Source organism: Sphingobacterium sp. UBA6317, assembly GCF_002440385.1.
GTDB classification, from domain to species: Bacteria; Bacteroidota; Bacteroidia; order Sphingobacteriales; family Sphingobacteriaceae; genus Sphingobacterium; species Sphingobacterium multivorum.
The window spans coordinates 1-57671 of the sequence record NZ_DJTD01000031.1; the positions used below are offsets into that span (position 1 = coordinate 1).

Genomic DNA, 57671 nt, shown 5'->3' on the forward strand with positions numbered 1-57671 from the left:
TTTTTGAGACAGCCTCTTTTTTGTTTAATAGTACGCTGTTTGTGTTAGGCTGATCCTTGGAACGTCGTAAGAATAGGACTATTCCCATTTATCGTTCAGTTTTATGTAATCAATGTTTGAGATATAAGGAGCCTAACTGAACGCCCTAGTTTTATTTACATTACTTGAATGTGGTAGCCTCTTATTTATGTACTTGGAACGGCTCATCTTATTATTTAGATGCTTTGGGTGCAGTATCCTATCCGCTTTCTTGGATGTCTGATTACAGTTGATTTAAGATTCTATCTGTTGCAAAGGAAGCAGTATATGAAACGTTGTACCTTCGCCTTCTACAGTCTCAAAATAGATTTGCCCGTTACAGGCTTCAATTGTCTTTTTGACAAGAACTAGTCCTAAACCGTTTCCGGAACTCTTTGTCGTGAAATTAATCTGGAAAATTTTATCCTGCATCTCTTTGGGAATCCCATAACCGTTGTCTTTGATATCTATCTTGACAAATTTGTCTGAGTAGCGTTCAATGGAAATCTCGATCTTCATGTTTTTTCGTCCATAACCGCCCTCAATCGCATTTTTTATCAAATTATTGAAGGTTCTTAATAGCTCATTACCATCTGCTTTAACGATAAGGGTTCTGTGATCCGCATTGTTAATGAGACGAATACTTACATTTGGTGTATTGTTGTACAAGGAAATGGACTTTGTTACTTTCTCTACAATATTGATGTTTTCCATTACCGTATTTGGGAATTTTGCAAAATGTGAAAATTCTGAGGCAATATGCGTCAATGCATCGATTTGTTCGATGAATGAAGTGGAGAATTTATTGAAGCGATCCGGAAATTTAGGGTCCTCGTCTTTGTAAGATCTACGGAGTTGCTGAATGCCTAATTTCATTGGTGTCAACGGATTTTTGATTTCATGGGCAATCTGTTGAGCCATCTCACGCCAAGTTGATTCTCGCTCGGTATCTTTGATCTTATTAGCATAGTCCTCCAGCTTTATGATCATAAGATTATATTCTTTGATCAATGTACCTATTTCATCATTTCGTTGCCAAAACAGAGGCTCGTTGGGCTGCCCCAGGCGTAGTTGTGAAATCTTCTTACTGATGATGCTCAATGGATTGGTGACACTGTTGGCCACAAACGTCGCATAAAATCCAAAGCCTATAATAATCAGCGAATAAATGTTCACTATGGTATTTAAAAGAAGATTCTTATTGATATTTTCTTCCTTCTGAAGTGAGAAGTTTGGTATACCTATATAAGCCAGTGTATTATAGTTTTTATCCCTGATGGTGGCGTAGCTGGTCTCAAATTGGAAAGTGCCAATACGCTCATCTTCAATTGTCTCCGATTTTTTTAAGATGGAAAGATTTTTCAGTGCAGCCGGATTAATGAAAGTAGAGAAAAGCTCCAGATCGTAGATTCTACGCTGCGAACTGTAAAGTAACCTGCCTGATTTGGAATAAAGATTGAAGTCTTTGGAAATTGTTTCGGATAATGTCTTGAGAATACTAATCAGCTGCGTTTCGGTGGATGTTTCATCTGTGTAGGTCAACATATTTTCCATCCGTTTACCCAGCTCGATAATAAAGCGCTCTTTACTTGCTTTATTGTTATTATAAAGCTGCTTGTTGATACTTATATATGAAATTACCGCTGAAATAAGAATAGCCAGAATTACCGATGAGATGATGGAAGTCTGAATACGTGTAGAGTACTGTATTTTATTTACTATTTTGTAGAACTGATACTTTAAATTACGGAAAGTTAGCTTGGTATTTTTAAGAAAGATATAGAGTGATTTTATGAAATGGAAAAGCATGAAAATCATAAAAAATACCAAGAACAGAAATGAAGTCGTCGCTAGATAATCCCAAAAAGAAGGTTTTTGTTTACTGATAACGTATGTAGAGAATTTATTGGCAACATAAGCCATATGTAGGTATGCATCTCGGTCGAGTACTTGAATATATTCCCCTGGAACACCTTTCAGCCCCCTCAAATTGTTCTCGTAAGTATATTTCCCAAACTGTGTTATTAAGGAGCCGCCTTTATAGAGGGCTATCGAATAATCTCCTTTATTATAATATTGCGAATTGTTAATCCGCATATCGGTAAGGATTTCGGGATAGGGAACCGTATAGCTAAAATCTTTATTGGAAAGATTGACGATAACATTGACAATTCTATTTTGGTCAATGGTGACAGGGATGATGGAGAAGTATTCATGCGTACCTAATTCCGCACTGGAACGGTAAAAGTTCTGCGTGACTTTTATCGACTTGTTGATTACCTTTTCTCGATATTCATTGATCTTATTCTGACTGGCTGGATTGAGCGGAATATTATTCTGATCATAATAATATGCTTTGAACTCGTACTTGGAAAGATAGCCACTAAAGTATTTTTTCTTGATAAAATCGTTGATCCCCTCGGTATTGGTATAGGGAAGGCTGATATTAAATAAGTGTTTTAATTCTTGATCGTTTGCTAAGCTACTTTCAATATCAGAGAATAATGAGACAGCATTGACATCATCTTCTGATTGTAGATTACTCAACAAGATTTTCATGTCGATTAAGTTCCGTTCCTGATAGAAACGTGCGTGCGTGATCGCACTTATGATTGCCCAAAGTATCAGTACAGCAATATAATTTGTTAATATATGTCTATCGAAATACTTCTCGCCAAATGATTTAATAAGGATGATCAGCGCGAGTAGCAAATTGACCAGGCTATTTTTCTCTATATAAAAGGAAATGATCAGGATGACAAAAATGACACATGCCAGTTGAATATTGAGCAGCTGCGTCGGTTTTAATTCTAATTTTTTAAGAAAAAATAGTACAAGATCAATGTAGATACTTAAAGCCAAAATACCCATGCCAACAATGCCTAGATCTACCCAACTTAAAAAATGTAAATCGACAAGTTTTGTGAAATCAAAATAGATGTTGTTGGAGTGTGTAATCAATGTACCAGCGATGTCATACAATAGACCGAACGATAGATATATACTTAGAATAAATCCGATTGCGATAGGAATTCTAAAGAGCCGGATGTTTTTTATTTTGTCAAAGTTGAGCTCTTTGCGAATTGAATAGATAAATAGAACCAACCATAGCACCAATATGGTGGTGGACATCACGGACCATATATTAGGGAAGAAGCGATTATAGGCGTAATTCCGTGAGTCGAAAATTGAAAATGTCGCATTTTCGGACAGCAGGTTCCACTTAAGATCGGCAAATTTAACAAGGCTAAATATCGACAATAGCAGTATCGCAGACCACCAGGCCCTTCCTGTCTTGGCCATATGTAAGCAGAGGCTATTGAAGAAGATCAGTAACGCGATCCAGGCTAGGAGCCAGCAGAAGAATTGCAAAATTGTATAGGCATTTTCATGCTCTCCATCTTTTAGCTTAACGGAGAACAGATAAGACCCCTCATTGCTATAGATATTTTTAATGGTGACCGTGTCTGTATAGGAGGCGATGTCAATATTTCTGGAGTCGAAGAAGTTTCTCCGCAAAGAGCTATTTAAATAGGGGTTGTTGTTATTTGTATAGCCTTTTACAATAATATAGGCGAGTATACTGATATTGCCAATTGTTTTTTTTCGAACAACGTAAGAACGGTTATCATCCTGAATAAAATTGGATTTTTCTGGAAATCCCTGATCTGTGATAGGCACGAATAGATGTGTGCTCCACATCTTCGGTTCATGGTCCTTAAAAAGAAATAGAAAAACCTTCTCGTTGGTTTTAAATTTTTCAAAAGCCTGATAAACTGCTATCGGATACTGATCGTAGTTTTTAAATGTTTTGAGCAGGAGTGAATCATTGAAAATACGATCGACTTTTTTTTCTTGTTGCGCGATGTAGTCATTGAGTGATTTTGTATCAATGTCTAGTATTTCCTTATTGGTAACAGATTCTTTAATGGTTATAGCTGTTCCTATAAAGCATAAAGTCAAGATAAGTAGGAGTAATCGAATTTTTATACCAGAATTCACGTGCGTCAATTTACATTATTGTAAATATAAAAAAAAGTCCTTGCTTTCTTAGGGCAAGGACTTTTATATTATTTTTCTGAATTACCCATTTTCATGGGCCAGAAAGAATCTTCATTAGGTTTTCGTAGCTGTTGATGCTAGCGAAAACATGAAGGATTTACTATGCTAATTAAACGTGTGGTTCTTCTTGACGGAAGATTTTAGCAGTCAAATACTCACGGTTTAGACGAGCAATGTTTGTTAACTTGATACCAACAGGACATTCTGCTTCGCAAGCTCCCGTGTTGGTACAGTTACCGAAGCCTTCTGCATCCATTTGATCAACCATTGCCTGCGCACGTTCGTAACGCTCAGTTTGACCTTGAGGTAATAAGGCAAATTGAGAGACTTTTGCAGATACAAATAACATTGCAGAAGCATTTTTACATGCAGCAACACAAGCACCACAACCGATACATGTAGCCGATTCGAAAGCTTCATCAGCAATACGTTTGGGGATAGGAATCGTGTTGGCGTCAGGAACACCTCCTGTATTGATATTAACATATCCACCTGCTTGTTGAATGCGGTCAAAAGCCGTACGGTCTGTTGCAAGGTCTTTCAATACCGGGAATGCAGCAGCTCTCCAAGGTTCGATGACGATTGTCTGTCCATCGTGGAAGCTACGCATGTGCAATTGACATGTTGTGGTACCTTCTTTAGGACCGTGAGGGCGACCGTTGATTACTAATGAACACATCCCACAGATACCTTCACGACAGTCGTGATCGAAATATACAGGATCTTCTCCTTTACGAGTCAATTCTTCATTGACAATATCAAGCATCTCTAAGAAAGACATATCATCAGCGATATCGTTTGCCTGATAAGTTACAAATTGACCTTTATCTTTATCATTTTTTTGACGCCAAACTTTCAGCGTTAAATTCATATGTTGTGCCATGATAATTTTCCTTCTTATTTATAACTTCTTTGTGTTAACTGAACGTTCTCGAATACCAAGTCTTCCTTGTGTAATTCCTCAGGTACATTGTCTCCTTTATATTCCCAGGCAGATACATAGGCGAATTCATCATCGTTACGTTTTGCTTCACCTTCTTCAGTTTGGCTTTCTAAACGGAAGTGACCACCACAAGACTCAGCGCGTTGCAATGCGTCAACAACCATTAACTCTCCTAACTCTAAGAAGTCAGCTACGCGACCAGCTTTTTCTAAAGAAAGATTTAATTCTTCGTTCTCTCCAAGTACTCTAACGTTTGTCCAGAATTCTTTTTTCAACTCTTGGATCAAACCTTGTGCTTTTTGTAATCCTTCAGCTGTACGAGCCATACCACAATATTCCCACATGATGAGACCTAGTTTTTTGTGGATATCATCAACAGTTTCTGTACCGTTTAAAGACAACAATTTGTTGATTTTGTCTTCAACTTCCTTACGTGTAGCTTCGAACGCTGGGTGGCTGTGATCTACTGGTGCGAATGAACCTAATTTAGCTAAGTAATCACCCACAGTGTAAGGGATCACGAAATAACCATCAGCAAGACCTTGCATCAATGCAGATGCACCTAAACGGTTTGCACCGTGGTCAGAGAAGTTACACTCACCTAAAGCATACAAACCTGGGATTGTAGTCATCAAGTTGTAGTCAACCCATACACCACCCATTGTATAGTGAACAGCAGGGTAGATACGCATTGGTTGTTTGTAAGGGTTTTCGTCAGTGATTTGGTAGTACATGTCAAATAAGTTACCATATTTAGCACGTACAGCGTCTTCGCCTAGACGACCGATCGCTTCTTTGAAATCCAAGAATACGGCGAAACCAGTTTTTCCAACACCGCGACCATCATCAACAGCTTCTTTTGCATTACGTGATGCTACGTCACGTGGTACCAAGTTACCGAATGAAGGGTATTTACGCTCCAAGAAATAGTCTCTGTCGTCTTCTTTGATATCATTGGCTTTGATCTCACCTTTACGTAATCTTTCTGCCATTTCTTGAGTTTTAGGAACCCATACACGGCCGTCATTACGTAAAGACTCTGACATCAATGTCAATTTGGATTGGTGATCGCCTGTTACCGGAATACACGTTGGGTGAATTTGTGTGTAACAAGGATTAGCGAAGTAAGCACCACGTTTGTGCGCTCTCCAAGCTGCTGTAACGTTACATCCCATTGCATTTGTAGACAAGAAGAATACGTTACCGTAACCACCTGTACACATCAATACTGCATGTGCAGCATGAGTTTCGATTTTACCTGAAACCAAGTCACGAGTTACAATACCTTTAGCATGACCATCGATCATAACCAAATCCAACATCTCATGACGCGTATATGATTTTACTTTTCCTTTTTTGATTTGACGGTTCAATGCTGAATACGCACCTAACAACAATTGTTGTCCCGTTTGACCACGCGCATAGAACGTACGGCTTACCTGAGCACCACCGAAAGAACGGTTGTCCAATAAACCACCATATTCACGTGCAAAAGGAACACCTTGCGCAACACATTGGTCGATGATGTTGACAGATACTTCTGCCAAACGGTAAACGTTTGCCTCACGTGAGCGGTAGTCACCACCTTTGATTGTATCGTAGAATAAACGGAAAACAGAGTCTCCGTCGTTTTGGTAGCTTTTTGCTGCGTTAATACCACCTTGTGCCGCAATAGAGTGCGCACGACGAGGTGAATCTTGGTAACAGAAGGTAATTACATTATATCCTAATTCGGCTAAAGATGCCGCTGCAGATGCACCAGCAAGACCTGTACCAACAACAATAACAGTAAATTTACGTTTGTTAGCAGGGTTAACCAACTTAAGATTAAATTTATGATTTGACCACTTTTGGGCTAATGGGCCCGCTGGTACTTTTGAATCTAACATATCTCTTAATTTTATATTGATCGATAAAGCCTGAGCTTTATCTTAAAAGATTCTGAATTATTTAAAGAAGAAAAACAATGGCATTATTGCAAAGCCAATTGGAATTAATACCCCAAATACCCAAACACCGATTGCTCTGATGATTCCAATATATCTTCTGTGGTTAAAACCTAAAGTTTGGAATGCAGATTGGAAACCATGAATTAAGTGGAATGCCAAAGCTGCCATCGCAATAACATACAAAGCTACCAATGCAACATTTTTGAATGCAAAGTCAACTTGCTTGTACAAATCTCTCGCTTTTAAGATTTGAACATTGTTTTCTACCGTTTCTTGGTAGTCGTGGAATTCAGAAGCTTGAAGTTCTCTCGCTGTGGTTTGTCCAGTTGCCAAATCAGTACGGTATTCGATGTACGGCACTTCATCATTGTGAAACTTCCACCAAAAATTAGACATGTGCGTAGCTAAGAATACTAAAATGACAGTACCTAAGATACCCATGTTGCGTGAATTCCACTTGCTGTTTGCTTGACCATCATATTTGGCATAACCAATAGGACGAGCGGCCTTGTTTTTCATCGACAATGTAATAGCGTAGATGACGTGAACAATTACCGAAGCATACAATAAGTAAGAAACAACTTTGATTGGTGCAAAGTGAGTCATAAAATAGGCGTACTTGTTGAACGCTAGACCCGCATCATCTTTAAATAATTGCAAGTTACCAACCAAGTGAACAACTAGGAATAAACATAGGAAGATTCCTGTTAAGCTCATGATTAGCTTCTTCCCAATCGAAGAACTGAAAACTGGCTTTGATTTACTCATTATCCTTGTAATTTAATTTGAATTAGGCAAATCTACTATTTGCTATTAAATATGATACCATTTTGACAAGAAAAAGCAATAATTTAGAACGGTTCTAAAGTTTATTGAAATAAAAAGTCCGTTTTGAATAAAAACGGACTTTTAAACAGTATATGAACAAGGTTTAAAGAATTATAGGATACTGAATAATCTATAGCCTAAACCGATACTCCACATGTTGATTTTGGGATTTGCCTGACTTTCGTTGTTGACCTTGTTCAAGCCCATTTCGTAACGTAGGTCTACACGTAAGCTTGAAACATCAGCACCTACACCAAAAGCCCAAGCTGTACCACTTTTTTTGTAGTTACCTGGATTCAATTGGTCAATCATCTTGGGCTGATTATCATCTACTTTAAATGAGAAAATTGGACCGGTTTGGATTCTCGCCCCGATTGGACCCAAGCCAAAACGCTTGCCTAATAATACAGGAATATCAACTGTGGTAAACTTAACATCGGTAGTCGTTGAAGCCCCGTCTTCTCCTTGACCTTTCACAGTGGTGTTTTTACCTGTTAAATAAACCTCCGGCTGAATATGGAATCCCAATACACCAACACGTCCATAAAGACCTGCTTGGTAGCCTGCTTTCGGGTCAGAATTGAAATATTTTCCATCGCTTTTAAGTTTAGAGAAGTTCAAGCCTCCTTTTACACCCACCTCAAACCCTGGCAAAAGCTGCGCCTGTGCCGTTGCTACGCTACCACAAATCAAAAGTAATGCTGGTAAAATCTTTTTCATAATCTTTTATTTATGTATATATTGTATCTTTAAACAAACTTTTACAGTTCAGTAAAGATATACAAATTTTATACCTAAATCTTAGTTATGCTGAAAATTAACGAAGAACAGTGGCAAGTAGCCAAAGAAAAACTCCGTCGCAAGTACAACCACTTAAGTGATGAAGATTTAGCTTTTCAAGCAGGAGAGGAAGATAAACTGATCAATAGATTGTCTTTACGTTTGGGACGGAAGCCTTCCTATGTTTTATTTACGATAGGTAAAGAGATTCAGGATATTAGTAGCAACCGATTATGAGTGATGCCATTAGTTGGAGCGATTTTGAGAAAGTGGATTTACGGGTAGGAACTATTTTAGAAGCAAAAGACTTTCCAAGAGCTAAAAAGCCAGCATATCAATTGAAACTTGATTTCGGCGATGAAATTGGTGTATTACAGAGTAGTGCCCAGATTACAGTACACTACAACAAAGAGGAGTTGATTGGGAAGCAAGTTGTCGCAGTTGTGAACTTTCCCAAAAAGCAGATCGCTAATTTCTTTTCTGAGTGTCTAGTGACCGGATTTCCGGACGAAAATGGAGATATTATTTTGACATCTGTCGACAAAAAATTACCAAATGGATCTAAACTTAGTTAAGTTTGTACCATGACATTTATAGATTTTGAAGGAACACAACTCATCGATAGTGACGAGTCGTTCATGCGTATGGCATTGAATGAAGCTAAGGTCGCTTACCAAGAGGGAGAGGTGCCTATTGGGGCAGTTATTGTTCATCGAGGACGTGTTATAGGGAAAGGTCATAATTTGACGCAGCGATTAAATGATGTGACAGCTCACGCTGAAATGCAGGCTTTTACAGCAGCAGCAAATTACCTTGGGGGCAAATACCTGGATGAATGCACATTATACGTTACCATTGAGCCTTGTATTATGTGTGCCGGAGCGGCCTATTGGACACATATTGGTAAAATAGTCTATGGAGCCAAAGATGAAAAGCGTGGCTATTCCCATTTTCACGATAAAATATTACACCCCAAAACTGTCATTACACATGGCGTTTTGCAGGAAGAATGTGCTGATTTGGTAAAATCATTTTTTCGTCAAAAACGGTAGGGAAATAATGGATTTATTGTAACACATAAAAACATAACCGTGTATATTGTGTTATATTTGTATGTATAAACGAAGTAATAAACATTTAAATTAAAATAGATATGGCATTTGAATTAGAAGCGTTACCATACGCAGCCGACGCATTGGAACCACATATTGACAAAACTACAATGGAAATCCACCATGACAGACACCATCAGGCATATGTGGATAACTTAAATAAAGCTATCGCAGGAACAGACGCAGAAAACTTATCCCTATTGGATATTATTAAAAATGTAAGTAAATACAGCGCAGCCGTACGTAATAATGGTGGTGGTCACTACAACCACTCTTTGTTTTGGAAGGTTTTAGGCCCAAATGCAGGTGGAGTTCCAACAGGTGAATTAGCTGAAGCAATCAATGCTACATTTGGTTCATTTGATGAGTTGAAAAAACAACTTCAAGCTGCTGGTGCTGCGCGTTTTGGCTCAGGATGGGCTTGGTTAATTGTTGGTGCTGATGGTAAACTTGCAGTAACTTCTACACCAAACCAAGACAATCCATTGATGGATGTTGCTGAGGTAAAAGGTACGCCTATCTTAGGTATCGACGTTTGGGAGCATGCTTATTATTTGAAATTCCAAAATAAGCGTCCAGCGTATTTAGAGGAAATCTTTAATGTTATCAATTGGGATGCCGTAGCACAAAACTATGCTGCAGCTAAATAGTTGATCATTTGATAGAACAATAGAAAAGCGACAATAAGTTATTATTGTCGCTTTTCTATTTTATAAACAAAACCTCAGTTGTATTTGTTTATAAGACCATAGTAGAACACTACAGTATAATAGTTAACTCCACGATCATACCCGCTACTGATGAAAAATATTTTAATGCTATTAGCAGCACTTTTTATTTTAGGCTCCTGCCAGGGACAGCAGGCAAAAAAAACTGATTTCTCGAAGTTACCGGCAAAAAATACGGCAAGTTTGGATACAGCGACATTTGCGGCAGGTTGTTTTTGGTGTACTGAGGCACAATTCAAAGAGTTAAAGGGGGTTGTACATGTTGTTTCAGGATATACTGGCGGATGGGTAGCAAATCCAAGTTATACGCAGGTTTGTACAGGGAGCACAGGGCATGCGGAAGCAACCAATATTATTTTTGATCCAAAAGTGATCAGCTACGACAAACTATTGGAGGCCTTCTTTGTCGCACATGATCCAACAGAGCTCAATCGCCAGGGGAATGATATCGGCACCCAATATCGCTCGGCTATTTTTGTGCACGATAAAGAGCAGCTTGACAAGACGCAGTATTATCTTTCGGCGTTAGAAAAAGAGCATGTTTTCAATAAACCTATTGTAACCGAAGTAGTTCCGGCAACAGTCTTTTATCCTGCAGAAGACTATCATCAAGATTATTATAGATTAAATGGGAAAGAACCATACTGCCAATTGGTGATTAAACCGAAATTGGAAAAATTTAAACGTATCTTTTCCAAGGTGCTCAAAGAGGGACAGTAACTTTGGGTATTCATAAAATTTGAGGTAATTTTACTTCTATTAACGCTATTTAGTATCATGCTAACAAGTTGAAACCATGGTTTCTTATGCAAATAATGGAACGAACAAACTTGATAGCTTCATGATTCATTGATAGCATTTTTTGGATGAATAATTAATAATTGTAATATGTCTAAAGGATTTTTTACAGTTCCTGTTCCTACCAATGAACCGGTGTATACTTACGCTGTCGGAACGAAAGAACGTAAATTGTTGAAAGCAGCAATTGATGAGGCACGTTCGAAACAAATCGATATCCCAATGTATATTGGTGGTAAAGAAATCACTACTTCTAAAAAAGTAAACCTAGCTCCTCCACATGACCACCAACATATTTTAGGTCAATACAATCAAGGCGATAAATCTCACGTAACAGATGCAATCAATGCTGCTTTGGCGGCAAAAAAGGATTGGGAAAATCTTACTTGGGAGGATCGTGCTGCAATCTTTTTAAAAGCTGCTGAATTAATTTCGGGAAAATACCGTTATGAGTTGAATGCTGCTACAATGTTGGGGCAATCGAAGAACCCCTATCAGGCAGAAATTGATTCGGCATGTGAGATTGTGGATTTCTTGCGTTTCAATGTACAGTACATGAGTGAAATCTATAAGCAACAACCTCCTATATCAGGTAAAGGTGTTTGGAACCGTGTAGAACAACGTCCTCTTGAAGGTTTTGTATTTGCATTGACTCCATTTAATTTTACAGCTATTGCGGGTAATTTACCGTCGTGTGTTGCAATGATGGGTAATGTTGTTGTATGGAAACCATCCAATACCCAAATCTATTCAGCAAATGTATTGATGAAAATTTTCCGTGAAGCTGGTCTTCCGGATGGTGTAATCAACTTGGTGTATGTTTCAGGTCCTGATGCAGGTGATGTGATTTTCCAACACCCAGATTTCGCAGGTATCCATTTCACTGGCTCAACAGGAGTATTCCAAGACATTTGGAAAACGATCGGTAACAATATCCACCGTTATAAAACATATCCACGTATTGTTGGTGAGACTGGTGGTAAGGATTTTATCGTTGTACACCCTTCGGCTGATTTGAAGGTTGCGAATACAGCTTTAGTTCGTGGTGCTTTTGAATACCAAGGCCAGAAATGTTCTGCTGCCTCACGTGCATATATTCCTAAATCATTGTGGCCAGCATTGAAGGAATCTATGACGAATGACGTAAAATCTTTAACAATCGGCGGAACAGAGGATTTCACGAACTTTTTCAATGCTGTCATTGATGAGAAGTCGTTTGATAAATTAGCGAAGTATATCGACAGAGCTAAAGAATCTAATGAAGCAGAAATTGTAGTTGGTGGTACATACGATAAATCTAAAGGATATTTCATCCATCCAACAATCATTGAGGCTTCAAAACCAGATTACGAAACCATGGTTGAGGAATTGTTCGGACCTGTGCTGACGGTATATGTTTACGAGGATGCTAAGTTTGAAGAAACGTTAGCTATTGTTGATACAACATCTATTTATGCCTTGACAGGATCAATCATTGCGCAAGATCGTTATGCCATTAATTTAGCAACAGATAAATTGAGACATGCTGCGGGTAACTTCTATGTGAATGATAAGTGTACAGGTGCTGTCGTAGGTCAACAACCGTTTGGTGGTGCTAGAGGTTCGGGTACAAACGACAAAGCAGGATCAATGATCAATTTGCTTCGTTGGGTATCTCCTCGTACAATTAAAGAGACGTTTAATCCAGATACAGATTATAGATATCCTTTCTTGGAAAAGGGAGAATAAAGAAGCTAGCATAACAGCTTTGTTAAAATAGAAAAAGGCGCTTATAAAGCGCCTTTTTCTATTTTTTAAATAATCCCAATTCTGTTCCGTCGTCTCTAGTCATCCGAATATTCAATGACTTGTTGTTCCCGGCCACATCGATGATGGTTCTTTTCCCCGCTTTTGGACCACCACCTATAAAGACAGGGTAATTGTGGTCTTTATCTGCTGGATAGTATCCATATTGATGGGTGTGGCCCGAGATCATGGCATCAATTTTATATTTCTGAAACAGGGGATGGAAACATGCTCTGTTATCCAGGGTGCCATGCCAGTCGTCCGAATGAAAAATTGGAATATGGCTAATGACAACAGTATGTTGAGCACGCTTTCTTTCTTTGGATTGGAGGACCTGTTCCAGCCATTGAGCCTGTTCTTTTCTGTAGTTATCGTAATCGACTGTTCCGGCGTATACCTCATGATTGTCAGGCTTGTCTTCGCCACTGTCTAGCATGATCCAAAAAATAGGCCCTCTTTTAAAGGCTTGGTAATACTTGTTGTCCGGATAACCAAAATATCGTTTGAAATTACGAGCGAAAGATCCCCTTGTCTCATGGTTTCCTCGATTCATGATGAATGGTTTGCTTGTCGCAAAAAATTCAATTGGCTTTAGCAATTTCTCTGTGATATCTTGCTGATTGGTGACATAATGAAATGAGTCTCCATTCATCACAAAGAAATCGTAAGGCGCGATATCCTGATTTGGGATAAGGTCATGATAACTGCTCTTTTCCTCATGTACATCGTTATATACAAGACAGCGAATCTGCTCTTGATCGCTCTTGGCTAATTTAGCCTCAAAAATAGGTGTTTCTATTTCTTGGCCATATACAATTTTATAAGGATCGAATTTTTGGACTTCCTTCGCCTTGATGCGATAGCGAAATGAGCGCGGCGCGTCCTCAATTGTAAAATGAAAAAAGTCAGTATTGGCGTTGATCATCCCATCTTCGGATTGGTAGATTTTTTTATGGACATTTCCTGCGTTATCGAGAATCTCGAGCCAAGCAAAAGCCTCTTTGCTCAAAATTGTAAAAATACTGACGCCTGTTTCCGTTTGATTCTGTAGATAGGCAGGTACGAGAAAACTGAACTCGCCTTCTGCCTCATTTGCTTCTTTTTCTTGCGCGACGCTTATATTCGGTAATGTAATCCCAGCCAGCGCCAGGACTTCTAAAAATCTTCTTCTGTTAAAATTCATATTTAAAGGTCACAAGTGGTTATTTAATATTTATCTCGACATATAATGGACGATGATCACTAGCGTATTTCTCGTCCAAAATTCGATGGTTAGAAAACCTTGCGGCAACTGTTTTATTGATCATGATATAATCAATTTCAGTAGTGGGTTTATCTTGAGGAAACGTAAATCCATTGGCAATACTGCTTTTTGTGAATATTTTGCTAAGTTCAATAATCGCTGGATCATTGGGCTCGGAGTTCAAATCACCGACAAGGATGGTGGGTAACTTTTCGTTTTTGAAGCGATTGGTGATGAATTTTGCCTGTTCGATTTTGTTTTTGTCTTTCAGGTCAAGGTGTGTATTCGCAAATAAGAGTTTCTTTTTGTGAATAGTGACTTCGATTACAGATAAACTACGTGTTTCGCTTTCCACAGGTGAGGGTAGAAGGTGTTTTTCTACACGTTCAATCGGATTTTTTGACAATATGGCGGTGCCATATTCACCTTTATCCAAGTCTATTCCTTTGGAAAATATATAGTGCATGCCTGTTAATTCGGCTAATTTCTTGGCTTGATTTTCAAAATATGATCTACCGAGATTAACATCGATTTCCTGAAGACCTACAATGTCAGCTTTGGAATTTTTAATAATCTTGGCAACCGTGTCAAGATTGATAATAGATTCTTTTTCAGTGGGTGGGTTTCCATGATGGATATTGAACGAGAGTACGCGTATTGTTTGTGCATGTAGATGGAATACTGAGCTTAGCAGTATTAGAAGGAATAGAATTAGTTTACGATTCATTGTTTATATTAAGTTTAGCATTTGGATGTCAGGCGTTTTTAATTCGCCTTTCTAAAATTAATAAAATCTATGAGTACAAATTGAAAACTTTGGACATGTAACAAAATAATCATCTAAGCACTTGAACTTTCGCAAAAAAATAGCCATCCTAAACAGGATGGCTACCTACATTATACTAATTTTTACAGGAACTAGTCTTCGTTTTCCTCGGTGTTAAGCATTGGATCTTCTCCTGTCACTTCAGCGCGGATTTTAGCTTCAAGTTCGTCCATTAAATCTGGATTGTCGAATAATAAGGCTTTAACAGCGTCTCGACCTTGTCCTAATTTGGTCTCACCATAGCTAAACCAGGAGCCTGCTTTTTTAATAATACCATATTCAACACCTAGATCAATGATTTCACCTACTTTAGAGATACCTTCACCAAAGATGATATCAAATTCCGCTATGCGGAACGGAGGGGCTACTTTATTTTTTACAATCTTCACTTTTACGCGGTTACCCGATACTTCATCAGAATCTTTGATTTGTGATGTACGACGGATATCTAAACGTACAGAAGCGTAAAATTTTAAGGCATTACCACCAGTTGTTGTTTCTGGGTTACCAAACATGACACCAATTTTTTCACGCAATTGGTTGATGAAAATACAACAACAGTTTGTTTTTGAAATTGTACCTGTTAACTTACGTAAAGCCTGAGACATCAAACGAGCTTGAAGCCCCATTTTAGAATCGCCCATTTCGCCTTCGATCTCGCCTTTTGGTACCAAAGCCGCAACGGAGTCAATGACAATAACGTCGATTGCACCAGAACGGATTAGGTTATCAGCAATTTCTAAACCTTGCTCACCATTATCCGGTTGAGAAATCAATAAATTTTCTACATCTACGCCTAATTTTTGAGCGTAATATTTATCAAAAGCATGTTCAGCATCAATGATTGCTGCAATACCGCCTTTTTTTTGTGCCTCTGCAACAATGTGAGTTGCTAAGGTAGTTTTACCCGAAGATTCAGGTCCGTATATTTCAATGATACGGCCTTTTGGTACACCGCCAATGCCTAAGGCGATATCCAAGCCTAGAGATCCTGTAGAAATAGCTTCGATCGGCTCAACAGCAGTATCCCCTAACTTCATAATTGAACCTTTTCCAAAGTTCTTCTCCAATTTATCTAACGTCAGCTGTAAAGCCTTTAGTTTATCTGTGTTGCTCATATTTTTAGTATATATTTCTCAAAATTAAAAATTAAAAATCATAAACCAAATATTTTCACTAAAAAAATTAGCTTTTTGTTTCTGATATAGCTGAAACACTTTTTATATGGTGATTTTTTTCAAAGTATTTGCACATATAAGTAATAGGGCATTTCTCACACATTGGTTTTCGGGCCAGACATATGTAACGTCCGTGTAAGATAAGCCAATGATGAGCAATGGCAATTGTATCTTTGGGTAGATTTTTTACCAACTGTTTTTCTACAGCCAATGGCGTTGTCGCACGATAGGTTAGCCCAAGACGATTTGCAACACGAAAAACATGGGTATCTACGGCCATCGCCGGATTATGATAAACAACAGATGAAATGACATTAGCAGTTTTTCGACCTACACCAGGAAGTTTCACAAGATCCTCAATTTTTTCGGGTACAATGTTGTTGAACTTTTCAATCAGTAGTTGAGCCATTCCAACAAGGTGTTTGGCCTTGTTATTTGGATAGCTTACGGATCGTATATAGCTAAACACCTCGTCTACACTAGAAGCTGCCAAACTGTGTGCATCAGGGTAGCGTTCAAACAATTTGGGCGTGACTTGGTTGATCCTTTTATCTGTACATTGTGCAGATAAAATAACAGCGACCAGTAATTCAAACGGATTACTATAGTTGAGTTCTGTCTGTGCGTCAGGACTATTTTTGGAGAAATAATCTACGAAAGCCTTGTATCGTTCTTGTTTTAACATCGGTTCAAAACTAGCCAAAATTTCCATCAAAAAAGAAATTTTGAAACCTACTACATGGTGAATACTCTGATTTTAATGTGCAAAACGGAAGGGAAGTCTCAACTGTTTTGGATCATAGATAAATCAAGACGATATTAAGGTTAAAAAATAAGGCCTAATCTCCCAGATTAGGCCTTTCTTTTTTCCAGTTGTTTCGAATATGCCAGGATATTCTCTACACTTCTTTTGCTTGGATGAAGCAACATTTTTGGTAATTGAAGTTTCAATTCATTTTCTATGTCCTCGTCTGTCATTACCTTCTCGTTTTGGGTTAGCAAATTTTGAACTTCGTTTTCTGATTGGGTAAAGTTTTCTACCATAAGCATCTGTTGTTTTGTCTCTGTAAGTTAAATAATTAAACGGACAAAAGATAGTTTTGGTATAAAAAACGAGAAAATATTTATTTTTTCTTTTTGTTGGTATATTCTTCTGCTTTTATAATGGCGTTATAAGCATTGACGATTCCTCCGGTGACCGAGATGTCCGCTAATCGAACCGTTTTGGTGGCATCTTCACCAACCTTTATCTGTACCAGTTGGTTCGGCTTTTCCACCGATTCCATAATAATCTGTTTGGTTTCCACCGCGCTCAAATTGGGATAATAAGATCGAATCATTGCCGCCAGACCAGCGACAACGGGCGCAGCCATACTCGTGCCCTGTTCTTCTTTATACTTGGAATCTGGTACCGTTGAGTTGATGTGGACGCCAGGAGCAAAAACGTCGACCGTTTTTTTGCCATAATTGGAAAAATCGGCTAATAGTTCATTGTCCAAATGAAGACCGGTTGCGCCTACGGTGATCCATGCATTGGCAACTCCGGTGGTATCACCTTTTCCATCCGTATAATACTTCATTGGAAAATTAGGTTCTATATCGTTATCTTCACTGTCATTTCCTGCGGCATGAACCATCAATACATCTTTGGATTCAGCATATCTGATGGCATCGTCTACGGCCTGCTTATTATGGGCATAACTTTTCCCAAAGCTCATGTTCAGTACTTTGGCTCCGTTGTCTGCAGCGTAGCGAATAGCATTTGCGACGTCTTTGTCACGCTCATCACCATCAGGGACGAGTCTAACCGTGAGTATTTTAACGTTATCCGCTACTCCATTGATACCGATATTATTATTGCGTTTTGCACCGATAATTCCTGCGACATGGCTGCCATGTAATGCATCTGGTCCCTTTACGTCCGCGTTGCCATAATGGCGCTCTGAAGCATCTTCATAATTATCGCCAACAATAGGTCGAGAATCGTATGCTTTGTTTAAATGATAATCAACTTGATTGTTGAAATATTTTGCACCTTCGGTGATATCATCAAAAAATTTGGCAAAGCCGCCGTTGTGGATTTCATCCTTTGCATAGCCCAGTGCGATGCGTTGCGTATTTGTGGTCGCTTTGAAATTGTCTATGTCCTCCTGTGTGATATCCTCGGGCTTTTTACCTATTTCACGTACCACAGCGTCTATGTTGCGTTTGAGCGCATCGTACGAAAATTGACCCATTTTAGCTTCTTCTAGCTTGTTTTTATATTTGGCAAGCATTTTTTGATAACTAGCGAAAGCTTTTCGACCAGCTTCATTGAGTTCTGTTGCCGCTGTGATGTTTGCAAACTTTTCGTCCAGTATCCTAAGCTGTCTTGTCAGTTCAAGGTTGTCAAACTGAACATCTTCTCCATTGGCGTTTCCAATAAAGTTCCAGCCATATTTATCATTGATATAGCCATTGCCATCATTATCTATACCATTTGCAAGACTATCCTTCACATTGATCCACACGACATCTTTGAGGTCCTCGTGATAAACATCCACACCTCCATCCAATACGCTAACGATGACTGGAGTGGATTTTCTCCCTTTCAATAAAGTTTTATACGTTTTTTCGGTACTGATTCCCATCACCCCATCCGTTTTATAGTCCAAATTAAACCAATTTGCTGGAATGGTATCCGATTGTCCGAAAGAGATAAGTGGCAATGAGCCTAAAGCAATTAGATATAGTGATTTTTTTAAATTCATATGTAAATAATTCTTAATGAAGTGTCTGCTTTCAATGATTGCCATGAACGCATTCCACCTGGTTATTCTCTCCTGTGTGTTTTAATTTTTTTTCAAGAGCGTGCCTGCTCATTTATTCCTAACTATAGCAGAATAGCAAAGATAATGCTAATGCTTCTTCTGAACTGTTAATTTTTATTAAAAGTATTTATAATCCATATCTCTTATTAAACTGTTGACGAAATATCTTAAATTCAAATCTTTCTAGGAGGCTCCTGTTTTATGGGATGGTCCGGACAGCAGAATGAGAAAGCGTTTATATTAAATAGCGAATAAGAAAGCGAATGCAACAAAATAAAAAAATAGTTTGGCCTAATGTAATGGCCCCAATGGCAGCAGTTTACCCTCATGTAAGAAACATACATGATGATGCTGTGCGAGATGATTATTATTGGATGATTGATTACTTTAAAAAAGGAGAAAAAGCTCAAGAAGTTATTGACTATCTGGAAAAGGAAAACGATTACACCAGTTTGATGCTTCAGGATACAGTAGACCTACAGGAGGATCTTTTTCACGAATTGAAGTCCCGTATTAAGGAAAAAGACGAGTCGGTACCTTATTTCAAAAATGGCTACTACTATTATAGCCGTACGGAAGAGGGGAAACAGTATTTTAAATTCTGTCGGAAAAAGGGTACGCTTGAGGGCGAAGAAGAAGTGCTATTGGATGTAGATCAGCTTGCCCAAGGGCATGCATATTATACGGCAAAGGGATTTTCGGTTAGTCCGGATAATCGTTTGCTTGCCTTTAGTGTGGATACCGTATCCCGGAGGGAATATACCATATTTATCAAAAATATTGAGACCGGAGAAATTTATCACGACCAGATAAAGAATACAGAGGGGGCAGCGATATGGGGAAATGATAACCTGACGTTGTTTTATACGGCTAAAAATCCTATAACTTTACTTAGCGAGAGGATTATGCGACATACATTGGGCAGCGATACAAAAGCGGATGTGGCCGTGTATGAAGAGAAAGATAATACAAATTATATTGCTGTCGGGAAATCCAAAAATGGAAAATATATCATCATCAATTCTGAAGGGACATTGTCTTCAGAAATTTGGATATTGAATGCTGATTTACCGCAGTCGGAATTTCGCGTTTTTCAGCCAAGGATACACAATGTTCTCTATTCGGTCATTGCATTGGACGATCGCTTTTTAATTCTGACCAATGATGAGGCCATCAATTTTCAAATCATGCAATGTCCCTTAGATCGTACAGAGCGCGGTAACTGGCAGACATTCATCGATCATCGACCGGATGTATTGGTCAGCGATATTAAAGAGTTTAAGGGTTTTCTAGCTATTGCTGAACGAAAAAACGGATTGACTCAATTGGCAATTTATAATTTAAATAGTCAGCAACAGCACTATTTGGATTTTGGAGAAGTTACCTACACGGTATATCCGGCTATTAATGTTGAATACAACAGCGATAAGTTGCGATATGGCTATACTTCTTTAGTGACACCAAGCTCAGTCTATGAATATGACATGGCTAAGCAGGAGAAAGTATTGTTAAAGCAACAGGAGATTTTGGGTGGATATGACCAAGCTGCATATATCAGCGAGCGTGTTTTTGCAACGGCAAGAGATGGTATTCAGGTGCCGATCTCTATTGTTTATAAAAAAGGAACCAAACTTGATGGTTCAGCTCCATTGTTGCAATATGCCTATGGATCTTACGGGGCATCGATGGACCCCACTTTTTCGAGCAATCGACTGAGTTTGTTGGATCGTGGATTTATCTACGCTTTGGCACATATCAGAGGTGGAGAGGAAATGGGGCGGCAGTGGTATGAAGATGGGAAAATGATGCATAAGATGAATACCTTTTATGATTTTGTGGATTGTGGTAAATACCTGATTGATCGACATTATTGTACACCCGAACATCTTTATGCACAGGGGGGAAGTGCAGGAGGTTTGCTGATGGGCGTAGTCGCTAATATTGCGCCCGAGCTATATCATGGCATAATAGCTCAGGTACCGTTTGTGGATGTAGTGAATACCATGTTGGACGATACTATACCGTTGACTACAAATGAATATGATGAATGGGGCAATCCCAATGAAAAGGAAGCTTATAGTTATATGAAGGCCTATTCTCCATATGAAAACATTGAAGCAAAAGAATACCCCAATTTATTGGTCACAACTGGGCTTCACGACAGTCAGGTGCAGTATTTTGAACCAGCAAAATGGGTGGCTAAACTTAGGGCAACTAAAACCGGAGGTACGGTTTTACTTTTAAAGACAGATATGGATTATGGCCACGGTGGGGCATCTGGTCGATTTGACTACTTAAAGGAAATTGCATTGGAATATGCTTTTCTCTTTAAATTAGAAGGTCTTATTTGAAATTATACAAACGAACAATAAAAAAGCGGCATTCGCCGCTTTTTTATTGTTGAGCATGATTAATGCTATCCTGTTGTTTTTGTAAACGCTCTTCCCGCTCGATCTCTCTCGAGTCGATCTGATGCTGTTGATAATTGTCCATGGCCACTTTACTGGCTTTCTGCGATACGTAAATCGCTAATAGGGCAACAATAGTAATGATTGCTATTCCCCAGGCATATTTATGTTTGTCTTGTTTGACGAGCCAATACATAAAGATAATGTAAGGGACAGCAAAAATAAGATAGAAAATTAAACTCGGTGACATACTATTCTCCATTAAATGATCCCTACAAAAGTATTGTTTTTGACTAAAAATAACGAACCGATAGGAAAAACAACAATTTCAATTGATAAAGCCTTAAACCTTTATACGTTTTGTTGTCAAATTAATATCGCTAATGTGCGCGGTCTATTGCCGGCTTATTGCGGATTAATTGCTTGAAAATGAAGCTTACAACGCGGTTTTGATGGTAGATTGTAAATTTTTGATTTTTGCAAAAAATCAATTAGAATATTGTGGAAAAGAAAAAAATATTTTTATACATTTGCATCGTCAGAAACAATTGACAGCGCATTAAAAAATGAAACAGAACAAAAAGAACGATTATTCTTATACTCAAGCTTTTGAGAAGTTTATGAGGAAGGTCTTCTGTGCTTTCATTTTTGTAGAAATACCTGTTTTACGCCTCCGACGACCTATACTACCTCGGGCTTGATTTGAGGTAGTGAATCTTTCCAAGCAAGACCATGATTGTCCGATGGTTTTGAATCCATTATTTTAATTTATTTAGTAACAAAACACGACAGTAGTTGTTGTTTTATTATTAGGGTCGTAAGTCAATGACTATATCAGATTTTTTAATTATCCCGGCTAAACCTGAGCATGCACATTATGCAGAGGTTATTTGCGACGAAATGTTCGAGTCTGCAAAGGCTCGTGGTACTGGTATTGCGCGTCGTAAACCAGAATACGTTGCCAACAAGATGAATGAAGGTAAAGCAGTGATTGCTTTACATAGAGATGGCCGATGGGCAGGTTTTTGTTATATAGAAACTTGGGGGCATGGTGATTATGTTGCGAACTCAGGTTTGATTGTCAATCCCGAATTCAGAAAAGTCGGTTTGGCAAAAGCGATCAAAAAAAGAGTCTTCGAACTTTCCCGTGAGAAATACCCTAAAGCGAAGATCTTTGGTTTGACAACCGGGTTTGCCGTGATGAAAATCAACTCAGAACTAGGCTATGAACCGGTTCCATATTCCGAATTGACCTCCGATGATGAATTTTGGAAGGGTTGTCAAAGTTGCGTGAATTATGAAATTCTGATGAGCAAAGACCGTAAAAACTGTATGTGTACAGCCATGCTTTGGGACCCCGAAGAGAAAGAACGTGAATTGCGAGAGAAGATCCAGCGCAAGCATGAAGCGAAAGAACGCTTGGAAAGAATTACACAAAAACAGTCTCTGCTAAAGCGTATACAGGCGAAGTTTTGGAAATCGGCCAATAAATTTATTGCCGTCAATTTTCCGAAGCATAACAAAGTAGCAAAAGGATATTAAGCTAAAGCTGATCGATTATATTGAAAATTGATGTAACAGGTAACTGAAGACGTTCATAATAACAAGATCAGTTCAAGGTTCTCTCAACATAATAATAAAAAACCGAGTGAAACGAGCTTAAGTCAGCCGTTGAAAACAAACACTCATAAAATAACATTCTAATGAAAAAAGTAGTTTTAGCATTTAGTGGCGGATTAGATACTTCATTCTGTTGTATTTATCTTACACAAGATTTAGGTTTAGAAGTTCATTCCGTAGTTGTAAATACAGGTGGTTTTTCGGATGAAGAATTAAAAAATATTGAAGAACGTGCTTATGCTTTAGGTGTGAAATCACATACAGCTATAGACGAAACGGCAGACTATTACCGCGAAACTATTAAATTTTTGATTTTTGGCAATGTGTTAAAAAATGCGACTTATCCATTGTCAGTATCTGCTGAGCGTGTATGCCAAGCAACCGCAATTGCAAACTACGCAAAGAAAATTGGTGCTGAATGTGTTGCTCATGGATCTACCGGTGCAGGAAACGACCAAGTACGTTTCGATATGATTTTCCAGACCCTGATTCCAGGAGTGGAAATTATCACCCCAATCCGTGATCTGCAATTGTCGCGTGAAGCCGAAATTGAGTATTTGAATAAGCATGGTGTAGAGTATTCTGCTGAAAAAGCAAAATACTCCATCAATAAAGGACTTTGGGGTACTTCTGTTGGTGGAGCAGAAACATTGACATCCAACCAATATTTGCCTGAATCGGCATGGCCTACTCCAGTGACTTCTTCAGAGCCACAACAAATTACAATCGATTTTGAAAAAGGAGAGCCTGTGGCCTTAAATGGTGAGAAAATGGCTTCTGTTAAAGTGATTCAAGAATTACAGGCAATCGCTCAACCATACGGTATTGGCCGTGATATCCACGTGGGTGATACCATCATTGGTATCAAAGGTCGTGTGGGTTTTGAAGCTGCTGCTTCTGTCATTTTAATTAAGGCACACCATGCCTTAGAAAAACATACCTTGACCAAATGGCAATTGTCTTGGAAAGACCAAATCGCTGCTTTCTATGGAAATTATATGCACGAAGGCCAAATGCACGATCCCGTTATGCGTGATATTGAAGCATTCTTGCAATCTTCACAAGAAACAGTGACTGGCCGAGTGATTGTTGAACTTCACCCATACCGTTTTGTCGTCATTGGTGTCGAGTCTGAACACGATTTGATGTCCAATAAATTCGGTAGCTATGGTGAGATGAATAAGGGCTATACAGGTGACGATGTGAAAGGTTTCTCCAAAATTTTTGGAAATCAAACCATCATTTGGCACAAAGTGAATAAAAAATAAACCGTGTTTTGTGCCCTGTATTTTTTCTTAACGTAAAATTGATAAGAAAAAATACAGGGCATAATGGGGGACAACACATCCCTAAATTCTAAATTCAAAAAAATGATAAGAGTAGGAATAATTGGTTCGGCAGGATATACTGGTGGTGAATTATTACGTGTATTGATTTATCATCCTGAGGTGGAAATCGTATTTGCTAATAGTGCTTCCAATGCAGGAAATAAGTTATATGAAGTTCACAATGATTTATTTGGCGATACTGAATTGACCTTCTCTTCCGACTATCACTCCGCGATTGATGTCTTGTTTTTATGTGTGGGCCATGGAGATGCACGCAAATTTTTAGATGCAAATCCGATCGATGCATCCGTGAAGATTATTGATCTTTCACAAGATTATCGTCTTCGTGCGAATACAGCTTTCCAAGGGCACCAATTTGTGTATGGGCTTCCAGAACTAAACAAAGAAGCAATCAAAACAGCGCAGTATATTGCAAACCCAGGATGCTTTGCTACAAACATACAATTGGCTTTATTGCCATTAGCGAGTAAAGGCTTATTACCGGATCAAATCCATGTTAATGCAACGACTGGATCAACAGGAGCGGGGCAAAAACCGGGTGCAACCACGCATTTTTCCTGGCGTAACAATAATCTTTCTGCTTACAAATCTTTTGAACACCAGCATTTACAGGAAATTTCAGAATCTTTGGATCAGCTGCAAGCGGGATTTTTACCGGTGTCAGCAGGATCGTTGTTGGAACGTGCTGCAGCAAAAATTAATTTTGTTCCACAACGTGGAGATTTTGCCCGGGGAATTTTCTCGGCTATTTATGTAGACACCGATTTGTCTGAAGAGCAGGCCTACGCATTGTATGAGAGCTATTATGCCGCTCACCCTTTTACGCATATCAGCAAAAAAAATATCGACCTTAAGCAGGTTGTCAATACAAATAAAAGTATTATCCACCTCGAAAAGCACGGAAATAAGCTCCTTATTTTAAATGCGACTGATAATTTGCTTAAAGGAGCATCCGGTCAAGCTGTACAAAATATGAACTTAATGTTCGGTTTAGACGAGCGTACAGGATTAAACTTGAAAAGCGTTGGTTTTTAACCCTTTTTAGGATATTAAACAGCAATATTAACAAGTTGTGAATAACTTGGGAGTTCGTCCTGAAAGCGAAATAAGGTTTTCAACATTTTATTAATATCGTGTGGAAAAGTGAAGGGTAGCCCCTTCACTTTTTTATGAATCGGTCTTTCGAAACGTACATTATCCAGTTATGAACAATGATATGTCGTTTTTCAAAAAAACGGACTCTTATGTCGACAGCCTATTGAATCAGAGTGAATTGATAGGTTGGACTTTGATGATGGATATTATTTTTAGAAACTCAAAACTACCAAAAGGCCAGTTGCTGATAAAAATTCGATGTCCAAATTGTTTGAATATGGTAGATAAAGACCATCAAATGGATAAAGGATGCGTTCTTCAATTTCAAAATTACCATCTAACGTAAATGCAAATACGTTTTTGTGGTCTGGGCCAGTTTGTAATTCAAAATCATGTTTTCCAGCAAATGCACCGAAGTAGAACTGAAAATCAGTAGCTAAATCGGTGCCTACAGGATACATCTTGTTTTTCTCAAATGAAGATGTAAATGGAAGATCCACGATATGAGGTAGTGTAGGAGTGTGTATTGTCGAATTAAGTCCAAATTCTTGAAAGGTCACTGGGCCTTCAGTTTCGGACGATGCCCTTATATGAATTGCCGTACTATTTCCAGGATTGCATATTAAGATTGTCCCAACGGGTACCGTGTAGGTTTGGCCATTCATTGTTACAAGTAGATCCCCAATCAAAGGAATCAAAAGCGAGACCGTACCTTTATTGGTCGGGAGATCCAAAGTGCCTTGAGGCGCAACTTCCCAGTTATTGACCTGTTGAAGTCGACCAATAGCTTCCCGGTGAGGAGCAGCAAAGGAGCCATAATTGAGGGTGCTCCTGACTAAATGTGTTCCGGTAGATGTTTCCCCTCGCTGTTCCGCGATATAGATTCTAATATCCTGCATGATCAGGCTGTTAAGCATTAACATGAATCGTCATTTTCATTTGGAAACCTTCAGATAAGGATCCTGTGACCGTAGACATTTCTTTGGTAACACCATCGCTGAATACGTTGTCATTGGCATTATAGGTATATCCTGAAACACCTTTTTTGTAACCATAAGATGAACCTGTATTATTGACTTCAAGACACAGGCTATCTTGAAAAGCGATTTGTGTCACTAATAGCGATTTACCGGTAGCATCATATACATGGACGTGAATATGTGTTGCTCGGCCTTGATACCAGCCCGGAAAGATGGTTTGGAAAGAAACAAGTCCATTGGCATTGGTAACTTGTCTACCACGATACCAATTGACAGACTGATAGTTGCTGGATTGCATTTGTGTTCCACCATATTGCGAGTAATTACCTTCCACATCACAATGCCATATATCCACTAAGGCACCTTCTAGTGCCGCACAGTTATTATTTGTATTGACAATAGTAATTAAACCGAGCATATTAGCCCCAATACCATCACCTTTGCGTATATCTGAGCGGACATAACTTGAAGGTGTTTTTGTCGGAAAGGGCCCTTCGGTTTCAGATGGTGTCACACTACAGCTTGAATCAACATTGACGTCAGTGCCCTCGTCCGTGGTTGATGCGGTATCGTCTTTCTTGCAGGCTGCCCAGACCATTGGACCTGTAAATGCCAGCAATGATAAGGTTTTTATAAAATTTTTGCGTTCCATATCTCTTCTTTTTTATGAATGGAAGCAAGGTAGTGGACGGAGATGTAAAATAATGTTAAGTGTCGATAAAGAGGCTTATTGCATCGACGAATCACGTAAACATTTGATCACTTCATTATAGTACCCATCGCCGACTTTCAATGTGAAGTTGGGTAATTGTATTTTACGTTGTGAAAACGTAATGATGTGTTTGACCGCGATAACAAAACTGCGATGAATGCGGATAAACTGATTTGGCGGTAAACGATCCAACATGGCTTTCATCGTCGACAAAGTCAATATTGTTTTTCCTTGTATGAGATGAATTTTGATATAATCTTGCATGCTTTCCAAACACTCAATTTCATCAAGGTAGATTTTGATGCGTTGATATTCCACATTAACGATTAAGAAAGGGCGATGGCTCTGTGAAGCTGAACGTGTCATTGCCTTATCGATAGCCCGTTCAAAACGAGTGAAGTCAAATGGTTTGAGAAGATAGTCTACTGAATCAAGTTCAAATCCATCTATCGCATATTCTTTATGTGCCGTAGTGAAAATCAATAAGGGTCTTGGATTTAAGTTTTTTGCAAAATCAATACCGTTGATTTCGAGCATATCAATATCCAAAAAAATCAAATCAACACTGTTATTGGCGAGATACAACTTCGCTTCATGGGGGTTATTGAAGGTTCCAGCAAGCTGTATAGCGGGATGCTTTGCTGTGAACGTAGAAATAACACGAAGAGCCAATGGTTCATCGTCAAGAGCTATGCAAGTTAACATCGATTAAATTAAGATAGACTGCTTTATGTATACATAATCGTATAGCCTAATATAAAAACAATTTATGGAGAAATATAGAGGATAAGCTGAACAAAAAAAGAATGATCCTCCTGTTGGATCGTCAGGCGGTGCCTGTCGGCATAAAAATGTTCCAATAGACGTTGAACATTTTTAAGGCCTGTTCCTGTGCGGTGTTGTTCGGTTGACTGTGTAGCAATGCTATTCTTTACATTTAATGTGCAGGATGTTGGCGTTAGAATGACCTCAAAACTTAATTGGCAGGGCTCTATGGTGCTTAATCCATATTTGAACGCATTTTCAACAAAAGGAAGCAGCACAAATGCGTGTATCGTTTTAGGGTGTTCGAGCCCCGTATAGTGTTCACTGATCGAACAATTCGGGCCAATGCGTAGCTTTTGGAGATTGATAAAATCTTGTATAGCCTGGATTTCGATCTTGATGTCAATCGTATCACTGTGCCGTTCATCCATGTAATAACGCATTAATTGCGAAAGACGATGAATACTACTTGCGACGGCATCATCATTGGTCAGTGCCAATGCGTAAATATTATTTAAGGTATTAAACAAGAAGTGGGGGTGGACTTGCGCTTTTAAAAAGGAAAGTTCGGCCTTCATACGGTCTTGTTCGACCAATTGCATTTTTTGCTGCGTTTCCATCCAATAGGTTACGATTCTATAGAGCGCGGCAAGGCTAATAGTTAACAGGAAAATATACACAGAAGCGATATCGATAGGTTGTGGCCGTTGTCCCGGGGATTGCCCTGGACCTCGGTATGGGAAATGCCTAGCAGATGGTGGCGGTGGAAAATCAGGATGATGCCTAGGTGAAAATTCTCTGTCCCCAGGGGTCGGTAATTGTTGACGTCCAATACGCATCAGCCGGTCAAAGGGCTGAAGATAGCAAGCTAGTAACAAACCTGTCAAAATAATGGAGATTCCGTAACTGATAAATTTTCGATGCTTTATGCTGTATGGAATCAGTACATAGGCATTGACATAAAATAGGATTAAAAAACAGCCTGTGAAAATCCAAAATGCCGGTGCAAAAAGTATTTCCTTAATTTCCAATTGACCGTTGTTAAAAAATAGTACTGGAAAGGATAAGAAAATAAGCCAGGCGAGTCCATGGATCAATATGGAGATTTGTTTTTGTCCTAAGATACGTTTTGATGTGCTATAAGCAGATTTGTCCATGGAGCTTGCTATTTTAGCTTTTATAAAAGGGGACTCTGATCCTAAAAATACACAAAAAGATTAGATCGTATTTTTAAAATGTTAAAATATACATCTCATTTTATAATAGTTCATTTAAATGGAAAGGAATGGTGGTCAATTATTGCCGTTTTTTTACACAATCGATTGATATACATTTCCTTTCTTTTTCTGTAAATCTAAGCCTTATCTTCATCAAATAATCCAGTTTCACAAACCGATACCATCTTTATTCAATAGTAAAGTGCAGCATAAAGGTAGCTGATAAATTGAATTTCGGAACTAATAAAGTAGTCGGTTTCGCGAAGTATTAGAATGTAATAGCATCTCGAGTTTATGACGAATATGAATAACCGCAGGTAGTATAACTAGCTTAAGGTTGATATATAAATTGATAAAAAAAATAAAGTATGAAAAGAAAACACTTTATCCAGTATCTCTTTCTGGGAGCTTTATCCTGTCTTTCGATAAGCGGTATCGCACAGACAGCAGGGAAGACGTATGCCGTTCCTCTAGCCGGGAACGCTTTCATCACCGCAGGGCAAGCCGGTGATGCGGAAATTTCCGGTCGTAATGGCCTCGTAAAATGGTCAAGCAATCAGGAAGTGGCATCGGTTTATTTTCGGGCTCAGAAAGCAGGGAAATTGACATTAAAGCTGAAAGCGAAAAATGATGCTGGGAAATCTAAAATAGAAATTGACGCACTAGGGAAAAAAGCCGTTGTAGATGTTGAAGGAAATGAACTTGCCGAAACAGCTCCGCTGTCCATTGAAATAAAGGCTCCCGGTTATGTTCGGGTCGACCTAAAAGGAGTCAGTAAATCGGGCAGTAATTTTGCTAATGTGACAGAACTACTTGTTAGCGGTGAAGCCGCGTCAGAAGGACTTATCTATTCTGATAACCCCGACTATTACTACTGGTCCCGAAGAGGACCTTCCTGTCATCTTAATTATACCGTTCCTACGGAGGGCAACGTGAGTTACTATTATAATGAAGTTACCGTCCCTCAAGGCGAAGATAAAGTTGGTTCCTATTTTATGGCGAATGGTTTTGGCGAAGGCTACTTTGGTATACAGGTTAATTCAGAAACCGAGCGACGTATCTTATTTTCCGTATGGAGTCCATTCCATACAGATGATCCGAAAAGTATTCCAGATGAGCAAAAAATCCATCTACTAAAAAAAGGAAAGGATGTGCATTCGGGCGAGTTTGGAAATGAAGGGTCAGGCGGGCAGAGTTACCGCAAGTACTTTTGGAAAGCAGGTATAACCTATAAGTTTCTCTTGAAAGGTGTGCCCGATGGAAGAGGAAATACCGACTATACCGCCTGGTTTTTTGTACCTGAAGAGAATGCATGGAATGTGATCGCAAGCTTCAAACGTCCGCAGACAAATACCTACCTGAAACGATTCCATAGTTTCTTGGAGAACTTTAGTCCGAATCAAGGCTACCTGGGTAGAAAGGTTGAGTTTGGCAATCAATGGGTCTATGATGGGCAATGGAAAGCTGTACAAGCGGCTTCTTTCAGTGTGGATAATACCTATCGTGCAAATCAGCGCATTGATGCAATCGGCGGCATCAACAAAAACGGATACTTTCTTAGAAATGGTGGTTTCTTTAGTGACGTTGTTAAGCAAGGAAGTAAGTTTGAATTCCGGAATAAAAATAATGCACCAGAAATTGATTTTGACAAACTACCTTAATCAAAAAGGAATAAAGACGATGCCTTATTGTTGCTCAAAGTTTATCCTAAACAAAAAAGAGTCGCATTTCAATGCGACTCTTTTTTGTTTTGTACAGCTCTGGATTTATTTTTCAGACAGTTTGATATCACGTTCTACCGAAACATTATCTCCGGTAACAGCATTACCATCCTTATCTACTAGAGTCAATTTTACTTTATTGTTGCCCATTGGCAGGCCTTTTATCTCATATGGGCCCCATTTGTCCAATGTAAATGTCTGGCCATTGATATCTGCAATTACCTTGTTGCCATCTGGAGCAAGTTTGGTATTGATTACGTAAAAATCTAACAGGAGATTTTTTGTTTCATCTCCTTTATACTCACCTTTAGGTCGAGAATAGAAAAGTGATGATTCCTTTGGTGTTGCATCCGTCGTCAATTTACCCGTTGCATCAATCTTAAATTTTACCAATTTAGAAGCTTCAGTGGTTTTTATGGATTCATGATAGGATCTTGATAAAAATGAGAGCAGGTAATGTTCCGAATTTAACGGTACTGTTACAGAGTTCTCGGGCTTGTAGAGAGCCGTGTAAGGTTTATTGTCTAAAATAAAATGAATATGTTGCCCATCATGCGAATTTGCCATATGGGCAGCATGGGCATCATCGGTCATCTCCGTTAATTTGAAATTCTTAATCGCATATTTTACAGTTACTTTTGCGGAGTCTGTTCCTACCTTTTCTGCAGTGATCGAGGCGATCTGCAGATCAGCTCCAGGAAATTCTTTCGAGTCTGCAATAGGACTAACGGTGATTGAGTCCATTTTCTGTGCAGTATTTGTGTCCATACTGCTGCTTGAGTCAGCTCCACCTGTACTTTTCGTAGATGAGTTGTTACACCCGATAGCGCCTACCATGAGCGCTACTGCAGCAGTAATACCGATAATTCTGTAATACTTCATAATTTTTTTGTTTAATTTTTTAATCATTCAGCATCTTAAGTAACAGTCTATGTTCCTATTTTGTTTGTAATAAGGTTAAAAATAGGCCGTTTGGGCTACTCATTGAAGTTTAATACACAGTGAATTAAATATTTTTAAAAAAATAGTCATATTAGATGTAATAAATCGATAAGCTGAAATGTCTTGATAATATAAAAGGCACAGGTGATACGGAGATGGGGCAAAAGCCGATTAGAAGATTAAAATAGCGTAAGTCTCAATATTGACGATAACATGAACCAAGAGCAATTTAAAAATACCGTTTTCATCCATAAGGATAAGCTATTTCGCTTTGCGAAACGGATCTTGGTTGATGATGATGAGGCTTTTGATGCGGTACAAAATGTGATGATGCGGTTGTGGCAATTAAAAGATCAGCTGCTTCAATATAAAAATATGGAAGCCTTCTGCATGCAGAGTGTTAAAAATGAAGCGCTCAATCGTCTAAAAAAAGATAAGGTCAGGGCAGACTTTGTTGAGCAGCATCAGGTTGTTACCATGACGGAACATACTGTTGGGAATACGAAAGAAATTATCCTTGAAATGATCAATTCCCTTCCCGAAAAACAACGGCTTGTTATGCATCTGCGCGATGTTGAGGATTATGACATCGATGAAATCGGTGAAGTATTGGAGATGGGCGAGTCTGCGGTAAGAGTTAATCTGATGCGTGCTAGACAGAAGGTAAAAGAACAATTGACAAAATTATTCGATTATGAAACCATGAGGATTTATTCTGATAAGAAATAAACACGATTGTTTCATCGTCTTTGAAAATAAGATGAACAGTGATGAAAGATAAGAAATTAAAAGAATTGGAAGAGAAGTACTTTAATGGCCAGTCGTCATTAGAGGAAGAAAGAGCATTGAAAAGCTCGGATGATGCTTTTTTTCAATCATTGAATCAGGAAAAGAATAGGACAATGGATTGGTCCTTTGAGGACTTCCAAAGTGAGATCAATGATGATAAGAAACGTATTATCTGGTGGAATAATAGCTGGATAAAATATGCAGCAGCAGCCATGTTGTTAATGGCTATTGGAATTGCACTATTCCTAAATCAGGAACCAACAACGCGAGTACCTGTACTTGCCGAAAAGGAAATGAAAGAGCTAAAATCCGCGGACAAGAAGCTGATCGAACAACAAAATGAAGAAACGGTAGTTTCCAATGCTAATGATGGGACCCCTTCGGTGGAAAGCGGTAAGACGTTACAGATCGCAGAAACGCTCAAACATTCTAAAGTTAAAAAACGAGCGAAGGCATGGACTGAAAAGAAGAAAATAGTTGCTGAAAGTCTGCAATCAGTCGAAAGTGAACCCTATCAGGCAGATTATGTGGTTTTGAATGGGAAACCTGTCGCGAACGAACAGGAAGCTGTTGAACTGACCCTAAAATCTTTAGGCTTACTGGCAAATAATCTGGAAAATGGTGTAGATAAAGCAATGAATATAAAACAAATGTCAATAACGATTAACTAAAATAAAATGAAAGGTTTTTTAATAGCTTGCCTTCTACTTGTAGCAAGTATGGCAAATGCACAAATTTCAAAATTGGATAAACTTTTTGAACAATATCAAGGAAAGAAAGGTGTGACAACACTAAAAATCGGGGCGCCGATGTTCAAGCTATTGGGTAATTTGAAAATAGACGATGAGGATATGCAGACAATTACACCACTACTTAAGAATGTTAAATCGTTGCGGATGCTGATTGTTGAAGATGGGGAGGATAAAGCCTTAACAGGTATTATTCAAGGGGCAGTTTCAAATTTAAAGTATGAAGAACTCATGTCGCTCAATAATGAAGGTCAGGATATCCGGTTCATGGTCGAAAATATGTCTGCAAATGCCGACATCTTAAACAATCTGTTACTAACGATCAACGGAGATGGGCAAAATCTATTTATGATCCTTGACGGGGCTATACCGTTGAAAGACGTGACTAGCTTGGTCAACGAAGGGAACAATAAAGTGAGTAAGAATAAAGGTGATAACAACAAAAAGTAGAAGATTATGAAAAGATTACTAACCTTGTTGTGCCTAGTTGGCGTTCTTTTCTCCATGCAGTCATGCATGATAAAAAAAGCCTCCAATATGGATTTCGTCAGCCGGTCTAATGTATCGGACGACGCTGAGATTGTTGCCATTAATTTACCGATGTGGTTAACAAAACCCTTTATGAAAAAAGCCTTAAAGGACGATAATGATGAAGAGTCTCGTGCAATGGCTGAAATTGTAAAGAAATTAAAGAAGTTCAGAATGCTGACACTTTCAAATAATGACAAAACGAAGAATGCACGGATTTTGGACGATTACCATAAGTTTTTGAAGAAGAACAAATTTGAGGAATTACTGGTTATTAACACGGATGGACAGGAGATTTCGCTGAATGCGCGTATTGATAAGAATAATGTTATTCAGCGGGTTTCTCTACTCGTTCATGATAACGAAGATGAAAGTGTTTTTATGGATATCAAAGGTAAGTTTTCATTGGATGAACTTATTGCCGGACTAAATAAGATGAAATCTAAAGATAAGAAGCTGGCAAACAAACTCTAATAAGCACGTTGATTCGAGCCTATACTTCCACTAACCTATAAAAAAAGCCCTCTAGTAATATACTGGAGGGCTTTTTTATAGTAGTTTGATTTTATGCACTAAAGACAATGTCTAAAGCATCGAAAATATGTTTTTTTGCCTGGTCAAGATCCGCTGCTGTATGTGCATCAGAAACAAAGCCTACTTCATAGCCTGAAGGACCAAAATATACGCCACGATTTAACAATTCGCGGTGCATAATTTTATAAGATTCCATCGATTTAGGATCGATTTCACTCGCTTTTTTAATTTCGTGCTGTTCTGTGAAGGCAAACCAAAAAATAGAAGCCACATGGAAAAGTTGAACTTTATATCCTTTCTCCGCAATATAAGTACGCATATCATTGACGAAAGCTTCTGTTTTGGCATTTAAATTTGTGTAGAAATCCTTTTGTGCCAAGATACCTAATGCGGCAATGCCGGCAGCCATAGCAACTGGATTTCCGGATAAAGTTCCGGCTTGGTAAACTGCACCATCAGGAGATATACAGGCCATCAATTCTTTTGAGGCTCCATAGGCACCAACAGGCATTCCGCCACCAATAATTTTACCGTAGGTAATAATATCAGGTTGTACATCATAGTAAGCTGAAGCACCTTCAAAACCAACACGGAATCCTGTGATCACTTCATCCATAATCAACATTGCACCATGTTCTTTGGTGATATTACGTAAGAAGTGAACATACTCCTTAGATTGCAACAATAAGCCATTGTTTGCAGGTATACCCTCAATGATAACTGCCGCAATCTGATCTTTAAACTCTGCAAAAGCAGCTTCTAAAGCTTGCTTATCGTTTAATTCGATAACAATGGTTTCGTCTGCAAATGCTTTAGGTACACCGGCCGAAGATGTCTCACCAAAGGTTACCAGGCCAGAACCAGCTTTTACCAAAAGAGAATCGGAGTGCCCATGATAACAGCCATCAAATTTGATGATCTTATCACGTTTCGTATAGCCTCTAGCCAAACGGATAGCAGACATTACAGCCTCGGTGCCAGAACTGACAAAGCGAATTTTCTCAATAAATCGATTGTTTTCGATAATCAACTCAGCTAGTTGGTTCTCCAACGCAGTAGGAGCGCCAAAACTTAAGCCTTTCCCGAGTTGTGCCGCTACTGCTTCACGAACTTGATCATTATTGTGCCCTAAAATTAGGGGACCCCATGAACAACAAAAATCGATGAATTCATTGCCGTCCGCATCCCAAAGATGCGCCTTATCGCCACGTTCAATAAATAATGGGGTACCATATACGGATTTGAAGGCCCTAACAGGAGAGTTTACGCCTCCAGGGAAATATTGTTTTGCTTTTTCAAATAGCTCAGCAGATTTTGCTCTTGAAATATCAGGTGCTTGCATAGTCTATGTATTTGAATGCGAAGTTATCTTTTTTTGAGAAGATAAGTCTCATAGAAACGTAAGGAATCCATAATAGCCTGATATTAGCTATTTAAATTGAGTAATAGTTTCCTTTTTTAGCAATTGTATTTCTTGTTTATTGACAAACAGGATAATCTCATTGGCCGATTTAATTTCAATCTCAAAAGCCGTCTTATTATCATTATATTTTCCAAAAAGGCTTGGACTAAAAAAGTACCCACTGAATTTTTTGCTATCTAATATTGCAAAATTGCCCACTTTTTGATGAACTGAAGTTGGGGGACTTTGATGGTTTGAATTTGAAAAGGTGAAAAAGGCGTCGCCATTCTTATTAAATATGATTGATTTCAATTTAGCGTTGGCCGCAATCCAATTGCCTTCTAAAAAGGAGTAAAATGTATGTTCATGTACGGAAGGAGCCGATAACAGGAAACTGCTGATTATAATACTTTTTAACATAATAAGGTGGATTATAATTTTCTGTTTGACCGCAATGTAATAAAAAGGTTTAAATAATATTTTAAAAAAAGCAGAAGCTCGGAAATGAATTCCCGAGCTTCTGTTAGTTATATTCCGATTATCGAAGATAATTTGGAAGTTGTTAAATAAAACCTTTCTCCAATACTTCTTTGGAATGGTAGGATAAGATTGCAGTAGCGCCAGCACGTCTGAAGCTCAATAACGTTTCTAGAATGACACGTTCGTCTAACCAGCCGTTTTGAATAGCCGCCTTTAACATCGCATATTCTCCGCTGACATTATATACCGCAATTGGCAGATCGAAGTTGTCTGCAAGAAGTTTAACGATATCTAAGTAGGGAAGTCCTGGTTTTACCATCAGAAAATCTGCTCCTTCCTGTGCATCGAGCTGTGCTTCGATAAGCGCCTCTTTTGCATTGGCAGGATTCATCTGGTAGGTCTTTTTATCGCCATGCTTGGGCGCCGAGCCTAAGGCATCTCTAAAAGGACCATAATAGGCCGAAGCATATTTTGCCGTATAGGACATCAAAGAAACGTTTGTAAAACCATTATGGTCCAATAGCTCACGGATGTAACCGATGCGACCATCCATCATATCTGATGGAGCAATGATATCTGCACCTGATTGCGCATGTGCCAAAGCCATCTTGCCCAATACCTCTAATGTCTCATCGTTTAGGATCTCACCGTTTTCGACAATTCCATCGTGCCCATCACTGCTGTAAGGGTCCATAGCAACATCCGTTACGATACAAGCTTCCGGAAAATTTTTCTTTACAGCTGCAATCGCACGTAAGTATAAACTTCCATCACGGTAGCTTTCTGTAGCATATTTGTCTTTTAAGGACTCTTCAATGTTAGGGAAAAGATCAAATGAGCGTAAGCCCAACTTTAGGCAACTTTCCACTTCTTTCAATAGATTGTCTATTGAATAGCGATAGATGCCAGGCATCGATTTAACCTCAGTTTTTTGATTTTGCCCATCGACGATAAAAAGTGGGAAAATCAAATTTGACGCGTCTAAACGTGTCTCTTGAATCATGTCGCGAATCACGGCAGATTTACGATTTCTTCTCGGACGTTGTAACATTATATTAAGATTATTTATGATCTATGTTGTTTATTTCAAAGTCAGTGGAATCGTTTACCGACGTTGAAATACAAACTACTTTATACGATTCTAATACTCCAATCCAAAAACGGCTTCAGAAAGACCTATTTCATCTGGAGAATAAGGAAGTGTATAAGGGACATTCATCTCATCAAACTTTGCACCGGTAGAGCGGCCAATACAAATTACTTTCTGGCCCGGTTCCAACAGATTGTCCGCAAAATAAGCTTCCACGTTGCTTGGACTGGTAAAAACCAATACTTCCGCATTGGATGGATCTACATTTTCTTCTAAGACCGTTTCGTATACCGGTATATTGATGATTTTCGTCTCCGGGCTTAACGCTTTTTGGATTGTTTCCAAAGATTCTTTCGCACGTGGAATAAGCACGGTACCACCATTGGCCAATTCAGCAAATTTCTTCGCAATTTCCTCCATATTGATGCCCTCACTGTCGCCAGAGAAATCAGCAACGCGGTCATATTTACGCAAAATCTCTTCCGAGCCGCGGCCAATGACACCGATCTTGGTCTTTTTGCTCAAACGAGGCTCTAAATTGAAAAAGTGCTCAATACCATTTTTGCTTGAAAATATAATCCAGTCAACGTGTTTTAGGATAAAAGGATCCAGTTTATTGATAATAGGGAATATTTTGATTAAAGAACGGCCCTCAATAGTAATATTATGCTTGCCCATTGCTCTTGCGAAATAGGAATTTTCGTCTACCTCCCGGGAGATAAATACAGATTGTGGAAGCTTTCTATCCTTTGCATACTTATTGAAAATTCGCTCCGCTAAACGTGTCGCATCGGTATCTCTAAGGTAAACACGATCAGGGAAATCTTCACTTGTTTCAGCAATAGAGGCCCAAGCTTCGTATTCATCGCCGCTTTTGCGGCAATAACAGCCAAGTGGCGCATGACAGCCGGCGTCAAATTTATTTAATACCAAACGTTCTACGGAGATTGTTTTTGCCACTTCTTCATTATTCAGGGGCTGTAAAGCTCCAAAAAGTTCCCTGTCAACCTCACGGATCTGAATAGCAAGTACCCCTTGCGCTGGTGCCGGAATAATTTCAACAGGAGGAATCTCCTCCACATGAAAATCTGTAATATCCATTTCAATACGGCTAATACCTGCTTTTGCAAGTACTATGGCATCATATTGCTCATCACGTAGTTTTTGGATTCTTGTCTGCAAATTACCACGGAGATCGTCAAATTCTAGATCAGGACGTAGTGCCGAGATCTGCGCTTTTCTACGGTTAGATGATGTTCCAACTGTCGCATTGTGCTTTAATGAAAGACGTTTTTTGATGTCTACACAATCTTTGTGGATAATCAATAATTCAGCTGGATCTTCGCGCTCAGAAACCGCTGCAATGATCAATCCTGGAGGATTGACCGTAGGTAAATCTTTGTGTGAGTGTACAGCTAAATCAATGGTCCCGCTTAAAAGCTCTTCCTCAAGCTCTTTAGTGAAAAATCCTTTGCCTTCTAATTTATCCAAACGAAGGTGTTGAATGATATCCCCTTGTGTTTTAATGACTTTTAATTCTGCTTCAATTCCGATTTCTGCCAATCGATCTTTTACAAAATTTGCCTGCCACATGGCAAGAACGCTTCCCCGGGTACCGATAATTAGTTTTCTATTCACGTTAATTTTACTTTACCTATTAAAACAATCACAAAGATGCTCCACCGGTAGCTACGTATTCAACTAGCACAGAATGTGTTTCAATTCAATTGAGCCCCGGAAAATGAACAATTTCGGAAAAATGTGTTTAATACCATTAATCAGAGCAAAAATAAATAAATAGAAGGAATATGTTGACACGTTACTGTCATTATATGTCAGGAAATAATTGATAAACCGAAATTTATGGGAAACAGTCAAAGGGTAGCTCCATGGGATGTGAGCAGAGCACATTCAGCGAGCAGAATAACCTTAGTACAAAACCTAGGGTGATAATAAAAAGTAGAAGGAAATCACTGCTCCAAGAGCAGGTTTAGTATTAGTTCTTTTCCGTTTCTGGAGTTTTAACCAAAATTTCTTTCGCCATAACCATTGGAACCTTGATGTATTTCTTTTCCATATAGTTGATGACTTTTTCCAAGACCTCTCTCGCTTCGGGGGTTAGGGCTTGAACCTCTTGAGCAAAAACCTCATTTAGCGCAAATGATTTAATTTCTTTAATCTTTTCAGGAACCTCACGCATAGCAACTTCTACGCGTCGCTGTTTGATTAAAGGTAAAAATTCTTGGATATTGTCCTGGATAATCTTTTCGGCACTCTCCAATTCATTATAACGCTCTTGGATGTTTTTCTCCGCAATAGCTTGTAAGCTGCTCACTTCGATATAATGAATCGGATTATTTTGGAGAACTTCAGCATCAACATCATTCGGAACGGCTAAGTCAATGATAATTTTCTTATCAGTCTCTCCGTTTAATAACGATTGGTAAAGTGTGTTGTCAATAATGGAGGTAGGCGCACCTGTACAAGTAATCAGAATATCAAAGCCTTCTTTGTACTGATCAATATCAGCCAAGGGGTAAGCTTCAGCATTTAATTCTTCGGCTAGGGCCTTTGCATTCTCCACTGTGCGGTTGAAAATAACGAACTTAGCTTTTTGGTTCTTCTGGAAATATTTTGCTAAATTCTGATTGGTTTCTCCAGAACCAATGATGACGATTCTAGGGTTTTCAACCAGTTTTAATTCGCGTAATTTGCGATAGGCAAGAGAGACAACTGAAATTGGGTTTCTGGAAATTTTAGTATAGGTGTATACTTCTTTAGCAGTTTTTACGAGACGATCCATCATCAGACGTAGAAAATCTCCAGTAAAACCAGCTTCTCTACAACGATCATATGCGCGACGTACCTGTGCCAAAATTTCTTTTTCACCAACAACAAGACTTTCAAGTGAACATGACATCCGAAGCAGGTGATTTAAAGCATCCATACCCTCGTATTTGTTGACCTGTCCCAAGTAACATTGTAGTCTTTCCTGAGGTACACAGAAGTTTAATTTCCCCATAAAATCAGCAATGAATTCATGGGTCAATTCATGAGCACCATAAAATACAAACTCTACTCGGTTACAAGTACCAATATAAAAGATCTCTGGAATGTCTAGGCTATGCTTTAGATTGATGAGGCGACTTTCTAAATCCTCATTGCAGATCACTAGATTACCTAGATCTTTTAGTTCGACATGTTTATGAGTAAACGCTAATACTTTAAGATTTTTCAAAGCTCTAATCCCTCGCTTATATTTAACGGTACAAATGTAGCTTAAAAGCTTTGTGCTTGTGTCAAAAATCTGTCAAAGGGATTAATTTAGAAAGATTTTAAATAGCTGTTTTTTCTATTTAATAATCTGTTTTATAATTACTTATGTTATAGCTTGATGCTAAATGATTTTCGTCACGATACATCGTGACGAAAATTTTAAGCGATAAAACACGATAAACTATTCTTTAATACCCGTATTTGTGCTTGCAGAGTCGATGGTAACATCTTCCAATTCTTCCACATAAGGTTCTTCTTCAGAAGTAGTAGCTTCTTGAATTTCACTATCACTATATTGATAATAGCTGTCGAAGGTCTTGCTGCTTTTATTGTAAATTAATGCGTACTTGGAGTTTTTGTTCTTGACAATAATTCCATCGGCAGGAGCAGGTACTAACTTCATCTCGTCCATAAAAATTTTCTGTCCCTTTTTGAAGCTGTTAATGAGTGGCAGTTCGCTTGAATATTCCTTCCAGAATAAAATATCGCCTTTTGCCGATATGATCCAGATGGCACTACTCTGGTAGTCGTTCTTTTCTACTAGGAAAGCCATTTCTTTATTCCAACTGTCTGAATCATTGCGATCTGTAAAGTTTCCATAGCAGAAAACAGATTTAGCCCGATCTTTTATCCGGGTAAACTTGTATATAGGTTTATCATCTACGGGCTCTAGGTAGCTATTGCCCATAAATATCTTTGTAATCCCCCTTCTGTAGCGTAATGGAATGTTGTCGTATTCCGGAAGAGTGAAGATTGCATTATTCCAATGTTGATAGTCTTCTAATGAACTCCATCCATCAGCATCTTCCAGGTCTTTGGGATCGGCATTGTCAAATCCGACGGCAGCCGTGGCGGCACTATCTACCTGCAAGCCGTCGAAAGCTTGTCGCTGGCTATAATTGTAATACCCGCTACCCGCTAGAATAACCAATAGGACGGCGCCAATAATGATATATACCCTTTTCTTTTTATTTGGCTGTGCGGGTTGTTCTGCAGCGATTTCTTCAACTTCTCTTTTCATGTTTATTGTTCGGCTTAATGCTAAAAATTATACTCATCTCTTTTAAACAAGAGAAAAATAAGGTTTAAATGACTGATATTCTTTTTGTTAGATTTGTTTTTTATTTGTTCTAAGCGTTAATTGCGCTTAAAAATAGAATAATTTTTCAAAAAGTGAAATACAAGTTATATATGTGTCAATATTCAACTTATATTCGTAGCAGTTTTAAAGGAATTTGAATCATGATTATTATCAAAAAATACGTTGCCATCGTTGGACTAGTCATTTCTTTTTTGTCCAGCATGACGCCGTTCTTAAAAGTGCCTATTAAAGGAAATTGGAATTTATATCAGGTAGATGCCTATTTATTCTTTATTACATTACTTATTCTGGGGGTAACTGCCCTTTTATTTTTTGTTCGTGCAGTTCGAGCTTATCAATGGATGACTCGATTAGCCGCCTGTTGGTACCTGTTGAGTATAACAGCGGTCTGGTTTAAGATCAATAACTATTTCGGTTGGGGATTTGCCGATAAATTGCTTTCTAAATCCTTGCACATGCGCTGGGGCTGGGTTGTCTATTTGATTGGAATTTTAATGTTATTGTTGAGTACCAAGAAGGTTTCTGCGACAACTGAATAAAATAAAGCCGTTTGTCCAAATAAAACTTTCATGACTTCGCAGACACCAACAGCAATCAAAGCGGACTGGAGGTTCTTTCTGGCCAATAAGATCAAGCAGTTTCAGAAAAAAATAAGCTAGATGAAATTCATCTAGCTTATTTTTTATTTGGACGATGCGGTACGAAATGACTTTTTAGCTTGTCCAGTCCTAAATCCTCTTCAATCTTATCCAGTTCGTAAGACCATATTTTTTCATCCAAAATTTCGTTAAGGACTTTTGGATTAGTAAGATCTACAGGACGAACACGTTGTTCTCTGTTGATTGGTGAGGTCAGTTCCTGCAAACTGCCGCTATGACGTATGATCTGAAAACGGAAGGTAGGCCATTTACCAACATTTGCAAAGTTGCCTGTGTAAAACTGCATAGAGTCATGCGGTGGTATCTTATTACTGAAAATACCTTTCACTTTATTCGCTGTAGCTTCAGCGACGGATACCAGAAGCTCAAAACTCGTTTCATTGATGATGTGTAATTTGGCAAGTCCATCTTTGTGATCTCCCGAGATGGCCAAAAGTATTCCTTTTTCGATAAATCGATGTGGTGTCAGTGGTGTCGCATGTTGGTCAAGTTCATCATCTGCACGGCGCATATTACCGAAGACAAGGGTAATTTTATCCATGGGTACCGGAATCTCAAAACCAGTGTCGTCTGTAACGCCTACAATATCGTTGGGCTGCATGGATGTGATATGCCCCTCAATGGGTTCATCGACAAACCGTACTAAGTCGCCTATTCTAAATTTCATGTTTACTTTACTTTTGTGTCAATAATATATAGTAGCTTCTCAAGGTCCGCGTGGTCATTGTATAAATGAAATCCGACACGGATTCCCGAACCTCGGGGAAAGCATTTTATGCCCTCATCCAGGAGTGTTTGATAATTGTCTGGGTTGATCTGAATATTGAAAATATTACTCTGTGGACGTCTATTGATGATGCTGTCCAATAACAGTTTTCTGTCGGCAAGTTCTGTGCGGGCATCTTCGATCAATTTTTGGGTATAGGCCACAGTTTCGGCAAAGCCCCATTCCTCCAATTGAAGAAGAGACTGCTGTAGCGTTCCGTGCGATAGTGTGTCCAAATGCCCTGGTTCAAAACAGAGTTGTACCACAGATTTATTCATCCATTGATTGTTGAGGAAGCTGTAATTTTTTTGGATATCCGCATAAAGCATCGCTTTGAGTCTTTCACTTAAGAGGACAAAGCCATTACCAAAGCCAGCCATAAGCCATTTGTATCCACTTGATAATACGGCGTCAAAGCCAGAAAGTGCGAAATCAAAAAGATCTGTCCCTAAGTATTGGGTGCCGTCGCCTACAATCAACAACTCGGGATGCTGATGCTTTAATTCCTGTATGAAGGATAGATCTATTTTTAACCCCGAAATATATTGAACAATGGAAAGGATGAGAACATCTGGTTTGAATGTTGCTATTGTGTCCAATAAATTCGTTTCCAATTGTTCGTCCATCGTGACAAATTGGTGTTCAAAACCACTTAATATCGTCGGAAAATTAACGGAAGGATAATCATTATTCAGTAATAAAACCTTAGCTTGTTTTGGTAAACCTGCCAATAGCGCATTGAAGGCAAAGGAAAAACAACTTGATAAGAAGACATTTTGGGAAGGGCAATTGAAAAATTTACCGAGCGTATCCCGACAGGCATCTAAAGTTGCACCTTGCTGTTCACGTAAGGTGCTGTTCGCGTCGAAGAAATCTTGGTCTCTTTTGGCGCGCCAGGCCTTTGTTTCACGTGAAAGTAAGCCGGATCCTGGTGTGGTGAGGTAAGTTACCGCTGAAGCGATGTCAAAATGTTTACGATAGGGATTACTCATGTCTTTGGTCTTTTGTTAGTATTGCTAAATAATCTGTCAAGGAGAGGTATTCTCCGCCCATGCTTTCCAAATGATCCGTGTGAAATTGGCAATCAATTAAACGAAGTTCAATTTCTTGGGCGATGTAAATCAGAGCCGCTTTCGAAGCGTTGGCGACTTTTGAAAACATGCTTTCGCCACAAAAGACCCCATTGATTAACACGCCATAAAGCCCCCCAACCAGTATACCATCTTGCCAAACTTCCACCGAATGTGCATACCCCAGCTCCGCAAGTTTACTATATGCTTCGATCATGTCCTGTGTTATCCAGGTTCCAGTCTGATCTTTTCTATTCATAGTTGCGCAAAGCCGAATGACTTCTTTAAAGCTGCGGTCTATCGATAAGGAAAATGTTTTTTTCCGGAGAACACTCGCCATGCTCTTGCTGATCTTGATCTTGGACGGATCGATCACAAATCGGGGATTTGGGGCATACCAAAGTATCGGGCTATCATCACTGAACCAGGGGAAAATTCCGTTACTATAGGCCAGTAGCAAACGATCTACCGAAAGATCTCCACCTACGGCGAGTAAACCATCTTCTTCTGCATAGCTTGGGTGTGGAAACTCCAGTCTTTTCGTATCCAGTTCAAATACCATGGTTATTTAACATGCTGCGATAGATGGTACTATTCTGGTTGACGCGGTTCTTTGCCTATCTCTTCAAATAGTTTATCCATGTGTTCAACATATTCGTTGGTATCATCGAGGAAGAACTCCAATTGAGGAACAATCTTTACCTGGTTCTTAATTTTTGCACCCAGTTTGTAGCGTATTTCAGATGTTTTGGAACGAATGGCCTTAATATCCTCCTGTGCCGTTTTTGTGTTTAAAAAGCTCACGTAAACGCGGGCAATCGCTAAATCCGGCGTAACACGAACCCGTGTAACCGTAATAAATGCTCCAGGAGCCCATGAATTACCTTCGCGTTGAAATAATGCTGCTAAATCCTGTTGAATCACCCCAGCAAAACGTTGCTGTCTCTTGCTTTCTGTTCCCATCGTATACGTTTCTATGTTGAATATTCTCAATTATGTCAAACAAAAATAGCCAAAATTTCAATTAAAAGAGAAATTTGGCTCGACCTCTTATCGCTTACTTGACAAAAAATATACAATAAACCATCGATTGGTAGCGAACGGATTACAGCTTTGAAAACAATAAAATAAGCAGCACAAGAAAAAAGGCACATCTTGGTTTGACGTGCCTTTAAATTTCGATTCACAATTGGTTAGGTAATTTCTTTCAAGTTTTAAGACTTTGGGGTCTATCATATTTGGTTTGAAATTTCGGTGTATTTAAAGCGGTAAGTATTTACTAACCTTACCATCTTTTATTTTTTCATCTCCCTTACACTACAAACATAGGAATACTTAAAAAACTGACAAAATAACTTTTAAAAATAAAGTGAGTGGTTACTTATAATGTGTGTTTATCGCGATTTAACAAACTTTTAACATTTAATTTTTTTTGTAACGGCCCTTTTTTTTCACGAGATTTTTTGTTTTTCATCAAATTGTCCGAGCAAAATGTATGCAATCTTTGCATTGATATAACCATTTGCAATTGGTATTTTTGTAAAAATTGTATGTGATAGAATTATCAGGAGCTTCAATCAACGCTAAACCGACCAAAGGCTTTTGATAATAACGGGATCAAAAAGAAATTATACGAATGAAAATCTGGCAAAAAAATATAGATGTCGATTCTTTTGTAGAATCGTTTACGGTGGGCAATGACCGCGTAATGGACCTGCAACTTGCTGCTGCGGATGTTTTGGGTTCATTGGCCCATACACGCATGTTGAATAGCATAAATCTGATGACCGATGAGGATCTAGTGCTTGTACAAAAAGAACTGAAAAATATCTATAAAGAAATTTTAGCCGGTGACTTTCGTATTGAGGACTCGGTAGAAGATGTGCATTCACAGGTCGAAATGCTGCTTACACAGCGTATTGGAGAGGCAGGTAAGAAAATTCACTCCGGCAGATCCCGTAATGACCAGGTTTTGGTCGATCTAAAATTATACTTCCGCTCAGAGATTCAGCATATCATCCAGAATACAGAAGCTCTTTTTAATGAATTGATCCAACTCAGCGAGCGATATAAGCATATTCTGATTCCGGGATACACGCACTTGCAGATTGCAATGCCTTCATCTTTTGGATTATGGTTTGGTGCTTACGCAGAAAGCCTTGTTGATGATCTGGAGATGATGCGTGCCGCCTGGAAGGTCTGTAATAAGAATCCTTTAGGATCTGCTGCAGGCTATGGATCATCTTTTCCATTAAATAGAACGATGACGACGCAATTGCTGGGATTTGAAGACCTAAATTACAATGTGGTTTATGCACAGATGGGGAGAGGAAAGACCGAACGTATCTTGGCACAGGGCATGAGTTCCATCGCGGCGACATTGGCCAAATTTGCAATGGACGTATGTCTGTATATTAATCAAAATTTTGGCTTTATCTCCTTTCCGGCACATTTAACGACGGGATCGAGCATCATGCCGCATAAAAAGAATCCAGATGTCTTTGAGTTGATCCGTTCACGCTGTAATAAGATACAGGCATTGCCAAATGAAATTGCGTTGATGACTACCAACCTGCCGTCTGGTTATCATAGAGATCTTCAATTGTTAAAGGAAAATTTATTCCCGGCTTTTAAATCGCTGAATGAATGTCTTGAAATAGCAACTTTCATGTTGGAAAACATTTCCGTTAAAGAGAATATCTTGGACGATCCAAAATACGATTATTTGTTCTCTGTTGAAGTCGTGAACAACGAGGTTCTGAAAGGGGTTCCTTTCCGGGAGGCCTACAGGACTATCGGCATTGATATCGATGAAGGCCGTTTCAAGCCATCAAAAGAGGTAAACCATACGCACGAAGGAAGCATTGGAAATCTATGCAATGATCAGATTCAACGTATGTTCGGAGAGGTCAAAGCAACTTTTGGTTTTGAAAAAGTCGAATCAGCATTGGATGATCTTTTAAAATAAAAAATGTGCTGTGACCCTACAAAGGAAACAGCACATCAACATAAAACGGCCGGTAAGCACATGCTTACCGGCCGTTTTCTTTTCTTATTTTTTTATAGAGAACTTAAAATGTGTCTCGGAGTCGAACGATTCGCCCGCTTTTAACAGGGTTGAAGGAAATTCCGCCTGATTGGGCGTATCCGGAAAATGCTGTGTTTCCAGACAAAATCCGGCATAAGGCAAATATTTATAACCTCTTTTGCCAAAATCATTTCCCGTCATCCAGTTTGCTGTATAGAGCTGTACACCAGGCTCCGTTGTAAAAACATCCAGCTGAATGCCTGTGTTTTTTGAATAGACTGTTGCACAAGGCTGCGAAATAGGCTGGTTGTTGACATAACAATGGTCATAGCCTTTGGCAGCGATCAATTGTTCGTTATTTGCAGTAATATCTTGAACAATAGGTTTGGGTATGCGGAAGTCGAAGGCGGTGCCCTCCACAGGTACTATTGCATTTGGTATCTGGTTGTCGTCTACAAATAAGACCTCATCTGAGTTGATCTGAAGGATTTGCTGCAATACGTCGCCACTGCCTTCCCCATCCAGATTGAAGTACGTATGATTGGTCAAGTTGACGTGCGTATCGGCATCCGATTGCGCATGATATTTGATAATGATCTCGTTATTTCTGGTCAGGGTATAAGAAACCATAACTTTTAAGTTTCCTGGGAAGCCCTCTTCACCATCTGGGGAAACATAATAAAATTCGACGTGCGATTGATAAGTTACCCTTCTGTCCCAAACCTTATCATGAAAGCCCGAAATACCACCATGAAGACAATTATTGCCATTGTTTTGCGGAAGCGTATAGTGTTTTCCGTCGATTTCAAATTTACCCGCAGCAATGCGATTGGCGAAACGCCCTGCTGTGCATCCATGGTATTTCTCATCAGAATCTAGGTAGGCCTGAATTGAATCGAAGCCCAGTGCTACATCCACTAAATTTCCCTTGTTATCAGGTACCAAAATACTGACAATACGTGCACCGTAATCCGTTAAGAGTACCTGCATCCCTCCTTCGTTTTTTAATAAGAGCAAATGCGTGTTTTTGCCTTCGATTGTACCTTCAAAATGTTTTGGAATAAGTGTTTGATATTTCGTCATGATGGATCCCTATTGGTATTTAGGTTAAAGATACAGAATATAACCTGTATAAAAATGACTTTGATAACAGCTGTTTGTAAAATTTGTCATTTTGAAATGCAATCATGGATACTGTTGCAATAATGACTCCTGAATAGGTGAATAACAGGAGTAAAATATAGCGATATGCGGACAGTCATTCGGATAATTTCCGAAGCTGTATCCTATGATTATAATTGTATTTAAAGGCAAATTTATCTAAGTTTGCGCTATGTCTGAAAAAATGAATTGGAAAGATTTGCTCTCTGCAAAGCGCTGGGGTTACGAAGATCGGAGCGTAGATAGTTACCTTGTGGCCCGGTCGGAATTTCAACGGGATTATGATCGTTTGATCTTTTCATCCCCATTTCGGAGATTACAGAATAAGACGCAGGTTTTTCCACTTCCTGGTGCTGTATTCGTGCACAATAGATTGACACATAGTTTAGAAGTTGCCAGTGTGGGACGCTCTTTGGGGCGTATGTTTTATGCGCAGCTGAAAGAGGAAAATCCAAACCTGGATAATGATTACCCCTTTCTGCAAGAAGTCGGAAATATTATCTCGGCGGCATGTCTTTCACATGACTTGGGCAACCCAGCCTTTGGCCACTCGGGTGAATCCGCCATATCTACGTATTTCACAGATGGAGATGGACGTAAATACCAAGAGCAGGTCACAGCCGAAGAATGGGCAGATCTGACCCACTTTGAAGGAAATGCAAATGCCCTGCGGATTTTGACGCATGCCTTCCAGGGCAAGGATCCCAAAGGTTTTGCATTGACCTATACTTCGCTGGCTTCCATTGTAAAATACCCCTGTTTGGCAATTGATGGCCACCTTAAGAAGAGCCATCACCGCAAGAAATATGGCTTTTTTACAGAAGAACAAAAGGCGTTTGAGAAGGTTGCCAATGAATTGGGACTATTAAAAGATCCCTCTAATCCAAAGGGCTATCTGAGACATCCCCTGGTTTATCTCGTGGAGGCTGCAGATGATATCTGTTACAATATTATTGACTTAGAAGATGCTCATCATCTTAAAATATTGTCCTATCAGGAAGTCGAAGAATTACTATTGCCACTATGTGGTAAAGAAAATCTTCGTGACAGACTCGATGGATTGCTGGATACCCCAAGTCGCGTAGCATTGTTACGTGCCAAAGCGATCAATACCTTGATTAAAGGATGTGTTGATGTCTTTGTACGTGAGCAGGACAAGTTTCTGTCAGGAACTTTCGCATCAGCGTTGATGGATGCCCTAGATGAAGATATTGTTACACAAATGAACAAAATCTCGAAGATTTCCATTGCAAAAATCTATAATGCACCCACAGTTGTACAGATTGAGATTGCTGGCTACCGGGTGATGGATGCCCTATTGAAAGAATTTGTTCCGGCATACCTGAAGAAGAACAAGAACAATTACGATAAAAAGCTAGTTGCGTTAATTCCTGAACAATTTTATACGGACAAACAAGATTCGTATTCGAAAATTCGTTGTGTATTGGATTTTGTTTCAGGTATGACTGATGTTTATGCGATAGAGCTGTATCGTAAAATCAAAGGAATAACGATACCATCCATAGAATAGGGACGTTTAAGGTAAAGGGTTAAAACATCAATATTAAATTGAGACTAGCTGTAATACCCTCGGGCATTACAGCTAGTCTCGGATCGAAAATCTAACATCTCATATCTAAAATGAAGGTTGTAATTGCTGAAAAGCCCTCCGTGGCGCGTGATCTAGCTCGAGTGATGGGGGCGAAGGAAGTCAAAGACGGTTATATCGCCGGCAATGGCTATGCTTTTACGTATGCTTTTGGTCATTTGGTTCAACTCTGTACGCCACAGGCTTACGGATACAATTCGTGGACAATCTCGAACTTGCCGATCATTCCACCAACATTTAAGCTGGAGTCGAAGAAGGTGAAACGTGATGGCAAGCAGATGGATGATAGCGGAGCAGTTAAGCAACTCAACACCATAAAATCCCTTTTAGAACAGGCCGAAGAAATCATTGTGGCTACCGATGCTGGACGGGAAGGGGAGTTGATCTTTCGTAATATATACTATTTTTTGGGTTCTAAAGTTCCTTTTAAACGTCTTTGGATATCGAGTCAAACAGATAAGGCCATTAAAGAAGGATTTGCCAATCTGAAAGCAGGTGCGGAATACGATAGCCTATATATGTCTGCCCGCTCACGTTCGGAATCAGATTGGCTCATCGGTATCAATGCGACGCAGGCCATCACCTTGGCGGCGGGAAATAAAGGATTACTTTCTTTGGGCCGTGTACAGACGCCAACTTTGGCCATGATTTGTTCACGCTATCTGGAAAACAAAGATTTTAAACCCCAGGCATTTTATAAAATCCAGGCCGGGTTTGAAAAAGACAATATCAGTTTTAAGGCAACCTCCAATAAGATCGATAAAAAGGATGTTGCCGAGCAAACCATTGCGCGATTGACCGTTGGTTCCAATGCCCGTGTGGCAAAGGTGGAAGCCAAAGAAACAAAAGAACAGCCACCCTTGCTATTTGATTTGACATCGCTGCAACAGGATGCAAATAAAAAATATGGTTATTCGGCAGATCAGACACTGAGTATTGCGCAAACACTTTACGAAAAGAAGGTCATCACTTATCCGCGTACGGGCTCCCGTTACATCGGTGAGGATGTTTTTGAAGAAATTGGCGCACTTTTTCAACATTTAGCAGATACCGCAGATGAATCCATCGCGTCTATTGCAAAAAATCTGATCGGCGCAAAATTGAACAAACGTTCTGTCGATGACAAAAAGGTAACTGATCACCATGCCTTGTTGGTGACGGATGAAAAGCCGGGGCCCATGCTCAAAGAGCAACAGAACGTTTACAATATGATTGCCAAGCGTATGGTGGAAAGTTTCTCGGAAGTTTGTATAAAAGATATTACCACCGTGACAATTGATGCGCAGGGAGTTGAACTTATCGCCAAAGGTACTGTGATCAAGCAATACGGCTGGCGTCTTTCCGCGGAGCAGATCGAAGCGCCTGATGAAGATAAAAACAATGACGATCAGGATAACGAAAATGCGCAATTACCGAAGCTATTAGCCGAGGAATTATTGCAGATTCTGACCCTCGAACTTGCCGAACGTTTTACCAAAGCAAGACCCATACATACCGAAGCTTCGTTATTGAAGGCCATGGAAACCTCGGGAAAGGAAATTGAAGACGATGAGATGCGACAGGCTATGAAGGACTGTGGACTTGGTACACCTGCTACGCGTGCTGCAACCATCGAAACACTTTTCCAACGTGATTATATTAAGCGCGACAAGAAAAAACTGATTCCAACGGAAAAGGGGCTTGCGGTATACAATCTTGTAAAAGATCGTTCCATTGCCAAAGTAACTTTGACCGGTAAATGGGAGCAGAAGCTGGAGGAAATGCGGGCCAATAAGGTGTCTTATGATGTTTTTATGAAACATATTAAGGACTATACGGCCAAAATCACAAAAGAATTGTTGACACTGCGGATTTCTCTCGCACAAGAGGAAGTTAAACCTCAACAAAAAGGAAAGATAAAATGTCCGAAATGTGAGAAGGGATTGATTTTGCTCTACGATAAAGTGGCCCAGTGCGACCATTATGCCCGTGGATGTGATTTTAAGATCTGGCGGACATTAAATGGTATCTTTCTGGACGAAAAAGAGATGAAGAACCTGCTGGAGAAAGGAAAAACCTCCGAGTTTAAAGGCGTAAAAAATAACGAGGGCGCTATTGTCACTGCGCCGCTTGTATTTGAAAATTTCAAGGTTAACGTGGGATAATGGTTTACCCCACGTATTTATCTTTTCGGTTTTTATCCCCGCTGCAAAATATCCTGCAAAGCAGTTGAAATCGTTGGAAACTTGAAGGTAAATCCACTGTTCTCCAACCTTTCAGGTAATACCCAACGGCTTTTTAAAAGCAGCTCTGTCTCCGTGCCAATTAAAGCCGCACCTATTTCCAGTAGCCATTTTGGAGATGGTAGGCCAATTTTACGGTTCATTACCTGTCGAAAAGTTGCCATAAAAGTCTTATTCGTAATCGGGTTGGGTGCCGCACAATTTATGATACCGGCGATGTCATCACGACCCTGTAAGAATAAAATGATTTGAAATAGATCTTCAATATGAATCCAGCTAAAATATTGCTGACCATTTCCCTGTATTCCACCGAGGCCAGTACGAACGAGGTTTTTAAAAGGAAGGATGACCCCTCCATCTGCGCCCAAAACTATCGCCATCCGAAGCGCCACCTGTCTTGTCTTTTCCGATTTGAAGTCGAAAAAGGTTTTTTCCCATAATGTTGCAACATCAACGGAAAAACCTGTTCCGATCTCCCCCGAATTTTCTGTCATTGGACGATCTTCGGCGTGACGATAGATGGTGGCGGTACTCGCGTTTAGCCATAGCTTTGGTGGATTGGTACAGCCTGCTGTGAGCTCGCCGAGAAGCGTAGTCGTTGCTGTTCGTGAGGAAAATATTTCGGCCTTATTTTTTTCGTTATACCGACAGTTGACAGATTTTCCGGCTAGATTGATTAGCATCGCTGCATTTTCCAGTGAATCGGAAATAGCGGATCGATCGGTCCAAAGGATATTGCCCGGCCGACGGCCAATGATGATCACCTGATAGCCTAATGTACGAAATCTCTCGGAAAGATATTGTCCAACAAAACCTGTTCCTCCAGCGATGACTATTTTACGCATGGCAAGTGTGTTTACAGTCCAGTTCATGATGCTACATCATTAATTTGATCAATTTAATTAATAAATCTCCACCGCTTGTATTGAAAATCTTGTTGGCAATAGTTTCGAGTTGATCCGTCAGATTTTGGATGTCCTTTACCGTTTTATGGAACTCCTTACCTTCTGCAGTCTGGTCCTTTTCGGTATTCTGGCTTATATCCTTTAGAATATCCATTACGGGGTCAAGCTCTTTCTGCTTACGCATCACTGCAATTTTCATCGCCCATTTTAAGACCTCTTTCTCTGCGACGAAATATTCCTTTCGATCACCAGCAATATGTTTTTTGTAGACAATACCATAATCGATCAATTGCCGGATACTCATATTGGCATTCCCGCGGGAGATCACTAACTTTTCCATAATCTCATCTGTAGACATGGGATTGCTTGCAGAAAGGAGTAGGGCATGAACCTGAGCAACAGATTTGTTGATCCCCCATTCAGAACCTAATGCGCCCCAGGTGTCTATGAACTGTTGTTTTGCTTCTTGTAATTCCATCGTGCTTTTATTTTGCCAATACCTCAATTTATTTTTATCGGACTATTGAACCGATCGGCTTTCCCATCCTTTTTGTGATTGCCTATATCAAAGGTATTTAAAGTTTTTGAATTTTCAATAATTTCTGAAAATAAAATAAGTTTAAGAATGCAAGTCACCATATCGTAATAAGAATTTGCTTTTCTTGCGGACTTTTCGATTTGTTTTAACTTTGCCAGCATTATGGCGACAACTTTGTATAATCCATTCAAACAATTTCAGTTTGATTCAGATATTTGTTTTTTAACAGGGAATAAGCTTCAGTCGGAAGAAGAATCCATTCAGGTGTTTCCTGTATGGATGATGAAATCTTTTCAATTGGAAGATAAACCTTTTAAAATGCTGGATGAGAATCTGGTTACTTACAAATCGTTGAAACTACCGTGTTCCATGGCTGCAGCCGAAGCTATTGAGCAAATGGAGCGTGCGGTAGAACAGTCGTTTGAACAAGGCTATGAAGCCGTCAAACAGCTGGATCCATTACTATTGTTTCAATGGATGACAAAAATCATCTATGGGGTGGTTTTTAATGAAATTCTTGCGGGAATTCAGCAGCAAAAAGCTTCTGGTGAAGATATGAACTTTTCTCAGGCGCTTGCACAGCGTTTTACGAATCTACATGCGATGTTACAGTCTCTGGTTGTACCGATGGAGTTTGAAAATACATTCCCATTTTCATTGGTTGTTGTACCTGTTGAGAATGCACCGGATACATTTATGTATCGTGATGAAATCAATACATTGATCTTCTCGATCCGTATGAAGGACTTTGCTGTAGTTGCCTGTCTTCAAGATAATGCGACAAACAATATTTATCACGAAGATATTCTCAAAGTCATTGCGGGCAAAACATTACACCCGATCCAGTTTGAAGAATTGTGTGCACGCTATTTTTATTCAGCCTACTTATTTAATCGTCTGCCAGATTATACCTATCTAAACACCCCGCAAAAAGTCTATGTTGAACCTATGCCATTAGCGGATATGTCGATGAAACCTATCTTTGATCATTGGCAAAATAAGACTTATGGCCAAGTTTTGGAAAATTTTTGGAAACCTTGGGGATTGACTTTATTCGAGATTATTAAAAATCCGGAGCATCCGATCAGTTTTCTTGTTGATGAAACAGGGGCGTTTAATGCAGAGGTTGCTATGCCGCTCAATTAGTCCGGAGGATTTAAAGCAATAAATTATCTTATACAAGCGTTAAATGGTACGATTATGGATAGGATAGATTATGTATTTAACTGGATTTAAGACTTTTTTTTCAATTCTACTTTTTATGGTATTGTGTACTTCTGCAAGTGCACAAGTGATTGCTAAACGGGATATTCCTGCAGACAGTATTGCACAGAACGTTGATGATTTTCCCTATTTCAAGGGCGGGGTGGTGGCCTGGTCCAGATTTTTGCAAAATAACCTGGATTTGTCGGGAACAATCAGGGCAATGGACAGTGTGGCCTATGCAAAATATGGATCTCGGCAGACGGCAATTCTGAAATTTATTGTTTGTGAAGATGGAGCGATCTGTAATATTGAAATCGAGAATCCCGATAAAGTGAGTCCCGAGTTTGCAAAGGCTGTGTTGTCTGCTATGCGCAGATCGCCACAATGGATGCCGGGACAGGTCAAAGGAAAACCAGTTAAAACAAGATTTAGACAGCCTGTAGTAGCTGTAATTGAATAAATTTGAATAGAAAATAATCGCTAAAATTTTCACCATTTATAAGATAATATGTCATTTTGGGATAAAGTCAAAAAAATTATGAGCGGCGAAGAGGAAGAATCTCCGTCCGAAAAAAAAGATACAGAAATTACTGCTGGAGGGTCTACGGTCTACCGTTATGAAGATCAATCTGATGATAAGGATCCAAAAAACCTATTTCCGGAGGTACAATGTGTTTATCTGGATGAAATCGAGGAGCATTTGACCAAATATATTGCCGAACCCGATATGGTGTTCCATGAAATTATCTCCGAACTTGTTCATATCGATGTGCATTGGATTAAACCAAGTGCAAACTATCCATTCCATATATTGGTTACTTCAGGCATGAGTGATTTGGCTATGCATGTTCCAGATGAAGTGGAAAACAAAGAGTCTTATGAACGGGCGGAGCTGATGGTCGTGTTGCCCGCAGATTGGAAGATCGGAGAAGAGGAATTTCAGGATGACAACAATTATTGGCCGGTCTACTTTTTGAAAAGATTAGCGCGGTTTCCACATGAGTACAAAACCTGGTTGGGATATGGGCATACCATTCCCAATGGGATGGAAGCCGAGGATATTGCAAATACAGGTTTCGGTTGTATGTTGCTGCTTCCACCTATGCTAAGTTTTGATGAGGAATTTTTGGAGTTAAAGACCAAAGATGGTAATCTGATCAATTTTTATGCAATGATCCCTGTATATAAAGAAGAGATGGATTACAAACTTGAAGAGGGTACAGATGCACTCTTAGACCTGTTTGATGAGTATGGAATTTCAGAACTGGTCGATATTGACCGTCCCAATGTATGTAGAGATAGATAGTTTATAAAAAAATAAGCAATACTATAGGCTACATTGAAGCTTTTTAGCATTGCTTATTTTTTAGGAAATACTCTTTTCTATAATTGCTATCGTTTTATTGATATCCTCATAACTCACATTAAGGTGCGGTCTAAAACGTATACTTTTCTCTCCACAGCCTAACATAATCAGTTTATTTGCATAGGCATTTTTGATAAATTCATTGCGTGCAGCTTCCGATGTGAAATCCAATGCAACGAATAAACCCTCTCCTCGTAAATTGGACAGCTGCGGTTTTTTCACTAGCAGTTCCTGGAGCTTATCTTGTAGATAGTGCCCTTTTTCTGCTGCATTTTGAACGAGATTTTCTTGTTCTATGACTTCAAGAATTAATTTAAAGCGGAGCATATCCATAAAATCACCACCAAATGTTGAATTGATACGACTGGACTCTTTAAAGACATGATGTTCCACCTGATCAAATTTTTCCTTACTCGCCAGTATACCACATACCTGTGCTTTTTTGCCGAAGGCAATGATATCGGGAATTACGTTGTAATGTTGGTAAGCCCACATTTTCCCCGTAATGCCCAATCCGGTCTGTACTTCGTCAAAAATCAATAGGATCTGATTTTCATCACAGATTTGACGAAGCTGTACGAAAAATTCCTTTCGAAAATGGTTGTCGCCACCTTCGCCCTGTATCGGTTCAATAATGATACAGGCGATATCGTTGGGGTTGGCGGCAAGGGCTTGGCGTATTTCTGAGACAGCCTTTTCCTCCAAAGTAATGGTCTGCTCAATATGTTCGCTTGTTAAGGGGTAGCTCAACTTCGGATTGGTAATGCGTGGCCAGTTGAACTTTGGAAAATAAAGGTATTTTCTGGGGTCTTGTGTATTTGTTAAGGACAGGGTATAACCGGATCTGCCATGAAAAGCCTGTTTAAAGTGAATGACCTGGCTGGCTTCCTTTTGTATTCCCTGTGCAAAATTAAGCCTTGTTTTCCAGTCAAAGGCAGCTTTTAAAGCATTTTCCACGGCGAGTGTTCCGCCTGATATGAAAAAGGCATAGGAGAGTTCTTTCGGTATGGCTACGCGGTCAAAAGTGTCGACAAAATCAGCAAACTCTTTTGGGTAAATATCAGACATGGCTGGCTTATTGACGGCCATTTTGCCTAAGAAGTCACGTTGTTCGACCAAATGTGGATGATTGTAACCCACGGCCATAGAAGCAAACATACTGAACATATCGAGGTATTCATCCCCATTTTCATCCACGACATAAGAACCATGGGATTTTTCCATATCCATAACCAAAGGAAATCCATCGGCCAATATATGTTTGCTTAATCTTTCATGTACGTTGCTCATAATTTTGTGTGTAAATGGTTTATAAATCAAAT

Annotated in this window: 54 protein-coding genes (1 of these 54 running past the window's edge); 22 read left to right on the forward strand and 32 right to left on the reverse strand. The window is 39.2% G+C overall.

The window, feature by feature from the left end:
* Positions 1-273 precede the first annotated feature (273 nt).
* From B3E92_RS09425 to B3E92_RS09445, 5 genes are all read right to left on the reverse strand, one after another.
* Positions 274-4020 carry a HAMP domain-containing sensor histidine kinase gene (locus B3E92_RS09425; RefSeq protein WP_286710092.1) on the reverse strand — a complete coding sequence of 1249 codons (3747 nt, stop codon included), beginning with the start codon at positions 4018-4020 and terminating at the stop codon, positions 274-276.
* Positions 4021-4189: 169 nt separating this feature from the next.
* Positions 4190-4963, reverse strand: coding sequence for a succinate dehydrogenase/fumarate reductase iron-sulfur subunit (locus tag B3E92_RS09430; RefSeq protein WP_172840644.1), 774 nt, complete (start codon positions 4961-4963; stop codon positions 4190-4192).
* 14 nt (positions 4964-4977) lie between these two features.
* Positions 4978-6912, reverse strand: a complete 1935-nt coding sequence (locus B3E92_RS09435) for a fumarate reductase/succinate dehydrogenase flavoprotein subunit (protein ID WP_075990894.1) — start codon at positions 6910-6912, stop codon at positions 4978-4980.
* Positions 6913-6969: 57 nt separating this feature from the next.
* Positions 6970-7740 (reverse strand): succinate dehydrogenase cytochrome b subunit, encoded by a 771-nt coding sequence (locus tag B3E92_RS09440; RefSeq protein ID WP_088160105.1) that lies wholly within the window; start codon positions 7738-7740, stop codon positions 6970-6972.
* A gap of 171 nt (positions 7741-7911) precedes the next feature.
* Entirely contained in the window at positions 7912-8520 is a 609-nt protein-coding gene (locus tag B3E92_RS09445) for a porin family protein (RefSeq protein WP_286896419.1), read from the reverse strand.
* A gap of 87 nt (positions 8521-8607) precedes the next feature.
* On the opposite strand from B3E92_RS09445, the gene B3E92_RS09450 reads away from it, so the two are divergent.
* The 6 genes from B3E92_RS09450 to pruA all read left to right on the forward strand — a co-directional run bounded on the left by B3E92_RS09450 (position 8608) and on the right by pruA (position 12946).
* Positions 8608-8817, forward strand: a complete 210-nt coding sequence (locus tag B3E92_RS09450; RefSeq protein ID WP_070561956.1) for a hypothetical protein — start codon at positions 8608-8610, stop codon at positions 8815-8817.
* On the forward strand, positions 8814-9155 hold the full coding sequence (locus tag B3E92_RS09455; protein WP_075990896.1) for a tRNA-binding protein: 342 nt from the start codon (positions 8814-8816) through the stop codon (positions 9153-9155). The genes B3E92_RS09450 and B3E92_RS09455 overlap by 4 nt, the downstream gene beginning before the upstream one ends.
* A gap of 9 nt (positions 9156-9164) precedes the next feature.
* Positions 9165-9632: a nucleoside deaminase gene (locus tag B3E92_RS09460; protein WP_088160107.1), complete on the forward strand. Its 468-nt coding sequence runs from the start codon at positions 9165-9167 to the stop codon at positions 9630-9632.
* A gap of 101 nt (positions 9633-9733) precedes the next feature.
* On the forward strand, positions 9734-10342 hold the full coding sequence (locus tag B3E92_RS09465; protein ID WP_286710091.1) for a superoxide dismutase: 609 nt from the start codon (positions 9734-9736) through the stop codon (positions 10340-10342).
* 150 nt (positions 10343-10492) lie between these two features.
* Positions 10493-11140, forward strand: coding sequence for a peptide-methionine (S)-S-oxide reductase MsrA (gene msrA, locus B3E92_RS09470; protein ID WP_070561964.1), 648 nt, complete (start codon positions 10493-10495; stop codon positions 11138-11140).
* A gap of 168 nt (positions 11141-11308) precedes the next feature.
* A complete protein-coding gene (gene pruA / locus B3E92_RS09475; protein ID WP_286896423.1) occupies positions 11309-12946 on the forward strand; it encodes an L-glutamate gamma-semialdehyde dehydrogenase in 1638 nt (545 codons plus the stop codon).
* 58 nt (positions 12947-13004) lie between these two features.
* Here pruA and B3E92_RS09480 read toward each other — a convergent pair whose 3' ends face one another.
* The 6 genes from B3E92_RS09480 to B3E92_RS09505 form a co-directional block, all read right to left on the reverse strand.
* Positions 13005-14186, reverse strand: coding sequence for a metallophosphoesterase family protein (locus B3E92_RS09480; protein ID WP_070561968.1), 1182 nt, complete (start codon positions 14184-14186; stop codon positions 13005-13007).
* 19 nt (positions 14187-14205) lie between these two features.
* Positions 14206-14973: an endonuclease/exonuclease/phosphatase family protein gene (locus B3E92_RS09485; RefSeq protein ID WP_286710089.1), complete on the reverse strand. Its 768-nt coding sequence runs from the start codon at positions 14971-14973 to the stop codon at positions 14206-14208.
* A 191-nt stretch (positions 14974-15164) separates the two neighbouring features.
* The gene (gene recA / locus B3E92_RS09490; protein WP_070561972.1) at positions 15165-16190 is read right to left on the reverse strand and encodes a recombinase RecA; all 1026 of its coding nucleotides are present in this window, start codon (positions 16188-16190) and stop codon (positions 15165-15167) included.
* Between the two features lie 67 nt (positions 16191-16257).
* Positions 16258-16935, reverse strand: a complete 678-nt coding sequence (gene nth / locus B3E92_RS09495) for an endonuclease III (RefSeq protein WP_070562044.1) — start codon at positions 16933-16935, stop codon at positions 16258-16260.
* A gap of 167 nt (positions 16936-17102) precedes the next feature.
* Positions 17103-17294 (reverse strand): hypothetical protein, encoded by a 192-nt coding sequence (locus tag B3E92_RS09500; protein WP_139144906.1) that lies wholly within the window; start codon positions 17292-17294, stop codon positions 17103-17105.
* An 80-nt stretch (positions 17295-17374) separates the two neighbouring features.
* On the reverse strand, positions 17375-19000 hold the full coding sequence (locus B3E92_RS09505; RefSeq protein WP_070561974.1) for a S8 family serine peptidase: 1626 nt from the start codon (positions 18998-19000) through the stop codon (positions 17375-17377).
* Positions 19001-19368: 368 nt separating this feature from the next.
* Between B3E92_RS09505 and B3E92_RS09510 the strand changes: the two genes are divergently transcribed.
* A complete protein-coding gene (locus B3E92_RS09510; RefSeq protein WP_254667650.1) occupies positions 19369-21411 on the forward strand; it encodes a S9 family peptidase in 2043 nt (680 codons plus the stop codon).
* Positions 21412-21454: 43 nt separating this feature from the next.
* Here B3E92_RS09510 and B3E92_RS09515 read toward each other — a convergent pair whose 3' ends face one another.
* The gene (locus tag B3E92_RS09515; protein WP_046674987.1) at positions 21455-21718 is read right to left on the reverse strand and encodes a hypothetical protein; all 264 of its coding nucleotides are present in this window, start codon (positions 21716-21718) and stop codon (positions 21455-21457) included.
* Between the two features lie 575 nt (positions 21719-22293).
* On the opposite strand from B3E92_RS09515, the gene B3E92_RS09520 reads away from it, so the two are divergent.
* The 3 genes from B3E92_RS09520 to argC all read left to right on the forward strand — a co-directional run bounded on the left by B3E92_RS09520 (position 22294) and on the right by argC (position 25472).
* The gene (locus tag B3E92_RS09520; RefSeq protein WP_070561978.1) at positions 22294-23010 is read left to right on the forward strand and encodes a GNAT family N-acetyltransferase; all 717 of its coding nucleotides are present in this window, start codon (positions 22294-22296) and stop codon (positions 23008-23010) included.
* A 161-nt stretch (positions 23011-23171) separates the two neighbouring features.
* Positions 23172-24356, forward strand: coding sequence for an argininosuccinate synthase (gene argG, locus B3E92_RS09525; protein ID WP_070561980.1), 1185 nt, complete (start codon positions 23172-23174; stop codon positions 24354-24356).
* Between the two features lie 102 nt (positions 24357-24458).
* Complete coding sequence (gene argC, locus B3E92_RS09530; protein ID WP_139144907.1) at positions 24459-25472, forward strand: N-acetyl-gamma-glutamyl-phosphate reductase; 1014 nt, start codon at positions 24459-24461, stop codon at positions 25470-25472.
* 272 nt (positions 25473-25744) lie between these two features.
* Here the strand turns inward: argC and B3E92_RS09535 are convergent, their stop codons facing one another.
* The 4 genes from B3E92_RS09535 to B3E92_RS09550 all read right to left on the reverse strand — a co-directional run bounded on the left by B3E92_RS09535 (position 25745) and on the right by B3E92_RS09550 (position 29146).
* Positions 25745-26431 (reverse strand): hypothetical protein, encoded by a 687-nt coding sequence (locus B3E92_RS09535; protein ID WP_139144908.1) that lies wholly within the window; start codon positions 26429-26431, stop codon positions 25745-25747.
* A gap of 10 nt (positions 26432-26441) precedes the next feature.
* A complete protein-coding gene (locus B3E92_RS09540; protein ID WP_070561986.1) occupies positions 26442-27164 on the reverse strand; it encodes an intradiol ring-cleavage dioxygenase in 723 nt (240 codons plus the stop codon).
* Positions 27165-27239: 75 nt separating this feature from the next.
* Complete coding sequence (locus B3E92_RS09545) at positions 27240-27929, reverse strand: LytR/AlgR family response regulator transcription factor (protein WP_070561988.1); 690 nt, start codon at positions 27927-27929, stop codon at positions 27240-27242.
* 62 nt (positions 27930-27991) lie between these two features.
* On the reverse strand, positions 27992-29146 hold the full coding sequence (locus tag B3E92_RS09550) for a sensor histidine kinase (RefSeq protein WP_070561990.1): 1155 nt from the start codon (positions 29144-29146) through the stop codon (positions 27992-27994).
* 428 nt (positions 29147-29574) lie between these two features.
* On the opposite strand from B3E92_RS09550, the gene B3E92_RS09555 reads away from it, so the two are divergent.
* A complete protein-coding gene (locus B3E92_RS09555; protein WP_070561991.1) occupies positions 29575-30867 on the forward strand; it encodes a DUF3472 domain-containing protein in 1293 nt (430 codons plus the stop codon).
* A 105-nt stretch (positions 30868-30972) separates the two neighbouring features.
* Here B3E92_RS09555 and B3E92_RS09560 read toward each other — a convergent pair whose 3' ends face one another.
* Complete coding sequence (locus tag B3E92_RS09560; protein WP_286710088.1) at positions 30973-31809, reverse strand: hypothetical protein; 837 nt, start codon at positions 31807-31809, stop codon at positions 30973-30975.
* Positions 31810-32082: 273 nt separating this feature from the next.
* On the opposite strand from B3E92_RS09560, the gene B3E92_RS09565 reads away from it, so the two are divergent.
* From B3E92_RS09565 to B3E92_RS09580, 4 genes are read left to right on the forward strand one after another with little or no spacing between them, the layout of a single operon-like run.
* The gene (locus B3E92_RS09565; protein WP_286710087.1) at positions 32083-32598 is read left to right on the forward strand and encodes an RNA polymerase sigma factor; all 516 of its coding nucleotides are present in this window, start codon (positions 32083-32085) and stop codon (positions 32596-32598) included.
* Positions 32599-32639: 41 nt separating this feature from the next.
* The gene (locus B3E92_RS09570) at positions 32640-33329 is read left to right on the forward strand and encodes a hypothetical protein (RefSeq protein ID WP_286710086.1); all 690 of its coding nucleotides are present in this window, start codon (positions 32640-32642) and stop codon (positions 33327-33329) included.
* Positions 33330-33335: 6 nt separating this feature from the next.
* Complete coding sequence (locus B3E92_RS09575; protein WP_046674926.1) at positions 33336-33857, forward strand: DUF4252 domain-containing protein; 522 nt, start codon at positions 33336-33338, stop codon at positions 33855-33857.
* A 6-nt stretch (positions 33858-33863) separates the two neighbouring features.
* On the forward strand, positions 33864-34409 hold the full coding sequence (locus B3E92_RS09580; RefSeq protein WP_083295802.1) for a DUF4252 domain-containing protein: 546 nt from the start codon (positions 33864-33866) through the stop codon (positions 34407-34409).
* A gap of 91 nt (positions 34410-34500) precedes the next feature.
* On the opposite strand, the gene hemL is transcribed toward B3E92_RS09580, so the two are convergent.
* The 6 genes from hemL to B3E92_RS09610 form a co-directional block, all read right to left on the reverse strand.
* Positions 34501-35811: a glutamate-1-semialdehyde 2,1-aminomutase gene (gene hemL / locus B3E92_RS09585; protein ID WP_286710085.1), complete on the reverse strand. Its 1311-nt coding sequence runs from the start codon at positions 35809-35811 to the stop codon at positions 34501-34503.
* 87 nt (positions 35812-35898) lie between these two features.
* Positions 35899-36291 (reverse strand): hypothetical protein, encoded by a 393-nt coding sequence (locus tag B3E92_RS09590; RefSeq protein WP_182981025.1) that lies wholly within the window; start codon positions 36289-36291, stop codon positions 35899-35901.
* 142 nt (positions 36292-36433) lie between these two features.
* On the reverse strand, positions 36434-37402 hold the full coding sequence (gene hemB / locus B3E92_RS09595) for a porphobilinogen synthase (protein ID WP_070561999.1): 969 nt from the start codon (positions 37400-37402) through the stop codon (positions 36434-36436).
* A gap of 90 nt (positions 37403-37492) precedes the next feature.
* Complete coding sequence (gene hemC, locus B3E92_RS09600; protein WP_088160124.1) at positions 37493-39079, reverse strand: hydroxymethylbilane synthase; 1587 nt, start codon at positions 39077-39079, stop codon at positions 37493-37495.
* A 358-nt stretch (positions 39080-39437) separates the two neighbouring features.
* The gene (gene hemA, locus B3E92_RS09605) at positions 39438-40679 is read right to left on the reverse strand and encodes a glutamyl-tRNA reductase (protein WP_075990921.1); all 1242 of its coding nucleotides are present in this window, start codon (positions 40677-40679) and stop codon (positions 39438-39440) included.
* 219 nt (positions 40680-40898) lie between these two features.
* A complete protein-coding gene (locus tag B3E92_RS09610) occupies positions 40899-41738 on the reverse strand; it encodes a hypothetical protein (RefSeq protein WP_286710084.1) in 840 nt (279 codons plus the stop codon).
* A 221-nt stretch (positions 41739-41959) separates the two neighbouring features.
* On the opposite strand from B3E92_RS09610, the gene B3E92_RS09615 reads away from it, so the two are divergent.
* Positions 41960-42358: a hypothetical protein gene (locus tag B3E92_RS09615; protein ID WP_088160125.1), complete on the forward strand. Its 399-nt coding sequence runs from the start codon at positions 41960-41962 to the stop codon at positions 42356-42358.
* A 136-nt stretch (positions 42359-42494) separates the two neighbouring features.
* Here the strand turns inward: B3E92_RS09615 and B3E92_RS09620 are convergent, their stop codons facing one another.
* From B3E92_RS09620 to rbfA, 4 genes are read right to left on the reverse strand one after another with little or no spacing between them, the layout of a single operon-like run.
* A complete protein-coding gene (locus B3E92_RS09620; protein WP_088160126.1) occupies positions 42495-43145 on the reverse strand; it encodes a hypothetical protein in 651 nt (216 codons plus the stop codon).
* 2 nt (positions 43146-43147) lie between these two features.
* Positions 43148-44236 (reverse strand): aminotransferase class V-fold PLP-dependent enzyme, encoded by a 1089-nt coding sequence (locus tag B3E92_RS09625; RefSeq protein WP_088160127.1) that lies wholly within the window; start codon positions 44234-44236, stop codon positions 43148-43150.
* The gene (gene aat / locus B3E92_RS09630; RefSeq protein WP_088160128.1) at positions 44229-44876 is read right to left on the reverse strand and encodes a leucyl/phenylalanyl-tRNA--protein transferase; all 648 of its coding nucleotides are present in this window, start codon (positions 44874-44876) and stop codon (positions 44229-44231) included. Before aat ends, B3E92_RS09625 begins: the two co-directional genes overlap by 8 nt.
* 29 nt (positions 44877-44905) lie before the next feature.
* Positions 44906-45277: a 30S ribosome-binding factor RbfA gene (rbfA, locus tag B3E92_RS09635; protein WP_088160129.1), complete on the reverse strand. Its 372-nt coding sequence runs from the start codon at positions 45275-45277 to the stop codon at positions 44906-44908.
* 673 nt (positions 45278-45950) lie between these two features.
* Between rbfA and argH the strand changes: the two genes are divergently transcribed.
* Positions 45951-47282 carry an argininosuccinate lyase gene (argH, locus tag B3E92_RS09640; protein ID WP_075990928.1) on the forward strand — a complete coding sequence of 444 codons (1332 nt, stop codon included), beginning with the start codon at positions 45951-45953 and terminating at the stop codon, positions 47280-47282.
* A gap of 84 nt (positions 47283-47366) precedes the next feature.
* Here argH and B3E92_RS09645 read toward each other — a convergent pair whose 3' ends face one another.
* Complete coding sequence (locus tag B3E92_RS09645; protein WP_075990929.1) at positions 47367-48425, reverse strand: aldose epimerase family protein; 1059 nt, start codon at positions 48423-48425, stop codon at positions 47367-47369.
* Between the two features lie 250 nt (positions 48426-48675).
* Between B3E92_RS09645 and B3E92_RS09650 the strand changes: the two genes are divergently transcribed.
* Together B3E92_RS09650 and B3E92_RS09655 are read left to right on the forward strand one after the other, a co-directional pair.
* Positions 48676-50034, forward strand: a complete 1359-nt coding sequence (locus B3E92_RS09650; RefSeq protein WP_075990930.1) for a deoxyguanosinetriphosphate triphosphohydrolase — start codon at positions 48676-48678, stop codon at positions 50032-50034.
* A gap of 110 nt (positions 50035-50144) precedes the next feature.
* On the forward strand, positions 50145-52256 hold the full coding sequence (locus tag B3E92_RS09655) for a type IA DNA topoisomerase (protein WP_088160130.1): 2112 nt from the start codon (positions 50145-50147) through the stop codon (positions 52254-52256).
* A 32-nt stretch (positions 52257-52288) separates the two neighbouring features.
* On the opposite strand, the gene B3E92_RS09660 is transcribed toward B3E92_RS09655, so the two are convergent.
* On the reverse strand, positions 52289-53206 hold the full coding sequence (locus tag B3E92_RS09660) for a TIGR01777 family oxidoreductase (protein WP_286710083.1): 918 nt from the start codon (positions 53204-53206) through the stop codon (positions 52289-52291).
* 4 nt (positions 53207-53210) lie between these two features.
* A complete protein-coding gene (locus B3E92_RS09665) occupies positions 53211-53717 on the reverse strand; it encodes a GbsR/MarR family transcriptional regulator (protein ID WP_075990935.1) in 507 nt (168 codons plus the stop codon).
* A gap of 222 nt (positions 53718-53939) precedes the next feature.
* On the opposite strand from B3E92_RS09665, the gene B3E92_RS09670 reads away from it, so the two are divergent.
* From B3E92_RS09670 to B3E92_RS09680, 3 genes are all read left to right on the forward strand, one after another.
* On the forward strand, positions 53940-54923 hold the full coding sequence (locus B3E92_RS09670; protein WP_088160133.1) for a hypothetical protein: 984 nt from the start codon (positions 53940-53942) through the stop codon (positions 54921-54923).
* 115 nt (positions 54924-55038) lie between these two features.
* A complete protein-coding gene (locus B3E92_RS09675) occupies positions 55039-55443 on the forward strand; it encodes an energy transducer TonB (protein WP_159731349.1) in 405 nt (134 codons plus the stop codon).
* A gap of 78 nt (positions 55444-55521) precedes the next feature.
* Positions 55522-56289, forward strand: coding sequence for a suppressor of fused domain protein (locus B3E92_RS09680; RefSeq protein WP_198386028.1), 768 nt, complete (start codon positions 55522-55524; stop codon positions 56287-56289).
* A gap of 60 nt (positions 56290-56349) precedes the next feature.
* Here the strand turns inward: B3E92_RS09680 and lat are convergent, their stop codons facing one another.
* Together lat and B3E92_RS09690 are read right to left on the reverse strand one after the other, a co-directional pair.
* The gene (lat, locus tag B3E92_RS09685; protein ID WP_088160136.1) at positions 56350-57639 is read right to left on the reverse strand and encodes an L-lysine 6-transaminase; all 1290 of its coding nucleotides are present in this window, start codon (positions 57637-57639) and stop codon (positions 56350-56352) included.
* 19 nt (positions 57640-57658) lie between these two features.
* Positions 57659-57671 carry the end of an aldehyde dehydrogenase family protein gene (locus tag B3E92_RS09690; RefSeq protein ID WP_075990941.1) on the reverse strand. It continues 1517 nt past the right edge of the window, so 13 of the gene's 1530 nt are visible here — the last part of the coding sequence; its start codon lies off the right edge, out of view; its stop codon occupies positions 57659-57661.

Bases quoted from the DNA above. Each gene is read 5' to 3' on its own strand.
- B3E92_RS09680 (WP_198386028.1), top strand. From the start codon at position 55,522: ATGAGCGGCGAAGAGGAAGAATCTCCGTCCGAAAAAAAAGATACAGAA.
- B3E92_RS09610 (WP_286710084.1), bottom strand. From the start codon at position 41,738: ATGAAAAGAGAAGTTGAAGAAATCGCTGCAGAACAACCCGCACAGCCA.
- B3E92_RS09580 (WP_083295802.1), top strand. From the start codon at position 33,864: ATGAAAAGATTACTAACCTTGTTGTGCCTAGTTGGCGTTCTTTTCTCC.
- B3E92_RS09440 (WP_088160105.1), bottom strand. From the start codon at position 7,740: ATGAGTAAATCAAAGCCAGTTTTCAGTTCTTCGATTGGGAAGAAGCTA.
- argG (WP_070561980.1), top strand. From the start codon at position 23,172: ATGAAAAAAGTAGTTTTAGCATTTAGTGGCGGATTAGATACTTCATTC.
- B3E92_RS09465 (WP_286710091.1), top strand. From the start codon at position 9,734: ATGGCATTTGAATTAGAAGCGTTACCATACGCAGCCGACGCATTGGAA.
- B3E92_RS09565 (WP_286710087.1), top strand. From the start codon at position 32,083: ATGAACCAAGAGCAATTTAAAAATACCGTTTTCATCCATAAGGATAAG.
- hemL (WP_286710085.1), bottom strand. From the start codon at position 35,811: ATGCAAGCACCTGATATTTCAAGAGCAAAATCTGCTGAGCTATTTGAA.
- aat (WP_088160128.1), bottom strand. From the start codon at position 44,876: ATGGTATTTGAACTGGATACGAAAAGACTGGAGTTTCCACACCCAAGC.
- B3E92_RS09550 (WP_070561990.1), bottom strand. From the start codon at position 29,146: ATGGACAAATCTGCTTATAGCACATCAAAACGTATCTTAGGACAAAAA.
- B3E92_RS09460 (WP_088160107.1), top strand. From the start codon at position 9,165: ATGACATTTATAGATTTTGAAGGAACACAACTCATCGATAGTGACGAG.
- B3E92_RS09560 (WP_286710088.1), bottom strand. From the start codon at position 31,809: ATGAAGTATTACAGAATTATCGGTATTACTGCTGCAGTAGCGCTCATG.
- argH (WP_075990928.1), top strand. From the start codon at position 45,951: ATGAAAATCTGGCAAAAAAATATAGATGTCGATTCTTTTGTAGAATCG.
- B3E92_RS09660 (WP_286710083.1), bottom strand. From the start codon at position 53,206: ATGAACTGGACTGTAAACACACTTGCCATGCGTAAAATAGTCATCGCT.
- B3E92_RS09540 (WP_070561986.1), bottom strand. From the start codon at position 27,164: ATGGAACGCAAAAATTTTATAAAAACCTTATCATTGCTGGCATTTACA.
- B3E92_RS09665 (WP_075990935.1), bottom strand. From the start codon at position 53,717: ATGGAATTACAAGAAGCAAAACAACAGTTCATAGACACCTGGGGCGCA.
- B3E92_RS09485 (WP_286710089.1), bottom strand. From the start codon at position 14,973: ATGAATCGTAAACTAATTCTATTCCTTCTAATACTGCTAAGCTCAGTA.
- B3E92_RS09430 (WP_172840644.1), bottom strand. From the start codon at position 4,963: ATGGCACAACATATGAATTTAACGCTGAAAGTTTGGCGTCAAAAAAAT.
- B3E92_RS09575 (WP_046674926.1), top strand. From the start codon at position 33,336: ATGAAAGGTTTTTTAATAGCTTGCCTTCTACTTGTAGCAAGTATGGCA.
- B3E92_RS09520 (WP_070561978.1), top strand. From the start codon at position 22,294: ATGACTATATCAGATTTTTTAATTATCCCGGCTAAACCTGAGCATGCA.
- B3E92_RS09435 (WP_075990894.1), bottom strand. From the start codon at position 6,912: ATGTTAGATTCAAAAGTACCAGCGGGCCCATTAGCCCAAAAGTGGTCA.
- B3E92_RS09570 (WP_286710086.1), top strand. From the start codon at position 32,640: ATGAAAGATAAGAAATTAAAAGAATTGGAAGAGAAGTACTTTAATGGC.
- B3E92_RS09555 (WP_070561991.1), top strand. From the start codon at position 29,575: ATGAAAAGAAAACACTTTATCCAGTATCTCTTTCTGGGAGCTTTATCC.
- B3E92_RS09500 (WP_139144906.1), bottom strand. From the start codon at position 17,294: ATGGTAGAAAACTTTACCCAATCAGAAAACGAAGTTCAAAATTTGCTA.
- B3E92_RS09670 (WP_088160133.1), top strand. From the start codon at position 53,940: ATGGCGACAACTTTGTATAATCCATTCAAACAATTTCAGTTTGATTCA.
- B3E92_RS09590 (WP_182981025.1), bottom strand. From the start codon at position 36,291: ATGTTAAAAAGTATTATAATCAGCAGTTTCCTGTTATCGGCTCCTTCC.
- B3E92_RS09545 (WP_070561988.1), bottom strand. From the start codon at position 27,929: ATGTTAACTTGCATAGCTCTTGACGATGAACCATTGGCTCTTCGTGTT.
- B3E92_RS09620 (WP_088160126.1), bottom strand. From the start codon at position 43,145: ATGAAATTTAGAATAGGCGACTTAGTACGGTTTGTCGATGAACCCATT.
- B3E92_RS09675 (WP_159731349.1), top strand. From the start codon at position 55,039: ATGGTATTGTGTACTTCTGCAAGTGCACAAGTGATTGCTAAACGGGAT.
- B3E92_RS09505 (WP_070561974.1), bottom strand. From the start codon at position 19,000: ATGAATTTAAAAAAATCACTATATCTAATTGCTTTAGGCTCATTGCCA.
- recA (WP_070561972.1), bottom strand. From the start codon at position 16,190: ATGAGCAACACAGATAAACTAAAGGCTTTACAGCTGACGTTAGATAAA.
- B3E92_RS09515 (WP_046674987.1), bottom strand. From the start codon at position 21,718: ATGTCACCGAGTTTAATTTTCTATCTTATTTTTGCTGTCCCTTACATT.
- B3E92_RS09615 (WP_088160125.1), top strand. From the start codon at position 41,960: ATGATTATTATCAAAAAATACGTTGCCATCGTTGGACTAGTCATTTCT.
- B3E92_RS09650 (WP_075990930.1), top strand. From the start codon at position 48,676: ATGTCTGAAAAAATGAATTGGAAAGATTTGCTCTCTGCAAAGCGCTGG.
- B3E92_RS09655 (WP_088160130.1), top strand. From the start codon at position 50,145: ATGAAGGTTGTAATTGCTGAAAAGCCCTCCGTGGCGCGTGATCTAGCT.
- nth (WP_070562044.1), bottom strand. From the start codon at position 16,935: ATGTTAAAACAAGAACGATACAAGGCTTTCGTAGATTATTTCTCCAAA.
- B3E92_RS09645 (WP_075990929.1), bottom strand. From the start codon at position 48,425: ATGACGAAATATCAAACACTTATTCCAAAACATTTTGAAGGTACAATC.
- B3E92_RS09455 (WP_075990896.1), top strand. From the start codon at position 8,814: ATGAGTGATGCCATTAGTTGGAGCGATTTTGAGAAAGTGGATTTACGG.
- hemB (WP_070561999.1), bottom strand. From the start codon at position 37,402: ATGTTACAACGTCCGAGAAGAAATCGTAAATCTGCCGTGATTCGCGAC.
- B3E92_RS09445 (WP_286896419.1), bottom strand. From the start codon at position 8,520: ATGAAAAAGATTTTACCAGCATTACTTTTGATTTGTGGTAGCGTAGCA.
- B3E92_RS09480 (WP_070561968.1), bottom strand. From the start codon at position 14,186: ATGAATTTTAACAGAAGAAGATTTTTAGAAGTCCTGGCGCTGGCTGGG.
- argC (WP_139144907.1), top strand. From the start codon at position 24,459: ATGATAAGAGTAGGAATAATTGGTTCGGCAGGATATACTGGTGGTGAA.
- B3E92_RS09625 (WP_088160127.1), bottom strand. From the start codon at position 44,236: ATGAGTAATCCCTATCGTAAACATTTTGACATCGCTTCAGCGGTAACT.
- lat (WP_088160136.1), bottom strand. From the start codon at position 57,639: ATGAGCAACGTACATGAAAGATTAAGCAAACATATATTGGCCGATGGA.
- rbfA (WP_088160129.1), bottom strand. From the start codon at position 45,277: ATGGGAACAGAAAGCAAGAGACAGCAACGTTTTGCTGGGGTGATTCAA.
- B3E92_RS09510 (WP_254667650.1), top strand. From the start codon at position 19,369: ATGGCAGCAGTTTACCCTCATGTAAGAAACATACATGATGATGCTGTG.
- B3E92_RS09450 (WP_070561956.1), top strand. From the start codon at position 8,608: ATGCTGAAAATTAACGAAGAACAGTGGCAAGTAGCCAAAGAAAAACTC.
- msrA (WP_070561964.1), top strand. From the start codon at position 10,493: ATGAAAAATATTTTAATGCTATTAGCAGCACTTTTTATTTTAGGCTCC.
- pruA (WP_286896423.1), top strand. From the start codon at position 11,309: ATGTCTAAAGGATTTTTTACAGTTCCTGTTCCTACCAATGAACCGGTG.
- B3E92_RS09535 (WP_139144908.1), bottom strand. From the start codon at position 26,431: ATGCAGGATATTAGAATCTATATCGCGGAACAGCGAGGGGAAACATCT.